The 57671-nt window shown below is 42.5% G+C and carries 53 protein-coding genes and 1 other annotated feature (1 of these 54 running past the window's edge); of the genes, 45 read left to right on the top strand and 8 right to left on the bottom strand.

Annotation, left to right across the window (positions count from 1 at the left end; genetic code table 11):
* The 16 genes from CE058_RS17645 to CE058_RS17570 all read left to right on the top strand — a co-directional run.
* Positions 1-738: the 3' portion of an FAD-binding oxidoreductase gene (locus CE058_RS17645; protein ID WP_163144405.1), read on the top strand. The gene continues 585 nt to the left of window position 1, outside the view; the window shows 738 of its 1323 coding nt (coding positions 586-1323); the start codon falls outside the window, past its left edge; the stop codon is at positions 736-738.
* Positions 739-2097: a (Fe-S)-binding protein gene (locus CE058_RS17640; RefSeq protein ID WP_163144403.1), complete on the top strand. Its 1359-nt coding sequence runs from the start codon at positions 739-741 to the stop codon at positions 2095-2097.
* Complete coding sequence (locus CE058_RS17635) at positions 2094-3554, top strand: FAD-linked oxidase C-terminal domain-containing protein (RefSeq protein WP_163144401.1); 1461 nt, start codon at positions 2094-2096, stop codon at positions 3552-3554. Before CE058_RS17640 ends, CE058_RS17635 begins: the two co-directional genes overlap by 4 nt.
* Positions 3555-3734: 180 nt before the next feature.
* Positions 3735-5912, top strand: a complete 2178-nt coding sequence (locus CE058_RS17630; RefSeq protein ID WP_163144399.1) for a malate synthase G — start codon at positions 3735-3737, stop codon at positions 5910-5912.
* Between the two features lie 201 nt (positions 5913-6113).
* Positions 6114-6893, top strand: coding sequence for a fumarylacetoacetate hydrolase family protein (locus CE058_RS17625; RefSeq protein ID WP_163144398.1), 780 nt, complete (start codon positions 6114-6116; stop codon positions 6891-6893).
* 44 nt (positions 6894-6937) lie between these two features.
* Positions 6938-7714, top strand: a complete 777-nt coding sequence (locus CE058_RS17620; protein ID WP_163144396.1) for an IclR family transcriptional regulator — start codon at positions 6938-6940, stop codon at positions 7712-7714.
* 253 nt (positions 7715-7967) lie between these two features.
* The gene (locus CE058_RS17615) at positions 7968-9758 is read left to right on the top strand and encodes an L-lactate permease (protein WP_163144394.1); all 1791 of its coding nucleotides are present in this window, start codon (positions 7968-7970) and stop codon (positions 9756-9758) included.
* A gap of 160 nt (positions 9759-9918) precedes the next feature.
* Positions 9919-10317: a GntR family transcriptional regulator gene (locus CE058_RS17610; protein ID WP_163144393.1), complete on the top strand. Its 399-nt coding sequence runs from the start codon at positions 9919-9921 to the stop codon at positions 10315-10317.
* Positions 10301-11197, top strand: coding sequence for an ABC transporter ATP-binding protein (locus CE058_RS17605; RefSeq protein WP_163144391.1), 897 nt, complete (start codon positions 10301-10303; stop codon positions 11195-11197). Before CE058_RS17610 ends, CE058_RS17605 begins: the two co-directional genes overlap by 17 nt.
* Complete coding sequence (locus tag CE058_RS17600; RefSeq protein ID WP_163144389.1) at positions 11151-13127, top strand: DUF6449 domain-containing protein; 1977 nt, start codon at positions 11151-11153, stop codon at positions 13125-13127. Before CE058_RS17605 ends, CE058_RS17600 begins: the two co-directional genes overlap by 47 nt.
* Before the next feature lie 33 nt (positions 13128-13160).
* Complete coding sequence (locus CE058_RS17595; RefSeq protein WP_226617545.1) at positions 13161-13682, top strand: RNA polymerase sigma factor; 522 nt, start codon at positions 13161-13163, stop codon at positions 13680-13682.
* Between the two features lie 137 nt (positions 13683-13819).
* Positions 13820-14587, top strand: a complete 768-nt coding sequence (locus CE058_RS17590) for a 3-hydroxyacyl-CoA dehydrogenase (RefSeq protein WP_163144387.1) — start codon at positions 13820-13822, stop codon at positions 14585-14587.
* A 454-nt stretch (positions 14588-15041) separates the two neighbouring features.
* Positions 15042-16187, top strand: coding sequence for an acyl-CoA dehydrogenase family protein (locus CE058_RS17585; protein WP_163144386.1), 1146 nt, complete (start codon positions 15042-15044; stop codon positions 16185-16187).
* A 12-nt stretch (positions 16188-16199) separates the two neighbouring features.
* Positions 16200-17351, top strand: a complete 1152-nt coding sequence (locus tag CE058_RS17580; RefSeq protein ID WP_163144384.1) for a thiolase family protein — start codon at positions 16200-16202, stop codon at positions 17349-17351.
* A gap of 19 nt (positions 17352-17370) precedes the next feature.
* Complete coding sequence (locus tag CE058_RS17575; RefSeq protein WP_163144382.1) at positions 17371-18939, top strand: fatty acid--CoA ligase; 1569 nt, start codon at positions 17371-17373, stop codon at positions 18937-18939.
* Positions 18940-18959: 20 nt separating this feature from the next.
* On the top strand, positions 18960-20057 hold the full coding sequence (locus CE058_RS17570; RefSeq protein ID WP_163144380.1) for a CaiB/BaiF CoA transferase family protein: 1098 nt from the start codon (positions 18960-18962) through the stop codon (positions 20055-20057).
* Positions 20058-20110: 53 nt separating this feature from the next.
* Here CE058_RS17570 and CE058_RS17565 read toward each other — a convergent pair whose 3' ends face one another.
* Positions 20111-20602: a hypothetical protein gene (locus CE058_RS17565; RefSeq protein WP_163144378.1), complete on the bottom strand. Its 492-nt coding sequence runs from the start codon at positions 20600-20602 to the stop codon at positions 20111-20113.
* A gap of 182 nt (positions 20603-20784) precedes the next feature.
* Here CE058_RS17565 and pssA point away from each other — a divergent pair, with 182 nt between their 5' ends.
* Positions 20785-21480, top strand: coding sequence for a CDP-diacylglycerol--serine O-phosphatidyltransferase (gene pssA, locus CE058_RS17560; protein ID WP_048011058.1), 696 nt, complete (start codon positions 20785-20787; stop codon positions 21478-21480).
* Positions 21481-21510: 30 nt separating this feature from the next.
* Here the strand turns inward: pssA and CE058_RS17555 are convergent, their stop codons facing one another.
* Both CE058_RS17555 and CE058_RS17550 read right to left on the bottom strand, forming a co-directional pair.
* On the bottom strand, positions 21511-21885 hold the full coding sequence (locus CE058_RS17555; RefSeq protein ID WP_048011059.1) for a nucleotide excision repair endonuclease: 375 nt from the start codon (positions 21883-21885) through the stop codon (positions 21511-21513).
* Between the two features lie 77 nt (positions 21886-21962).
* On the bottom strand, positions 21963-23297 hold the full coding sequence (locus CE058_RS17550) for an FAD-dependent oxidoreductase (protein WP_163144376.1): 1335 nt from the start codon (positions 23295-23297) through the stop codon (positions 21963-21965).
* A gap of 253 nt (positions 23298-23550) precedes the next feature.
* Here CE058_RS17550 and adhP point away from each other — a divergent pair, with 253 nt between their 5' ends.
* From adhP to CE058_RS17510, 8 genes are all read left to right on the top strand, one after another.
* Positions 23551-24567, top strand: coding sequence for an alcohol dehydrogenase AdhP (adhP, locus tag CE058_RS17545; RefSeq protein ID WP_163144421.1), 1017 nt, complete (start codon positions 23551-23553; stop codon positions 24565-24567).
* 520 nt (positions 24568-25087) lie between these two features.
* A complete protein-coding gene (locus CE058_RS17540; RefSeq protein WP_163144374.1) occupies positions 25088-25858 on the top strand; it encodes an ABC transporter ATP-binding protein in 771 nt (256 codons plus the stop codon).
* 53 nt (positions 25859-25911) lie between these two features.
* Complete coding sequence (locus tag CE058_RS17535) at positions 25912-27819, top strand: AMP-binding protein (RefSeq protein ID WP_163144372.1); 1908 nt, start codon at positions 25912-25914, stop codon at positions 27817-27819.
* Positions 27819-28703, top strand: coding sequence for a branched-chain amino acid ABC transporter permease (locus CE058_RS17530; RefSeq protein WP_048011063.1), 885 nt, complete (start codon positions 27819-27821; stop codon positions 28701-28703). Before CE058_RS17535 ends, CE058_RS17530 begins: the two co-directional genes overlap by 1 nt.
* 3 nt (positions 28704-28706) lie before the next feature.
* Entirely contained in the window at positions 28707-29768 is a 1062-nt protein-coding gene (locus tag CE058_RS17525; RefSeq protein WP_163144371.1) for a branched-chain amino acid ABC transporter permease, read from the top strand.
* An 82-nt stretch (positions 29769-29850) separates the two neighbouring features.
* Positions 29851-31032, top strand: a complete 1182-nt coding sequence (locus CE058_RS17520) for an ABC transporter substrate-binding protein (protein WP_163144369.1) — start codon at positions 29851-29853, stop codon at positions 31030-31032.
* A 228-nt stretch (positions 31033-31260) separates the two neighbouring features.
* Positions 31261-32049, top strand: a complete 789-nt coding sequence (locus tag CE058_RS17515) for an ABC transporter ATP-binding protein (RefSeq protein ID WP_035329545.1) — start codon at positions 31261-31263, stop codon at positions 32047-32049.
* Complete coding sequence (locus CE058_RS17510) at positions 32049-33221, top strand: phenylacetate--CoA ligase family protein (RefSeq protein ID WP_163144367.1); 1173 nt, start codon at positions 32049-32051, stop codon at positions 33219-33221. The genes CE058_RS17515 and CE058_RS17510 overlap by 1 nt, the downstream gene beginning before the upstream one ends.
* A gap of 418 nt (positions 33222-33639) precedes the next feature.
* Here CE058_RS17510 and CE058_RS17505 read toward each other — a convergent pair whose 3' ends face one another.
* Positions 33640-34242, bottom strand: a complete 603-nt coding sequence (locus CE058_RS17505; protein WP_163144365.1) for a class I SAM-dependent methyltransferase — start codon at positions 34240-34242, stop codon at positions 33640-33642.
* 95 nt (positions 34243-34337) lie between these two features.
* The gene (locus CE058_RS17500; RefSeq protein WP_163144364.1) at positions 34338-35135 is read right to left on the bottom strand and encodes a DUF169 domain-containing protein; all 798 of its coding nucleotides are present in this window, start codon (positions 35133-35135) and stop codon (positions 34338-34340) included.
* Between the two features lie 169 nt (positions 35136-35304).
* On the opposite strand from CE058_RS17500, the gene CE058_RS17495 reads away from it, so the two are divergent.
* From CE058_RS17495 to CE058_RS17465, 7 genes are all read left to right on the top strand, one after another.
* Positions 35305-35721, top strand: coding sequence for an SRPBCC family protein (locus tag CE058_RS17495; RefSeq protein WP_163144362.1), 417 nt, complete (start codon positions 35305-35307; stop codon positions 35719-35721).
* Complete coding sequence (locus tag CE058_RS17490) at positions 35721-36044, top strand: ArsR/SmtB family transcription factor (protein ID WP_048009924.1); 324 nt, start codon at positions 35721-35723, stop codon at positions 36042-36044. The genes CE058_RS17495 and CE058_RS17490 overlap by 1 nt, the downstream gene beginning before the upstream one ends.
* 118 nt (positions 36045-36162) lie before the next feature.
* Complete coding sequence (locus tag CE058_RS17485; protein ID WP_163144360.1) at positions 36163-37533, top strand: MATE family efflux transporter; 1371 nt, start codon at positions 36163-36165, stop codon at positions 37531-37533.
* A gap of 138 nt (positions 37534-37671) precedes the next feature.
* On the top strand, positions 37672-38685 hold the full coding sequence (locus CE058_RS17480; RefSeq protein ID WP_163144358.1) for a hypothetical protein: 1014 nt from the start codon (positions 37672-37674) through the stop codon (positions 38683-38685).
* A 73-nt stretch (positions 38686-38758) separates the two neighbouring features.
* Positions 38759-39445 (top strand): response regulator transcription factor, encoded by a 687-nt coding sequence (locus CE058_RS17475; protein WP_163144356.1) that lies wholly within the window; start codon positions 38759-38761, stop codon positions 39443-39445.
* The gene (locus CE058_RS17470) at positions 39429-40850 is read left to right on the top strand and encodes a sensor histidine kinase (RefSeq protein WP_163144354.1); all 1422 of its coding nucleotides are present in this window, start codon (positions 39429-39431) and stop codon (positions 40848-40850) included. Before CE058_RS17475 ends, CE058_RS17470 begins: the two co-directional genes overlap by 17 nt.
* A gap of 253 nt (positions 40851-41103) precedes the next feature.
* On the top strand, positions 41104-42135 hold the full coding sequence (locus tag CE058_RS17465) for an STAS domain-containing protein (protein WP_163144352.1): 1032 nt from the start codon (positions 41104-41106) through the stop codon (positions 42133-42135).
* 56 nt (positions 42136-42191) lie between these two features.
* Here CE058_RS17465 and CE058_RS17460 read toward each other — a convergent pair whose 3' ends face one another.
* Positions 42192-42821, bottom strand: a complete 630-nt coding sequence (locus CE058_RS17460; RefSeq protein ID WP_048009929.1) for a flavodoxin family protein — start codon at positions 42819-42821, stop codon at positions 42192-42194.
* Between the two features lie 132 nt (positions 42822-42953).
* Here CE058_RS17460 and CE058_RS17455 point away from each other — a divergent pair, with 132 nt between their 5' ends.
* From CE058_RS17455 to CE058_RS17430, 6 genes are all read left to right on the top strand, one after another.
* Positions 42954-43355: a VOC family protein gene (locus CE058_RS17455; protein WP_163144350.1), complete on the top strand. Its 402-nt coding sequence runs from the start codon at positions 42954-42956 to the stop codon at positions 43353-43355.
* Between the two features lie 69 nt (positions 43356-43424).
* Positions 43425-43880 carry a GNAT family N-acetyltransferase gene (locus CE058_RS17450; RefSeq protein ID WP_163144349.1) on the top strand — a complete coding sequence of 152 codons (456 nt, stop codon included), beginning with the start codon at positions 43425-43427 and terminating at the stop codon, positions 43878-43880.
* Between the two features lie 119 nt (positions 43881-43999).
* Complete coding sequence (locus CE058_RS17445; RefSeq protein ID WP_048009932.1) at positions 44000-44677, top strand: NAD(P)H-dependent oxidoreductase; 678 nt, start codon at positions 44000-44002, stop codon at positions 44675-44677.
* Between the two features lie 108 nt (positions 44678-44785).
* A complete protein-coding gene (locus CE058_RS17440; protein WP_163144347.1) occupies positions 44786-45730 on the top strand; it encodes a hypothetical protein in 945 nt (314 codons plus the stop codon).
* Between the two features lie 15 nt (positions 45731-45745).
* Positions 45746-46555 carry a GNAT family N-acetyltransferase gene (locus CE058_RS17435; RefSeq protein WP_048009934.1) on the top strand — a complete coding sequence of 270 codons (810 nt, stop codon included), beginning with the start codon at positions 45746-45748 and terminating at the stop codon, positions 46553-46555.
* A gap of 29 nt (positions 46556-46584) precedes the next feature.
* A complete protein-coding gene (locus tag CE058_RS17430; protein ID WP_163144345.1) occupies positions 46585-47010 on the top strand; it encodes a GNAT family N-acetyltransferase in 426 nt (141 codons plus the stop codon).
* A gap of 92 nt (positions 47011-47102) precedes the next feature.
* Here the strand turns inward: CE058_RS17430 and brnQ are convergent, their stop codons facing one another.
* A complete protein-coding gene (brnQ, locus tag CE058_RS17425; protein WP_163144343.1) occupies positions 47103-48440 on the bottom strand; it encodes a branched-chain amino acid transport system II carrier protein in 1338 nt (445 codons plus the stop codon).
* 46 nt (positions 48441-48486) lie between these two features.
* Positions 48487-48729, bottom strand: a binding site (T-box leader).
* Positions 48730-48981: 252 nt separating this feature from the next.
* Between brnQ and corA the strand changes: the two genes are divergently transcribed.
* On the top strand, positions 48982-49938 hold the full coding sequence (corA, locus tag CE058_RS17420) for a magnesium/cobalt transporter CorA (protein WP_163144341.1): 957 nt from the start codon (positions 48982-48984) through the stop codon (positions 49936-49938).
* Between the two features lie 103 nt (positions 49939-50041).
* Here corA and CE058_RS17415 read toward each other — a convergent pair whose 3' ends face one another.
* Entirely contained in the window at positions 50042-51241 is a 1200-nt protein-coding gene (locus CE058_RS17415) for an iron-containing alcohol dehydrogenase (protein WP_163144340.1), read from the bottom strand.
* A 296-nt stretch (positions 51242-51537) separates the two neighbouring features.
* Between CE058_RS17415 and CE058_RS17410 the strand changes: the two genes are divergently transcribed.
* The 6 genes from CE058_RS17410 to zupT all read left to right on the top strand — a co-directional run bounded on the left by CE058_RS17410 (position 51538) and on the right by zupT (position 57513).
* Complete coding sequence (locus CE058_RS17410) at positions 51538-52476, top strand: ring-cleaving dioxygenase (protein WP_163144338.1); 939 nt, start codon at positions 51538-51540, stop codon at positions 52474-52476.
* A 233-nt stretch (positions 52477-52709) separates the two neighbouring features.
* Positions 52710-53312, top strand: coding sequence for an alpha/beta hydrolase (locus CE058_RS17405; protein ID WP_163144336.1), 603 nt, complete (start codon positions 52710-52712; stop codon positions 53310-53312).
* 110 nt (positions 53313-53422) lie between these two features.
* Positions 53423-54034, top strand: coding sequence for an NAD(P)H:quinone oxidoreductase (gene wrbA / locus CE058_RS17400; protein WP_163144334.1), 612 nt, complete (start codon positions 53423-53425; stop codon positions 54032-54034).
* Positions 54035-54093: 59 nt separating this feature from the next.
* Positions 54094-54939 (top strand): pirin family protein, encoded by an 846-nt coding sequence (locus tag CE058_RS17395; protein WP_163144332.1) that lies wholly within the window; start codon positions 54094-54096, stop codon positions 54937-54939.
* Between the two features lie 156 nt (positions 54940-55095).
* Positions 55096-56448, top strand: a complete 1353-nt coding sequence (locus CE058_RS17390; RefSeq protein WP_163144330.1) for a glycosyltransferase family 2 protein — start codon at positions 55096-55098, stop codon at positions 56446-56448.
* A 255-nt stretch (positions 56449-56703) separates the two neighbouring features.
* Complete coding sequence (gene zupT, locus CE058_RS17385; RefSeq protein WP_163144328.1) at positions 56704-57513, top strand: zinc transporter ZupT; 810 nt, start codon at positions 56704-56706, stop codon at positions 57511-57513.
* Positions 57514-57671: the final 158 nt, after the last annotated feature.

Here is a 57671-nt window from a genome sequence, read left to right as displayed (position 1 = left end):
GTCATTTCTGAGATCACCTTAAAGCTTCGCCCTATACCTAAGTGCGAGAGCCTGGTTCTTGTTTCGTTTCCACAAGGAAACCTGGAGGGAATTAAAGCTTTTGCAGTGAAGGTTTTGGACTCTATGATTGAACCTGTCTCACTTGAACTCCTGAATCCGGCACTTTCTGATAAGTTAGCCGGAATAAACGCCTACACTATAGCGATGGGTTTTGAAGATGTGGAAAGCTCTGTCCGCTATCAGGAAGAATTCGTGAGGAATATGCTGCCTGAAGATGCGGAATTGTTTATAAATCCAAAGGAAAAAGCCGATTTGTTTTGGCACCGGTTTTACAGGCACATCCCCAATGGATTGGATGGGGAATTGCCAATCCAAACCGAAGCAACCCTTAAAATTGGAACTGTAAATCTTGAAGCGTTGAACTTGTTAAAGGAAACGGAACTGCTGAAGGACCGATTTAATGTAAAGATCGAGTCGCATGGAGGACTTGGCCATGGATTGAGTCAAGTAACCATCAGAGGTGCAGAGTGTGATGTCTCCAATGCCGTCACACTGGTACGGCAGAGTGCTGAAAATGCAGGCGGATATGCAATTGTCAAACATCTTCCATTCCAGCTCCGGAGAAAAGTGGAGATATGGGGCAATAAACCGTCTTATTTCTTTTTGCTGCAGGGCATAAAAACAAAGGTTGATCCAAATAAAACATTAAATCCAAACAGATTTATAGGAGGGATTTAAATGAGCGTGCGGGAACTCGATTTAAAGCAAGAACCGCCATGTACTTCAGGATTGGGAAATTATTTATGGAGCGATCCGCCCGATGAAAAGAAATGGGCTGACTGTGTCCATTGCGGCATGTGTTTGGAATCTTGCCCGACATATGAACAGACAGGCCAGGAACAGCATTCTCCAAGGGGCCGGGTTCACTTAATTAAATCAGTCGCAGAAGGAAAGCTTCAAGTAAATGAGCAATTCATGGACCCGGTGTTTCAATGTCTGGATTGCCGCGCCTGTACAACTGCATGCCCGGCTGATGTCGATGTGGGCGGTTTGATTGAGGAAGCACGGGGCCAGATTCGTCAGGCAATGCCATTAACAGGTGTAAAAGGAGCCATCAGCAAATTTTTTCTTCATGATCTATTCCCGCACCAGAATCGCTTAAATACGCTCGGCAGCCTTCTGAGATTCTATCAAAAGAGTGGCATGCAAAAAGCTGTCCGGAAAACTAAATTAATCAATGTCATGCCGCAGCACCTAGTAGATATGGAATCCATCATGCCTGAAGTGAAAGAACCTGTTAAAAAGAAATATAAAGACGTAAAAGTAATAAAAGCAACAGGGGAGACAAAGCAGGAAGTTGCCATGCTGACCGGCTGTGTAATGGATGTCATGTTCAGTGATATTAATGAATCCACCATCAACGTACTGACCAGGAATGGAAATGATGTTGTCATTCCACAAAACCAGACTTGCTGCGGAGCCCTGCATGTTCACGCTGGAGACCGTGATATGGGCAGGAAGCTGGCAAAGCAGAATATGGAGGCATTCAAGGACTTTGATAAAGTGATCGTTAATGCTGCCGGGTGTGGGTGCATGATGAAGGAATACGCAGAATTATTTAAGGAAGACCCGGAAATGCATGCAAAAGCGGAAGAGTTTTCTGAAAAGGTAGAGGATATTTCAAAATTTCTTCATGAAACAGGCTATGAAAAGCCAAAGGCTGAGATGAACACTAGAATAACTTATCATGATGCCTGTCATTTAGCGCATGGACAGGGGATCCGGCAGCAGCCGCGCGATATTCTCCTTGATATTCCCGGTGTAGACATGGTTCATATGCCTAATTCAGACCGCTGCTGCGGAAGTGCAGGTATCTACAATATTACCAATCCTGAAATGGCCAATGCGGTCCTTGAAAGCAAAATGGAGAATGTTCCCGATGATGTGGAAATGATCTCGATGGGTAATCCCGGCTGTATGCTGCAGATGGCAATGGGAGTTCAAAAATACGGCAGAAACCAGAAAATCGTCCATACAGTCCAGCTTCTGGACTGGGCTTATCAAAAGGAAGACCGTATGCGGGAGGGAGAAGAGTGAAAGCAAAAGACCGGGTTAAATCAAAGGACAAACACATCTTAAATTTGGCTGATATCGTTGGCGGTGCCCGTTCCATTCTTTACCTGAAAGAAGATCTTGTTGCCTATGACTGTGACGGCTTTACGATTCATAAACATCTGCCGAAGGCCGTCGTTTTTCCTAAAAACACACAAGAAGTGGCGGAGATTGTTAAATATTGCTCTGAAAACGATCTTCCCTTCCTGGCAAGGGGAGCAGGGACAGGGCTAAGCGGCGGAGCCATACCGCTTAATGGAGAAATCATTATCAGTATGGTCAGGATGAAAAAGCTTATTAGCGTAGATCTGGAAAATCGCCGTGCCGTTGTAGAGCCTGGATTTGTCAATCTGAAACTCACCAATTCCATATCCGATAAAGGATATTATTACGCACCAGATCCATCAAGCCAATATTGCTGTACCATTGGGGGCAATGTGGCAGAAAATGCCGGCGGTGCACATTGTCTGAAATACGGAGTCACGACAAACCATATTCTTGGACTTGAAGTTGTCATGCCTAATGGCGAAATAGTGGAAATAGGTAAAGACGGTATTCCGGATGCTCCAGGATATGATTTGCTTGGTCTGATAACAGGTTCTGAAGGAACCCTTGGCATTGTAACAAAAATAACAGTGAGGGTTCTGAAAAATCCTGAAGGAAAACAGACCGTTCTTGCCTACTTTGATCGTGTTGATGATGGTAGCCAGGCTGTATCGGACATAATTTCTGCAGGTATAGTGCCGGCAGCCCTTGAAATGATGGATAAAACTGCGATTGAAGGGGTGGAAGCTGCTGCTTTTCCGGTAGGCCATCCTAAAGATATCGAAGCAGTGCTCCTGATTGAAGTGGATGGGATTGCTGCGGGAATTCAGGAACAGATTGACCAGATCCTCGAGGTATGCCGAAAGAGGAATGTCCGTGAAGTCCGGGCGGCCGGAAGTGAAGAGGAAAGAGCCAGATGGTGGGCGAACCGGAAGACCGGCTTTGGTGCAATGGGAGCCATTTCTCCTGATTATCTGGTACAGGATGGAGTTATTCCCCGAAGCAGGCTGCCTGAGGTTTTAAACAGAATCAATCAGATCAGCAGTGAATCGGGTTTGAGGATTGCGAATATATTTCATGCAGGAGACGGAAATCTTCACCCCCTTGTTCTTTTTGATGCACGGGTACCGGGAGAATCAGAGAAAGCGCTTGAAGCTGGAAGCCAATGTCTGAAGGTATGCGCGGATGTTGGAGGGACCATTACTGGAGAACATGGCGTCGGCATTGAGAAGCGGGAGGAAATGCGTTTTGTTTTCACAGAAGAGGAAATTGCTGCCCAGACAGAGATCCGGGAAGTCTTTAATCCCCATAATCTTTTAAATGCAGGAAAGCTGTTCCCATCGCCGGGCAGATGTGCGGAAGTTAAAAAAGAGATGAAGGCCCAGGCAATTTCATAAAAAATTGCCAGCCTTTCCTTGTGAAAGGCTGGCATTGAAATCAGAGAAGAATAAAATTGTGTGAAAATTATTGAAAATACTTTTGAAAACATGCTATTATTTTTTTAAGAGAAAGCCAGAAACGCCGTTTCGTAATAAGAAACAGCGGAAATCAAAAGCAATCGAAGGAGGAAATGATTAATGGAGAATTATATTAAAAGAGGAAGCCTGCAGGTTGCAAGTGAGCTCTATGAATTTATCAATTCCGAGGCTTTGCCGGGAAGCTTCGTTGATCAGGAGCAATTCTGGTCAGGTTTGGAAGCGCTTATAAATGATCTGACCCCTAAGAATAAAGCATTGCTTGCAAAGCGTGATGAAATTCAGCATAAGCTGAACACATGGCACAGGGAAAACAAGGATTTTGATTTTAATAGCTATAAGTCATTTTTGGAAGAGATCGGCTATCTTGAGCCAAAAGCCGAGGATTTTAAAATTACTACAGAAAATGTGGATGAAGAAGTAGCTGTGAAGGCCGGACCGCAATTGGTCGTTCCAGTTAATAACGGGAGATATGCGATCAATGCAGCAAATGCCCGGTGGGGAAGCTTGTACGATGCACTTTATGGAACCGATGCAATCAGTGAAGAAAATGGGGCAAATAGGGACGGCGGATATAATCCTGTAAGGGGAGAAAAGGTTATTGCATTTGCCAGGGAATTCCTTGACCAAACTGTTCCTCTCTCAAGCGGTTCGCATAAAGAGGCTGTACAGTACAAGGTTGATGAAGGGAAACTGGCAGTTGTGCTGGGCAATGGGGAAACTGTAAAACTAAGAGAAGAAGCAAAGTTTGCCGGATACCAGGGAGAGCAGAATCAGCCTTCTGCGGTACTCTTAAAGAATAATGGCCTTTATTTTGAGATTCAGTTTGACAGAAGCCACCCAATTGGAAAAACGGATGATGCCGGGGTGAAGGATGTTTTACTTGAAGCTGCAATTACCACAATTATGGACTGTGAGGATTCAGTAACAGCAGTTGATGCTGAAGACAAGGTCCTTGTATACCGCAACTGGCTCGGTTTAATGAAAGGTGACCTTTCCGCAGCCTTCACTAAGGGCTCTAAATCAATGACACGTAAATTGAATCCTGACCGTTCATATGTGTCTGCTGAAGGGAAGGAGTTTTCATTACCTGGACGCTCATTAATGTTTGTCAGGAATGTCGGACATTTAATGTCCATTAACGCTATTTTGGATGCAGAAGGAAATGAAGTGCAGGAAGGGATCCTCGATACGGTAGTTACTTCCCTGATCGGGAAGCATACATTGCTTGGAAATGGACCATACCAAAACACATCTGAGGGATCCATTTATATCGTTAAGCCAAAAATGCACGGTTCCAAAGAGGTTGCTTTTGCAAACGAGTTATTTGACCGGACGGAAGATCTGCTTGGACTGGAGCGGAACACACTGAAAATTGGTGTAATGGATGAGGAGCGTCGTACATCCTTGAATCTTGCAGCCTGCATCCGTGAAGTAAAGGAGCGCATTGTTTTCATAAACACCGGATTCCTTGACCGTACAGGGGATGAGATGCACACTTCCATGGAAGCTGGCCCGATGATCCGCAAGAATGATATGAAAGCAACAGCCTGGCTAAAAGGCTATGAAAAATCCAATGTCAATACAGGCCTTGAAGCAGGCTTCCAGGGACGTGCGCAAATTGGAAAAGGCATGTGGGCTATGCCTGATATGATGGCAGATATGATGGAGCAAAAGATCGGGCATTTGAACGCCGGCGCCAATACTGCCTGGGTACCGTCTCCAACTGCAGCCACCCTTCATGCATTGCATTACCATCAGGTAGAAGTTCAGAAGGTGCAAAACAAGCTGATGGAGGAAGTTACAGACCTTCGTGACGAAATTCTGCAGATACCGGTTGCAGAAAATCCGCAATGGACTCAAGAGGAGATCCAGGAAGAACTGGAAAACAACGCACAGGGTATCCTCGGATATGTGGTACGCTGGGTTGAGCAGGGCATCGGCTGTTCCAAAGTTCCTGATATCAATAATATTGGTTTAATGGAGGACCGTGCGACATTAAGGATTTCGAGCCAGCATGTTGCAAATTGGCTTCACCATGGCATCTGCACGAAGGAACAAGTGCTTGAGACACTTAAGAAAATGGCTAAGGTAGTAGATGAACAAAACAGTGGAGATACCGCATACCGCCCAATGGCAGCTGATTTCGATCAATCGGTTGCATTCCAGGCAGCATGTGACCTTGTTTTCGAAGGCTATGATCAGCCAAACGGCTATACAGAACCAATCCTGCACCGCCGCCGTCTTGAAGCGAAATCCAAGTATGCAGTAAAACAGTAATAGTGTAGAACAGGGCATGAATGTGCCCTGTTTTTCTAAGACTGATTTCGCAAGGTTTGTTCCTTTATATATATTGTTGCAGAGTTGATTGGAGCGGAAATCAACGGACAACATTGTTGGTGTTAAATACAACATTTTATACGAAAAGAGCCTTTTCTAGAGATCTGCAGGCTTAAAGTTACCGAGGGGAGAGGAAGAAAAATGAAGTTTACAAGATATGAAGTTAATGGAGCAGTACATGAAGGAGTATTAGAAGAGGGCATTTATAAAGAAATTAAAGGGGATATTTTTGGAGATTGGGAGTATACAGGCCAGAGCTTTTCGCAGAATGAAGCAAAGCAGCTTGCACCCCTGGTTCCTAATCAGATCATTGGAATTGGAGCCAACTATGTGTCCGAAAAATCGGATTTGCCTGAGACACTCCCTGAAATTCCTGTATTCTTCTTCAAGCCTGTATCTTCTGTTATTGGACCAGATGAGGATATTATCATTCCTGAAGGCATTGAAGAGGTGAAATTCGAATCAGAACTGGCTGTCGTCATTGGCAGAGAAGCAAAAAATATAGCAGAGTCAGATGTTCTTGATTATGTTTTCGGCTACACAGTGGGGAATGATGTTACTGCTCCGCAATTTTTCCATAATGATGGACATTGGACAATTGGCAAATCCTTTGACAGTTTTACTCCGCTGGGTCCCGTAATCGAAACTGAACTGGATCCGTTTGAAATAAAGGTTGAAGCAAAATTAAACGGCACAGAAAAGCAGAACAGCAGCACAGATCTCATGATTATTCCAATTCGTAAAATGATTTCATACCTGTCTAATGTCATGACACTGAAGCCGGGTGACGTAATCCTTACAGGAAGTCCTGTTGGAGCTGAGATGGTCAGGTCAGGTGATGTTATCGAATGTGAAATCAAAGAGATTGGAACACTGCGCAATAGATTTGCAGTGGCACGTGAAAGCGCAAAAACGGTATAATTCAAGTAAATTGAATTATGGCATTTGCACCTGGGGTGAATATTGTGGAAAGAGAAAATATGGTCAAGTCCGTCAGCAGGGCGCTGGATATAATTACATTGATCAGCCTGAAAAAAACCGGTCTTGGCGTAACGGAAATTGCCAATCAGATAGACATCAACAAAAGCTCTGTTTACCGTATTCTATCTACTCTGGTTCAGTACGGATATATAGAGCAGGACGCCGAAACCGGCAAGTACAAATTAGGGTATAAATTCCTAGAGATCAGTTCAAAGCTGCTTGAATCAATCGATTTGCGTGCAGAAGCAATGCCTTTTCTGCAGGAGCTTGAAAATGAAACAAATGAAGTCATTCATTTAGTCGTTTACGATCAGGGAGAGGTTGTGTACATCGAGAAGCTTGAGGGCAATGAAACATTAAGAATGCATTCGAAAGTCGGGAAACGCGCTCCCATGCATTGCACATCTGTCGGCAAGGCCATTCTGGCACACCTGCCTTCAAGCATTGTGTCCGATATTCTTGAAAGAAAAGGGATGCCGGTCCATACAGATAAAACCATAACGGATAAAGAAGAATTCATGAAAGAATTGGGTCAGGTAAGGCAAAAAGGATTTGCTCTTGATCTTGAAGAAAATGAATATGGAATTACGTGTGTTGCCGTTCCTATTTTTGACCACCTTGGCAAGGTTATTGCTGCAGTCAGTATTTCAGGCCCGACCATGAGAATGACAGCTGATCGGCTTGATGCATTAAAATCCAAAATGGTAAAGACAGGGCAAGGAATTTCAGCACGTCTTGGTCATGTAAGCCCAATCAATTAGTAATTAGCTCGATATATCTCGATAAAAAGATATATTGAGCTAATTTTTTTGTATATACATACAAATTTTTTTGTGTAAATACATAGATTAAATTTTCCAAATATTATTGAAATTGTGAAAAATGTTTGTATAATGTAAATAAGCCTAGTGCCATGTTGTATAACAAAACCATTATAGTTATATAACATGTTTTGCTATCCGCAACAAAGTGCAATCATTGTTCGCTATTACAAAACAAAGGGGGAAACGTAATTTGAGTACTGGAATGTTAGCTTTACTATCTTTATTGCCAATTATTGCAGTTGCAGTATTTCTTGTCGGATTGAGATGGCCGGCAAGTAAGGCGATGCCAATCTCATACCTTGTAGCAGTAGTTCTTGCTCTTTTTGTATGGAAAGTTTCAGGTGCAAAAGTTGCCGCTGCATCCATCAATGGCCTAGTTGTTGCCGGAACACTTCTTTATATTATTTTCGGCGCTATTCTGCTTCTAAATACCCTTCAGGAAAGCGGCGGTTTAAAAACCATTCGTCAGGGATTCACAGATATATCGCCTGACCGCCGAATACAAGTAATTATCATAGCCTGGCTGTTTGGTTCTTTCATTGAAGGAGCGTCCGGGTTTGGTACTCCAGCCGCTGTAGCAGTCCCGCTATTAGTGGGCCTTGGCTTTCCGGCTATGGCCGCAGTTATTGCCGGGATGGTCATTCAAAGTACACCGGTGTCATTCGGTGCTGTAGGGACACCGATGCTTGTCGGCGTTCAGACCGGTTTATCGGGCAATGCAAGCCTTACCGATAACCTGCTTGGGTTGGTAACTCAAATCGCAGGACAAGTAGCCATTCTCCACATGATTGCCGGCACATTGATTCCTTTATTTGTAGTAGCTTTAATGACAAGATTTTTCGGCAAAAATAAATCATTTACGGAAGGGATAAAAATCTGGAAGTTTGCACTATTTGCTGCATTTGCCATGACGATCCCTTATGTAATTGTAGCGAATGTCCTTGGACCTGAATTCCCATCAATGATCGGGGGATTAGCTGGTTTAGCAATTGTTGTTTTTGCAGCTAAAAAAGGCTTTCTTATGCCGCCAAAGGATCAGGTTTGGGATTTTGAAGAGAAATCCAAGTGGGATCCTGAATGGACTGGCAAGCTGGAAATCAAAGCTGTTGCCCATAAGAGCGGAAGCATGAGCATGATGCGTGCGTGGACTCCTTATGTTTTAGTTGGCCTATTCTTAGTATTGTCAAGGTTGAAATCGCTTCCATTTTTAGAGTTGCTTCAGGCGTGGACGGTCAAATTTGAAAACATTTTTGATTCCGGCATCACTTCAAGCTTCCAGCCGCTGTATTTGCCGGGAACGATTTTTATTCTTGTATCTGTTATCACTTATTTTATCCATGGAATGAATTCCAGTTCATACAAAAAAGCCTGGGCAGATTCGGGAAAGACAACTGTAGCTGCTTCAACAGCTTTAATTTTCACAGTTCCGATGGTACAGGTATTTATCAACACCGGCGGGGGAGAAGCGGGCTATAATCAGATGCCGATCGAGCTTGCGAACGGTGCTGCAGCTCTTGCTGGAGAATTCTGGCCGTTCTTTGCGACCTTCATCGGGGGTCTAGGAGCCTTTATTGCAGGAAGTAATACCGTCAGTAATATGATGTTTGCATTATTCCAATATGACGTCGGCTCACAGATCGGGGTGGATGCAACCTGGATTGTAGCCCTTCAGGCAGTCGGAGGAGCAGCTGGGAACATGATTTGTGTGCATAACGTCGTTGCTGCATCAGCTGTTGTGGGTCTTGTTGGAAAAGAAGGCACTGTCATCCGCAAAACGTTATTCCCATTCTTCTACTATGCCCTGCTGGCAGGATCTGTAGGTTACTCGATTGTCTGGTATTCGCAAAAAGGGATTTTCAATATCGGTTCCTTCATTGCAGTTGCCATCGCAGTCGCAGCTGTTTATATAATTGCAACAAATAACAGGCGTTCCAACATGATTTTGCCTCCGCCACCGGTGAATGTGAAATCTGCTAAATAAGAACACTTTTGACTGGTTTAGCCCTTTGGCTGAACCAGTTTTTTTCTTTTTATAAAAAGTTTAATTTCCCCCTTCTCTTTTCCAATTACTTGTAATATAATCTAACTGTGTCAACTGTACTAGGAATCATAGTACACTGCATACAGATGGGAGGGCAAGCATGTTTGAATTGGATGTAAGGAGCCGAAAACCTATATATGAACAGCTGGTTGAGCGGCTTAAAGAGCTGATCATCACAGAGGTCTTAACAGCAGATGAACAGCTGCCTTCCGTTCGAACGCTGGCCCAGCAGCTGACGATCAATCCTAATACCATTCAGAAGGCATATAGGGAGCTTGAGTCCCAGGGCTATATTTATTCCATAAAAGGGAAAGGCAGTTTTGTCAGTGCAGCGACACCCAATCTGAACAGCGAAAAAATAGAAAAAGTGAAAAATGAACTATCAAAGCTTTTATCAGAGGCTTTATACCTTGGAATCACAAAAAATGAATTATACAAGCTCATACAGGAAATAGAAGCAGCTATAGGGGGAGGGATAGAAGATGATCAAAATCCGTAATGTGCGAAAATCTTTCGAGGAGATGGATGCTGTCGAAAATGTCTGCATTGAAGTGAATAAAGGGTCCATATACGGCTTGCTTGGTTCCAATGGAGCCGGAAAAACAACACTTTTAAAGCTGTTGGCAGGCATCTATGCAGAGGATGAAGGAAGCATTGCCATTGACGGCCAGCCGGTGTTCGAGAACCCGCAAATGAAAGATAAGATCTTTTTTATTCAGGATCATCCCTATTTTCTGCCTCAATATACAGTTAAGCAGATGGCGCAATTTTATAAAAATATTTACAGCATGTGGGATGAAGAACGATTTGAAGAACTGGCTGCTATTTTTGAAATGGATATACATAAAAAGATTCATAGATTCTCCAAAGGCATTCAGAGGCAGGCTGCTTTTATCCTTGCTTTGTCTGCCAGGCCGGAAGTGTTAATTTTGGATGAGCCTATGGACGGGCTTGATCCCGTAATGAGGAAGAAAGTGAAAAGCCTGATGATCGATGAGGTTGCTGAAAGAGAAATGACAATTCTTATTTCCTCTCATAATCTGCGCGAAGTGGAAGACCTATGTGATTTTATAGGCATTATGCATAATGGGCGCATGATTCTGGAAAAAGATCTTGATGACCTTAAAACAGATACACATAAAATTCAGGTTGCCTTTAAAGGATCTGTACCAGCCATTTTCGATTCGCTGAAGATCCTTCATAAAGAAAAAAGAGGCAGCATTGTGATCTGCATTGTAAAGGGAGATGCAAAGGAAATATCGTCATATGTAGAACAATTTAAACCAGTGATTTTCGATATGCTTCCCCTGACATTAGAGGAGATTTTCATTTATGAAATGGGGGACATTGGATATGCAGTCCAAAACATCCTTGATTAAAAGCGAAATTTTAAAAACGATTTTCAGAAGTGTCGGCTGGGTCTCCATTGTGTATTTTCTCGGCCTGTTCTTTGCCATTCCTCTTGATATCATAATGAATTCTTCAGAGGAACAGCGGAAATTCCTGGACATTGACAATCTGTTTCAATACAACTTCCAGCTCCAATTTATTTTTAGTATATCAGTACCGGTGGCCTTGTCTGTGTTCTTATTCAGGTTTACACAGGTAAAGCAATATAGCGATTTAATGCACAGCCTCCCGGTTAAAAGGGAATCCATTTTCCATCAATATGCTTTAACAGGAATCATGCTATTAATTTTGCCGGTTTTACTCATTGCTTTGATTATCCTGGTTCTTTACCAGCCCATGAATTTGCAGGATTTTTATTCAATGGGGGAAATCCTCAATTGGGTGGGCATCACGCTTTTATTTAATATTGTAATTTACCTGACAGGTGTTTCTGTAGGAATGCTGTCGGGATTATCGGCGGTACAGGGTGTGTTAACGTATATTTTTCTCCTGCTCCCTGTAGGTCTGATCATTTTAGTTTCTATTAATTTGCCTTTCTATTTATTCGGTTTTCCAGGCCAATACTATATGACAAGCAAATTCGAAAAGTTCTCTCCCTTGATTGCATTTACTCAGATGAATATGCGCACACCGTCAAATGTGGAGACTGCTGTTTATCTCATACTTATTGTGTCCCTGTATTTTCTTGGCTTGCAGATCTATAAAAGGAGAAGAATGGAGGCAGTCTCCCACGCGCTTGTTTTTCCGATAACAAAGCCCATTTTTAAATTTGGTGTGACGTTTTGCACGATGCTTCTTGGGGGCGGTTATTTCGGTGAGATGCAGGGCGGCACGAGCTGGATTATCGCGGGATATGTTTTTGGAGCACTAATTGGATATGCGGCGGCCGAAATGGTTCTCCAGAAATCATGGCGAGTGACTATTCATGTAAAAGGATTGTTGGTCTATACAGCCATAATGGCGGCTTTCTTCCTCTTATTCCAATTTGACTTGACTCAGTATGAAAAAAGCATACCGCAGAGCAATGAAATTGAGCGGGTCCATTTCAGCGAGAGCTTTTACCTTTATAATGATATTGATCATGAGGAACCGCTATATTTAAAAGAATACGAGAATATTGATTTGGTCAGAAGGTTTCATGAAAAGCTTGTAAAGGATGAAAACAGACAGGCTCAGGTTTCAGGCCGCGGTTCCGTTTTTATTGTGTATGAACTGAAGAATGGTGAAAAGCTGGTCCGTGATTACAGCATTAACAAAAGGGAATATAAGCCATATCTTAAGCTGATTTATGAATCGGATGAATATAAAATGGCAACAAATGAAATCTATCAGGTACCAGAAGATGAAACTACTAAAATCACGATTACCCCATCAGGGCCAGTTACAAAGCGGGCGGTCATTACAGACAAAGAAGAACTTAAAGAAGCTGTTCAGATATTGACTGAGGAAGTGGATACTGCTTCATATGAGGAGCTTCAGGGAATTGATGAGCCATATGCTCATATTGAGATTTATTATAATGACAGCAAAAAAGCCTATATGACCTGGAATCCTTCTTATACGAGGTTTGAGGAATGGCTGAAAGAAAAGTCATTGCTGAATGATGCAAAAGTGAATAGCAATGATATTTCTTATGCACTGGCTGCAAAAGCGGAGGATATCGATATTAACTTTGCGGCAGGGTACTCTTATGAGGAAGTTTTTGAAAAGATGAGTGACAGTAAATCATCAATCAAAATTACAGATAAAGAACAAATAGAAAGCAGTTTGAGTAATTCAAATGGGTACATTGAAGAAGAATATATAATTGCATTCTATTTTGATGAACAAAGGACAATGGATATTAAGAGCTTTACTGAAAAAACAGTGCCTGAATTTATAAAGGAACGGCTTCAATAATACGGGAGAAATTTACAGGAGAGGGGGATTACAGTGATAAAACCTTCAATGGATATGAGGGAAATCTGCAGACTATACAATAAGCGGCTCTATCATATTGCTTACAGCATTACCCGGGATCATTATCTTGCGCAGGATGTTGTTCAGGAAACACTGATCAAGGCTTATAAAAAAATGGACAGCATAGATGATCAGGATAAGCTGGGAGCATGGTTATCATCAATTGCGACCAGAACTGCAATTGATTTTGTGCGAAAAGAAAGAAGGACTAATGAGAGGATACAGGATTCCGTTGATTTTGAAAACTGCATGGAAAGCAGGTACAGCGATACCGGGCAGGAAGCAGAGATTAATATGCTTCAGGAGCAGATATACGCATATGTGGATTCCCTCTCCTATGAACAGAAAAGGGTGTTCCTGCTTAAAACAAAGCATGGACTGAAGGAAAGAGAAATAGCGGACATTCTACATCTCAACCCAAACACTGTCAAAACAAAATTATATCGGGTCAGACAGCATCTGAGAGAAATCCTTGCTGACCGGAATTTGGCATAGAAAAACAGCTTCTGAAAAGGAGCTGTTTTTTTGTACAATAACAAGAATTGATAATTAATCAGCCATTCAGCAGGAAAATCACCTTTCCAAATGGAAATGACTTCATAGAAAACCTGATTAATAAAAGGAGGATCATTATGGAAGTGAAAGAATGCAGAGCCATAATCACAGGCGGTGCATCAGGGCTTGGAGAGGCGACAGTGAGAAAAATAGCCGGATGCGGAGGGAAGGTCCTAATTGCAGATTTGGCGGAAGACCGGGCAGCTCACCTTATCAGGGAACTGGGTGAAAATGTTCTTTTTATGAAAACGGATGTTACAAAAGAAGAAGACGTACAGAGGGCAGTGGCATTTGCTTCTGAACAATTTGGCAGCATCAATACTGCAGTTAACTGCGCCGGCATCGGAATTGCCGCGAAGCTTTTAGGCCGAAAAGGCGTCCATTCTCTGGACATGTTCCAAAAGGTCATAATGATAAATCTGGTCGGGACTTTTAATGTCATTCGTCTGGCTGCTGAACAAATGGCAAAGAATGATCCGAATGATCAAGGTGAAAGAGGTGTGATTATTAATACGGCTTCAGTCGCAGCCTTTGAAGGACAAATTGGCCAGGCAGCATATAGTGCATCCAAAGGCGGAGTGGTTGGCATGACCCTGCCGATCGCCAGAGAGCTGGCGGGTTATGGGATTCGTGTAATGACAATTGCCCCCGGGTTGTTTAACACTCCAATGTTTGAATCACTGCCTCAGGGGGCAAGGGATTCATTGGGGAAAATGGTGCCTTTTCCTTCAAGACTGGGTTATCCTGAGGAGTATGCCAGGCTGGCTGAAAGTATTTTAGTGAATCCGATGCTGAATGGAGAAACGATACGTCTGGATGGCGGCATCCGCATGCAGCCGAAGTAAATGAGGGTACCGTCCTTCTTACAAAGGCTGTTTTCGCAGGCTTTGTTGCTTTTTGTATATTATTTACTGAGTTGATTGGAGCGGAAGGTGCGAGATCCTCGAAAATGCTAACGCATTTTCTTCGTGCTGTGTTTCTAAGGGGAGCGTATTCAACGTCCAGCGGGAGTAGCTGGACAGGTGAGACCCCGCAGACGCGAAGCGTGGAGGAGGATCACCGCCTGCCCCGCGGTTCGCTGAGCATCCTGGAGCGGAAATCAACGGACAATATAATAGGCGAAAAAACAATTTATACAAAAAAAGCCTTTACGAAAAATATATAAATTTTAAAAAAATGAATTTTAAATGTTCTAAAAATATAAATAATTATTGTACAATTTAATTGTAAGCCTTTACAAAAGCGGTGGATATCACTTTGTGTTATGCCAAAAAAATTTTAGTTTCGGAGGTTCATATTATGGCTGCGTCATACCTGCAGGAAGAGCATGAAATTTTTAGAGAATCTCTGCGTAAGTTCTTAGAGAAAGAAGCCTATCCTAACTATGAAAAATGGGAAGAGGATAGAATCATACCCCGTGAATTTTGGCGCAAGATGGGGGAGCAGGGTTTTTTATGCCCTGATATAGACGAAAAGTATGGCGGAAGCAATGTCGATTGGGGCTTCTCAGTCATAATTAATGAAGAACTTGAACGGGTTGGGTCCGGCATGGTGGGAATTGGGCTCCACAATGATATCGTCGTCCCATACATTACTGCTTATGGAACCGATGAACAAAAGGAAAAGTGGCTGCCAAAGTGTGCAGCGGGTGATATCATTACGGCGATAGCCATGACTGAACCTGGAGCCGGCTCTGACTTAGCAGGCATCAGAACGACAGCAAGGCTTGATGGGGACCATTACATAGTGAATGGCGAAAAGACCTTTATTACCAACGGAATTCATTCCGATTTAATCATCATAGCCTGTAAAACAGATCCCCATGCCGTCCCACGGCATAAAGGCGTAAGCCTGCTTGCGGTCGAGAGGGGAACTGAGGGGTTTTCAAGAGGGAGGAAATTAAACAAGGTCGGTCTTCATTGTCAGGATACGGCAGAGTTAATTTTTGAAGATTGCAGAGTTCCGAAAGAAAACCTGATCGGCGAAGAAGGAAAAGGTTTTCTATATTTAATGGAAAAGCTGCAGCAGGAAAGGCTTGTCGTGGCAATTGCTGCCCAGGTGGCTGCAGAGGAAATGCTTAATTTAACAATAAATTATGTAAAGAATCGCGAGGCATTCGGAAAACCGGTCAGCCAGTTTCAGAACACTCAATTTAAAATTGCCGAAATGGCAACAGATATTGAAATGGGAAGGGTGTTCCTTAATCAACTGATCACAGAGCATATGGCAGGAATAAATGTAGTTACAAAGGTCTCCATGGCGAAATGGAAGCTGACAGAAAATGCCCGTAAAATTGCAGCTGAATGCATGCAGCTTCATGGCGGCTATGGCTATATGGAAGAATACGAGATTGCAAGGAGGTTCAGAGATATACCAGTCGCCAGCATATATGCAGGTACAAATGAAATCATGAAAACGATTATTGCGAAAAACATGGGTTTATAGGGAGGAGTATATATGCGTGAAGCTGTTATTGTCGAAGGGGTCAGAACACCAGTAGGAAGAAAAAACGGCTTACTAAAGGACATCAGGGCGGATGATTTGGCTGCAGAAGCGTTAAAGGCACTTGTGAAACGTGCAGGCCTGAAGCCGGAAATGATTGATGATGTCATTCTTGGCTGTGTCTCGCAAATAGGCGAGCAAACAGGGGATATTGCAAGGGTAGCTGCATTGATCGCAGGGTTTCCAATCGAAGTGCCAGGTACAACCATTGACCGCCAATGCGGATCCAGCCAGCAGGCTGTTCACTTTGCAGCTCAGGCTATTTTAGCAGGGGATATGGATATTGTGATCGCAGGAGGGGTCGAAAGCATGTCCCGTGTTCCTATCGTCTCCAGCTATCAGGGGGTCGGGTTCAGTGAAAAACTGACAGACAGACATGAAATCATCCACCAGGGCTTATCTGCTGAACGCATTGCTGAAAAATATGGATTTACAAGAGAAGAGCTTGACCGCTATTCATTTGAGAGTCATCAGAAGGCTTTAAATGCCCAGGCTGAAGGCCGGTTTGAGAGAGAGATTGAACCATTGGATGTGACAATGTCTGATGGACAGCTTTTGACGGTAGCAGAAGACGCTGGACCGAGAAAGGAAACCTCTCTGGAAGCATTGGCAAGCTTAAAAACTGTTTTTAAAGAGAATGGAGTGATTCATGCAGGAAATTCCAGTCAAATCAGCGATGGAGCAGCAGCACTACTTATTATGTCACGTGAAAAGGCAGAGGAGCTTGGAATGAAACCGAGGTTCAGAATACTGGCGCGTACAGCAGTGGGCTCCGATCCTGCTTTAATGCTGACTGGACCAATACCAGCAACAGAGAACGTGTTAAAGAAAGCTGGACTGGCTATAGAGGACATTGATGTGTTCGAAGTGAACGAAGCATTCGCTCCTGTACCGCTTGCCTGGCTGAAAGAAACAGGAGCAAATCCGGCAAAGCTTAATCCAAATGGGGGTGCCATTGCACTTGGCCATCCTTTAGGCGGAAGCGGTGCAAGGCTGATGGTCACCATGATGCATGAACTCGAAAGAACAGGGGGGCGCTATGGACTGCAGACCATGTGTGAAGGTCTTGGTATGGCGAATGCGACTATTATTGAACGATTAGATTGAAAAATGGGGAGGAATGAAAATGACTACTACTATAGGAAGAATTTTTGATCTCACGGCCGGAAAGTTTCCGGATAAAGAAGCTTTGTATGATGTCAGAAAAAATCTGCGTTTTACTTATAAGGAATGGAGTTTGGAGATCAATAAATTGGCCAATGCCTTAATAAATACAGGCGTCAGGAAGGGTGACAGGGTTTCAACCTGCCTTTTTAACACCGAGGAACTTGCTACAGCATTCTTTGCTTGTGCAAAAATCGGCGCCGTATTTAATCCGATCAACTTTAGGCTGATGTCAGAAGAAATTGCTTATATTCTCCAGGATGCAGAGCCAAAAGTAGTGTTATTTGAACAAATGCTGGAATCCGGCATCACCCCCATCGCTAAGCGTTTTCCGCATACAGAGTTCTGGTACATTGATGACAATGCTCCTCCATACGCTTCATCCTATCACGAAAAGGTGGATGCAGCATCGAATGATGAAATTGATATTGAGATAAATGAAAATGATTTGTACGCAATAATGTACACAAGCGGCACCACGGGAAGGCCAAAGGGTGTAGTCCACAGACACAGGGATATGGCTGAACAAAGTCTGATTGTTATAGGAGCGACAAAGCTTGAAAGCAATGACAACGGACTCGTGACTGCACCTATGTTCCACTGCGCAGAGCTTCACTGTGCCTTTTTGCCAAGGGTGCATGTGGGTGCTGCCAATACCATCCTGCATCACTTTGATGCAAAGGAAGTATTGCGGTTAATATCTGAAGAGAAAATTACAAAGTTTTTTGCAGCTCCGACCATGTGGAATATGCTGCTTCAGGAAAACTTAAGCCATTATAATCTGGAAAGCCTTAAGCTGGGATTGTATGGAGCGGCACCGATGGCTCCTGCTCTTGTTTATGCGTGCCGTGAAAAATTAGGCATCTCCCTGGTACAGGCATATGGAATGACCGAGATGGGTCCTGCGATTACGTTTTTATCGGAAGATGACCAAATCAGGAAGGCTGGGTCTGCAGGACAGGCCTGTTTAAACCATGAAATCAGGATTGTAAGGCCCAATGAGAATGGTCCATCAGATCCTGATGATGTGATGCCTTCTGGAGAAACGGGTGAAATCATCGTAAAAGGCCCATGCATGATGAGTGGTTATTTCAATCGGGACGCGGCAACCGATCATGCCATGCATGGAGGCTGGTATCACTCTGGTGACATCGGATATCTGGATGACGAAGGCTTTTTGTACGTCAAAGACAGAGTCGACGATATGATCATTAGCGGCGGAGAAAATATTTATCCCCGTGAAGTGGAGGATCTTTTATATACACATAAATGCGTACTGGATGTGGCAGTAATTGGCCAGCCTGATGACCGCTGGGGTGAAACCGTCACAGCTTTCGTTGTCAAAAAAGATCCGGCACTGTCTGAAGATGAACTCGATGAATTGTGCCGGAATAGTGATGAACTCGCCAATTATAAGCGTCCTAGAAAATATGTATTCTGTGAAGCTCTTCCAAGAAACGCGAGCGGCAAAATTCAAAAGTTCATGCTCCGAAAACAGCTGGAGGATCTGTTCGCTGAAGGAAAAATCTAGCCGGAAGAAGGGAATGCAAGATGTTAAAAGGCATAAGAGTGATTGATTTTTCCAACTATCTCCCTGGTCCGTTTGCTTCCCAGAGGCTTGCAGAGCTTGGTGCAGAAGTGATAAAAGTGGAACCGGAATCCGGTGACCCCGGAAGGCATCTCGATATCAAAATAGAGGGTACAGGTGCAGTGTTTGCCGCCAATAACCGCGGCAAAAAAAGCATTACACTTAACCTGAAGAGCGAAGAAGGAAGAAATGCTGCCCTTATGCTGATTTCAGAAAGTGATGCGGTGCTTGAAAGTTTTCGGCCTGGGGTAATGAAAAGGCTGGGCCTGGATTATGAGACTGTGAAAAAGCATAAACCGAATATCGTTTATTGCTCTCTTACAGGCTACGGTGAGAATGAAGACTATCAACATTTAGGAAGCCATGATTTAAATTATTTGGCCGTAAGCGGGGTCCTTGCCCAGCTGAAGGACCGCAGCGGCCGTCCTGTTCACCCGTCCAACACAATAGCGGACTTCATGGGAGGAATGGCAGCCAGTGAAAGGATACTGGCTGCCCTGCTTTCCAGCAAAATGTCCGGCCAAGGCGGGCATCACTGCATTTCCATTGCGGAAGTGATGGCTTCCACCATGGGGAACCATTTGCTGATTGAAAAAAAGACAGGATATCCTAAAGGACTTTCGGTATTGAACGGTAAAGTCGTTGCCTATTCTATTTACGAGACAAAGGATAGCCGGTTTGCTGCACTTGCCGCTCTGGAGCCGAAGTTCTGGATAAACTTCTGTAAGAGTGCAGGAAGAGAGGATTGGATTGATTATCATCTTTCCACTGCCTCTGCTGATAATCCTGTCTTTATGGAGATAACCGAATTCTTTAAAAGCAGGACATTAAAAGAGTGGACTGAATTTGGCCAAAGAACAGATTGCTGTCTGACTCCTGTATTGGAGGCCGGCGAATTGCAAGACTTTCCGCTATTTAATGGAATTTTAATTACTACCCAAAATTACCCTTTGGTAAAAATGCATGGCGGAATAGAATCAGCAATGGGGGGTCCTCCAAAATTAGGAGAACATAATGAGGAATTTCTAAGCAATATTGCAAAGAGAAATATTAAAATATGACCGTATGATTAAATAGTCCCTAATCATGAGGATGATTAGGGATTCTTCATTTATTATGCCTCAAAAATGGTGACACTGGCGAAATCCAGGCGAGTCACTCTTCCTTGAGGGAAAGGCGAAGGGCCGGATAGTACGAGACGGATCATATCTCCCTTCTCCAGCTCCTCGAGCAATAAAGTGGATGTTGCATAGTCAACGTCAAAATTATTGTTATTAAAAGAGGTTTGGGAGTTGATGAGAGTTCCGCCATTCCGCTGAAGCTCAAATTTCAACGGCAGATTCGCCTGTCCTGCAGCAGCAAATACTTGTACGCTGAACTGAAGAAAATAAAAGCCTCTTTCCTTAACTGTAATCGTATTGTTCATCGGGTCAAAGTGAAAATGGGATTTCCCTTTAGCGCTGTTTAGATTGACTGTGGATGGAATGGATGTGTTCTGGTCAAAAAATTGGGGAATGAAGTCATTGGTGATATAAATCTTACCCGGAGCTTTTGAATATTCTTTTTTACCCGAGCAGTAGTGGTCCTGGGAATAAAAAGATAACAAATGAATCACCTCCTACTATATTTAATGATGAGTTTTAAAATTGGTATAGGACAAGACCTAACACAATGGATTTTTGCCTTGGAATTTTCGAAAGGGAAGGATGCAGATGAGATTAAATGGTATAATGAAAGGGAATATATATTAAAATAATCTTTACAATTTTTGGAGTGTGATGGTCACTAGTGCGTTTTATTAAAACAATCCCCAATATGGTCACTTTGGGTAATTTATATTGCGGTTTTCTTTCAATCGGCATGGCTGCCAATGGAGAATTTAAAAATGCAGCCATATTAATTTTAATTGGCATGATGCTTGACAGCATGGACGGCAGGCTGGCCAGAATGCTGAAAGCGGATAGTACACTGGGAAAAGAACTTGATTCACTGGCAGATATTGTTACATTTGGTGTAGCCCCTTCATTTTTGGTCTTTTATACATACTTTTTTCAATTTGGAATTCTTGGATTAGCTGTTTCAGGCCTTTTTCCTTTATTTGGGGCATATCGGCTTGCCCGATTCAATATTAGTCCTCCAAAATCCTCTTTGAACTATTTTATTGGAGTTCCGATAACAGCAGCAGGCGGGATCATGGCCATACTGACCCTTTTTGGTGAGCATATACCCAATATCATTACAACGGTTGTATTCACCGCACTCTGCTTTCTTATGGTAAGCAGGATCCGAATTCCCAGCTTTAAAGAAGTTCCCCTTCCAAAATACGGAACAATTGTTACCGTTTTTCTGGGAAGTGTCCTTTACGTCATTTATAAGGGTTCATATGGGCCGTTTCCCGATTTGATTTATATTGCAATACCGCTTTACATTGCGTATTTGACATACCGATTCATAAAAGGCAAAAACAAAAAAGAAATTGATTAATTAAAAAAAAAAGGCCCCGATGGCCTTTTTTTATTTGTAAAATACTTTGTCGATATTATATTTTGCCTGAAGGGCATTGATGATATAAGTCTCATAAATCTCGCGCTCCATGCTGTCTTCCACGTAAATGACCGCAATTTTATGGACATCATCACGATGATTTTTTATAGGAGAAACATTGTCTTCAAAATGCTTTTTAACCCGCTGTCTTAATTTGCGGGCCTTTCCTACAAAGAGCAGATCTTCTTTCGCATCAAAAAACAGAATCATGCCGCCCTTGTCTCTTGGTATCTTATGGTAATCTGTGAAACCATAGACACTGCTAAGGTCACTTTCTGCTGCCTGTCCCGTTTGCCTGCTTCTTGTAATGACGAGATTAGGCTCTGGTATTTCAATTTTTATCAATATCATCACTTCCTATTCTAAAGATTAAGAGTAACATATACCTGCAAAGTAATCCACATTCAGAGAGGGAATTTGATTTATTTCTTTCGTCTGCGAAATATATTCCTTACTGCTCGCGGAGTGAACAATACTGCCGGATGTGCCTGCAGATGGAGCACTTTCATAAAGCAGTCATATGTATAGGGATCAAAGGAACAGGCGTTGACCACTTTTTTGACATACCATTGAAGAAGGGGCAGTCCCCAAGGTTTAGCTCCAGCTGTTTGGGAGAATCTGAAATCCTCAGTTAAAGCAATTAACCAGGGGATATCCACTATTTTGCTGATTTTTCTATGGAAATTATATGGATCCGCATCCGCTTCACCTGCACTAATAAGGATTTCCTGCAATGCCTTTGCTTCCTTTGCAGCAATGCTCATTCCCTGCGCAAATACCGGATCCATCCGGCAAAAAGCATCACCCATCACAAGCAGTCCTTTAGGAAAAGTCTTCAATTTTTCAAAATGAAATCGCCTCATGGAGGGAAAGCGGTATACCTTTATATCTGAAGCAGGTTCTCCATTTTTTATGCACTCAAAAATATGCTGCTTTTCCAGGTTTTTCGCTGCCTCGAGAAATTCATGGTGATCCTCCGGCGGGTTATTGGCACCATATCCAAAGAGGGTAATCATCCATTCATTGTTCTCGGTTGGAGAAATGGCTCCTCCAAAGGATTGAAGCGGGGGGTTCGGATAAACCAATAAACTTTTCCATTCAGGATCTAACTGGATTCTTCTGTAAATACGGTTTGCATAGAATAAGTTGATAGCCAGCTCTGTTTTCTTTGGCTGGCCCACCCCGATCTTTTTCAGACATTGAAATGCAAGGCTGCTGGCACCGGATGCATCAACTGTTAAATCTGCAGGATAAATAGCAGTACCTTCTGCCGTTTCAGCTTCAATACCCGTAATTCTGGAATCGTTTAAGATAAAACTTTTGGCCGTTGTTTTATTTAAAGTATGTATATTTTCAATCTGCTCTATTCTTTTGCGAAGGTGATATTCAAGAAATGGACGGCTTTGCTGAATAATAGAGCAGCCTGCGTTATATCTGATTTTCCAGCTTCCATGGTGGTGCCAGGCTATGTCATTGGCAAAATCGGCAGGCACCGAACCGCCTTTAATCATTTCAGCTCTCAGACCCGGGAAAAGGTCCTCAAGTATTTTCTCTCCGCTCTTCAGAAGAACATGACCCTGGGCTGCTTGTGGTACCCCTTTTCGCGGGCTGCCCTTCAGCTGCTCTCCATCTTTTTCGATTATCATGACCTTTTCGAAGGAGTCTGAAAGAACTCTCGCCGCCAGCATGCCGGCAATGCTCCCTCCGACCACAATGGCCGTTCTTTTTCTACTGTATTTTTTTTGATTTCCAAGCATTCAAAAATCCTCCATATGCTTCATTACATTTATAATAGTACCTTATGACTAATAAAGATATCGTTAATAGCAAATAGCAAGTCATAAATTGGTTTGTTTGCAAAGCTGTAAAAAATTATCGTCACATTTGTGAAATTATTCACAATTTAATTGCCGGCCAACATGTTTTGTTAGACAATGACGATGTAATTGATATTCCTAAATAACAATTGAGGTGACGGACATGTGTGAACAATGCAGCAGTGAAAACATGATGAAAGCAGCAGTTGTGCATAAATTTAAGGAAAGCCTGGAAATTGAAAATGTCAGAGTACCATCCGTTGGAAAAAATGATGTATTAGTAAAAATAAAAGCCTGTGGTGTATGCCATACTGATTTACACGCTGCACATGGTGACTGGCCAGTTAAACCGGCACTTCCTCTTATCCCGGGTCATGAAGGGGTAGGCGAAGTTGTAGAAGTGGGAGAAGGCATTACACATTTGAAGGCTGGTGACCGAGTCGGAGTGCCGTGGTTATATTCAGCCTGCGGACATTGTGAATACTGCTTAACCGGCCGTGAAACACTTTGCCATAATCAGCTGAACGCGGGATATTCCATTAATGGCGGATACGCAGAATATTGTCTTGCTGATGCCCGTTATGTGGTGAAGGTTCCGGATTCTCTTGGCTACGTTGAGGCAGCGCCAATTTTTTGTGCTGGTGTAACGACATATAAAGCACTGAAGGTAGGGGAAGCAAAGCCGGGAGAGTGGGTCGCTATTTATGGAATTGGAGGTCTTGGACATGTGGCAGTCCAATATGCAAAAGCAATGGGACTGAAGGTAGTGGCCGTCGATACATTTAACGAAAAGCTGGAGTTGGCAAAAGATTTAGGTGCAGATTTAACTGTTAATCCGAAAGTCGAGGATTCTGCTGTCTTCATACAGCGTGAAATTGGCGGGGTGCAAGCATCCATATGTACGGCAGTGTCTAAACACGCTTTCAGTGAAGCTTATCGTGCTGTCAAACGCGGAGGAAAGTGCGTAGCAGTGGGATTGCCGCCGGAAGTTATGGAAGTACCGATCTTTGATACAGTTCTAAACGGTGTCAGCATTGTCGGTTCTATTGTTGGAACAAGAAAGGATTTGCAGGAAGCTCTTCAATTTGCAGCAGACGGCAAAGTAAAAACAATAGTGGAAACGGCATCCCTTGAAGAAATTAATAGAATCTTTGATGATCTTGAAAAAGGGAAAATAAATGGACGTATCGTTATAAAATTTGAAGAATAATAGAATTGGCTTTAAAGCTGGGCATATTTGTGTCCGGCTTTTATTTATTGGCTCTGTTATAGCTTTTTGTAGTTTTTTAGCACCCTGTTGGTTGGAGAGGAAGGCACGAGATCCTCGAAAATGCATTCGCATTTTCTTCGTGCGATATTTACTCAAGGAAGCTTATTCAAAGTCCTGCGGGAGTGCGGATCAAAGGGAGACCCTGCAGGAGCAAATCGACGAGGAGTCTCCAGGACCGCCCGCGGAAAGGGAGTGCCTGCAGCGGAAATCAACAGGCAAATTTAACAGAGCCTATTTATAAACTCGGCCAGGCTAATATATCACCATCTTCATAGTGAAAAATACTTACACATAAGGATTTTGTCATATCAATATTTCCATTCACATAAAAATGAAAAATAGCTCAGGAGTGAAAAATATTTTAAATACTAAAAGGAGAAAATAAATATATAAAGAATATTTAAATTATTCATAATTTTGTAAAAAAATTTTGCCAATCGAAATATAGGGGGTTGGAAGATTGGGGATTTTGGAGATTAAGGATGCAACTTTAAGGTTTGGAGGTGTAACAGCTCTAGACCATGTCTCCTATGAAGTGCAGGAGGGGGAGATTTTTTCGCTGATTGGTCCAAATGGTGCAGGTAAAACTAGTATGCTGAATTGCATAAGCGGGCTGTACAAACCATCATCAGGATCGATTTATTTTAAGGGTGAAGATATAACCCGTTATAAACCTCACAAAAGAGCCAGTATGGGCATTGCCCGTGCATTCCAGAATATCGAGCTTTTCCCGCATTTGTCTGTTTTGGACAATCTGATGCTTGGCAGGCATGTGAGAATGAAAACCGGACTGCTTGCAGGAGGGTTCTATTGGGGGAAGGCGCAGAGAGAGGAAATTGAGCATCGGAAAAAAGTTGAGCAGGTGATCGACTTTCTTGAAATCGAGGATATCCGTAATACCCCCGTGGGAACTCTTTCATATGGACTGCAGAAAAGGGTCGAAACCGGCAGGGCTCTGGCACTGGAACCTGAAATTCTCCTTCTTGATGAGCCGATGGCAGGCATGAACAGTGAGGAAAAAGAGGACATGGCCAGATACATTATTGATATTCACGAAGAAATGAACACAACCATTATATTAATTGAACACGATATGGGGGTTGTAATGGACTTATCCGATCACATTGCAGTTCTCGATTTCGGGAAGCTGATTGGCTATGGGACACCGGAAGAGATTCAAAATAATCCTAAAGTCATAGAGGCCTATCTTGGAGAAGAGAATGCCGTATAAAAGATATACCGGCTAAAGTGATTTTCATATTTTTAGGAGGGGGGAGCGATTCTATGAGCATGACGTTTCCGCAGCTGCTGATTGAAAGGGCTTACAGGAATGGGTCACAAGTTGCTTTAAGAGAAAAGGAATTTGGAATTTGGAATGAAATCACTTACGAAGCGTTCCTGGATAAAGTAAAGAATTTCAGCCTGGGTTTGGCATCCTTGGGTCTGAAAAGAGAAGATAAGCTTGCTATTATTGGCGATAACAGGCCCGAATGGGTAATCAGTGAGCTTGCTGCGCAAAGTTTAGGCGGCATTTCAGTAGGAATTTATCAGGAATCCCTGTCTGCTGAACTAAGTTATATTATCGATAATTGTGACGCAACCATAATCGTTGCGGAGGACCAGGAGCAAGTGGATAAACTGCTGGAAATTAAAGAATCCATACCTAAAGTCAGAACAATTATTTATTATGATTCACGCGGCATGAGGGGTTACCGGGAGGATTTTCTGCTGGAATTTAACGAAGTTCTGGAAATGGGACGAAGTTTTCACTCAGGGCAGCCTGGCTTATTTTCAGAGGAAGTTGATAAGGGGTCTGCAGATGACGTGGCGATTTTATCCTATACTTCAGGAACGACAGGCAATCCAAAAGGAACAATGCTTACTTACCGAAATCTGATCGATATGGCTAAAAATCTGTCAGACATTGATCCGCTGACAGATAAGGACGAATATGTTTCATACCTTCCGCTTGCCTGGATCGGGGAACAGATGATGACCCTTGCCATGGGCTTATATAATGGGATGACGATAAATTTCCCGGAAGAGCCGGCAACCGTTTTGGAAGACTTGCGTGAAATTGGACCACAGGTTATGTTTTCGCCTCCGAGAATCTATGAAGATATGGTATCGCGTTTTCAGGTCAGAATTCAGGACAGCGGCTGGCTGAAACGAAAGATTTATAACTGGTGCAAGCCGATCGGCGAGAAGGTAGCAAAGGCTCATTTTGAAAATAAACCGGTCAGCACGGGTACGAAGGCTCTTTATAAAATGGCTGATTATCTGATGTTCAGTGCCATCCGCGATCACTTTGGACTCTTGAAGATCAAGCGTGCTTATACGGGCGGCGCCCCTCTGGGACCTGATGTATTTGAATTTTTTCATAGCATAGGCGTTAATGTAAAAAGCATTTACGGGCAGACAGAGGTAGCCGGCATTTCTATTGTGCACAGGGATGGAGATATTAAGCTTGATAGTGTAGGCATTCCTATACCGGGGACTGAAGTGAAAATTTCTGAAGAAGGGGAAATTCTCATCAAAAGCTCCAGTGTCTGCAAGGGGTATTACAAAAATGAGAAAAGCACAAATGAAACTATTCAGGATGGGTGGCTGCATACCGGGGATGCAGGGAGGCTGGATGAAGGAGGGCATTTGTATATCATTGACCGGATTAAGGATGTTATTCGCCTTGATACAGGGGAAATGTTCTCTCCGCAATTTATTGAAAACAAGCTGAAGTTCAGTTCGTTCATACAGGAAGCGGTAGCTATCGGGAAGGACCGTCCATATGTGGTTGCCATGATTAATATCGATATGAAAAATGTAGGGCGCTGGGCAGAGAAAAATCAAATTAGCTATACCACTTATACCGATTTATCTTCCAAGCCGCAAGTGCTGGAGCTGATTGAAAAACAGGTGCATGAAATCAATCAGACTCTGCCTGAAAAGGCCCGGGTGAAAAAATTTGTTCTGCTTTATAAAGAACTGGATGCAGATGATGAAGAGCTTACAAGAACAAAGAAAGTCCGCAGGCAGTTTGTTGCTAAAAAATATCAGGCCTTAATTGATGGACTTTATACAGAAGACAAAAAAATACGTGTCAATGGCACCATCAAGTATCGTGATGGCATGGAACAAACCATCCAGACAACGCTTCAGGTGATTTTTATGGATGAAGGAGAGGGGGCAGCTTAATGACATTTTTCTTGCAAATGCTTGTAACAGGCATCGTGGTAGGAAGCGTTTATGCACTTGTCGCACTGGGTTTTGTGCTTATTTATAAATCCAGTGATGCTATCAACTTTGCACAGGGTGAGTTCCTTTTAATTGGAACATATGTCTGTTTAACGCTTATCACTGCCTACAACATTCCGTTTATAGCAGCCCTGTTAATTGCACTGATGTTCAGTGCTGTTTTAGGATTTGTCATTGAACGGATCGTTCTAAGGCCGTTTATTGGAGAGCCCGTCATATCCATGATTATGGCGACGATCGGATTATCGAGCGTTCTTGCCGGGATTGTCCATATTATTTGGGGCCATGAAACACGTGTATTTCCTAAGATTTTCTCTGAACAACCTGTTAACCTTGGTGAGATCGTCATTGCGCCGGTCTATTTATGGTCACTGTTAATCGTTGTGGTGATGCTTGTCATTTTCACCCTCTTTTTCAAATATTCCAAGCTCGGAATTGCGATGAGAGCAACCGCAGATGATCAGCAGGCGGCAATGTCAATGGGAATCAGCGTAAAAATGATTTTCGCAGTTGCCTGGGCGATTGCAGCCATTGTTTCAGCAGTTGGGGGAATCCTTCTCGGAAACATCAACGGTGTGAATGCATCCCTTTCAGCGATCGGCTTAAAGGTGCTTCCGGTTGCCATTCTTGGAGGACTCGACAGTATTCCCGGTGCCATCATCGGCGGGCTGATCATCGGTATTCTTGAGAGCCTGACCGGCGGGTATCTGGATCCTTTGGTTGGCGGGGGTCTGAAAGAGGTTATGCCGTTTGTCATCCTCGTATTTATCCTGATGTTCAAGCCATATGGCTTATTCGGAAAAAAAGAAATCGAGAGGGTGTAACCGATGAGAAATCCTTTTGTAATGGATTGTGGAGAGTTCCATGTGAATTATAAACAAGACATGGCGATCTGGAAGATCACCAGAGTAAGGATGCGCGTGTTCATTCTTCTGGCTGTATTTGCAGTCTTCCCAATGTTTGCATCCGATTATATCATTGGACTGGCTACACTTTGCGGAATTGCCGCTATTGGTGCGATTGGTCTGAACATCCTGACTGGCTTTACTGGACAGATTTCCATAGGGGTAGGCGCGTTTCTCGGGGTAGGCGGGTATACATCGGCTATTCTGACAGTAAAGCTGGGATTGAGCTTCTGGATTGCCATGCCGACAGCCGGTATAGTAACGGCGATTGTCGGTGGACTATTCGGGCTTCCATCCTTAAGGCTTAAAGGTTTATATTTGGCGATTGCCACCCTTGCAGCACAGGTAATCATTTTATTTGTTATTTCCCGCTGGGATGCGCTGACTGGCGGAACAGCCGGAATGGTCCTATCCAGGCCTGAACTTGGCAGTTTTGTCTTTTACAGTGAACGGAGCTATTACTACCTTATGTTTGTTGTGCTGGTTATTACGGCCCTCTTCACCCTGAACCTTTTCAGGTCGCGGGTCGGCAGGGCATTCATAGCAGTCCGTGACCGTGATGTGGCAGCAGAGGTTATGGGGATCGATTTGTTTAAATATAAAGTATTGGCATTTATTGTAAGTTCCTTCTTTGTTGGCATTGCCGGTGCTTTACTGGGCCATTATACAATGGTTGTCAGTCCTGAGCTTTACAGCATTACAGTGTCGATCGAATACTTAGCAATCATACTGGTCGGTGGTCTGGGAAGCGTATTCGGGTCAATTTACGGAGCTGTATTTATTACGTTGCTTCCAGTTGTACTAAGATCAGGGGTTGAAATGATGAGCGGGGTATTCCCTGACTTATCAGCTGTCTTAATCGGGATGAAAGAGGTAGTATTCGGCCTTGTGATTATCTTATTCCTGATCTATGAACCGCAGGGTCTCGCGAAAATATGGAAAAATATCAAAGACTATTTTAAGCTCTGGCCATTTTCCTATTAATTCCCGGGTAATAATATCTGAAAATTTTGAAAGTAAATCTTTCAAATTTTTATAAAAAAGAGGAAAAATGAGGGGGAACATTATGAAGAAGGTATGGAAGGGTTTATTGGCAGCAACATTAATGGCTGGAATGCTGGCAGGCTGTTCTGGAGGCAGCGAGGAAGCATCAGGTGACAAGAAAGGCGGCACAGTTAAAATTGGGGGTATCTTTGACCTTACGGGAGGTACCGGTGATGTTGGAACACCATATGCAGAGGGTGAAAAAGCATTTTTTGAATCCATTGCAGGCGAGGAGATTAACGGCTATAAGCTCGAATTAATTGGTGATGACTATGCTTATAAAATCCCGGAAGCCCAAAAGCTTTATCAGAAATTAAAATCAAAAGATAAAGTATCAGCCATTTTGGGATGGGGAACAGGGGACACTGAAGCCCTTCGCCAGCAGGTGGCAGCCGACAAGCTTCCATTCATCTCTGCTTCATACTCAGAGAACCTGAAAAATATTGACGAAAGCCCATATAACTTCCTGGCTGCGGCTTCTTACTCCGACCAGGCAAGATCCGTACTGAAATGGATAAAAGACAATCACACTGGCGGCACACCGACTGTAGCATTAATTTACAATGATACGGCCTTTGGAAAATCGCCAATTGAAGATGCCAAAAAATTTGCCAAGGAAAATGGCATTGAAATTGTAGATGAACAAATTGTTGATCTGAAAACACTTGATGCAACATCCCAATTGCTGAACATGGAAAAGAAAAACCCTGATTATGCAATTATTAACCAAACTTGGGGTGCAACAGCAACGATACTAAAAGATGCTAAAAAGCTTGGTTTGGATACACAATTCATCGGATTAAACTGGGCTACCGGAGAAGGCTTGCTTCCTATTGCAGGTGATGCGGCTGATGGATTTATCGGAGTCGTCACACATGCCTTCCCATATGAAGATCTGCCTGGAATGGTAGAAATCAAGAAGTTCGTAGAAAGCAAGGGTGAAAAGCTGGAAGACAAGAACCAGAAGTTTATCCAGGGATGGGTGTCAGCCAAAATCATGGTTGAAGGCATGAAGCTTGCTGAAGACCCGACTTCAGGCGAAGGCATCCGAGCCGGCCTGGAGAAGATTTCAAATCTTGACCTCGGCGGTTTAGCCGCTCCGGTTACTTTTTCACCTGACAATCATGCCGGTACAAACCAAGTTCGATTGGCAGAAGTGAAAAACGGCCAGTTTGAAGTGTTCACTGATTATATCGGCTACTAACAAAATGGGGGGCGAGGTTTTATACCCGCCTCCTGTTCACTTTTAAAGTCTTGGTACTTATGAATTAGCAAATAAACTCGAAACTTGGCAAATAAACCCGAAAATTGCAAACAAACGCTTGAATTTGCAAACAAATTTTTGTTTGTGGAAATAAACAGAGAAGACCACGAATAATTCAGGACATGACCTGGGAACGAAAAAAAGGGAAATAGCGGGGAGGAAAGATGCATGCTGACAATAAACAATGTCGAAGTGATGTACGACAAGGTCATCCTTGTATTAAAAGGGATGTCAATGGTGGTGCCAAAAGGGAAAATTGTCGCTTTGCTCGGCAGCAATGGCGCCGGGAAAACGACCACTCTTAAGGCGATATCCGGCCTTCTGAAAAGCGAAAACGGTGAGGTGACGGATGGATTTATCGAGCTTTATGGCGAGCGCATTGATGTAAGCGATGCTGAAACCATCGTAAAGAAAGGCATTTTTCAGTGCATGGAAGGAAGACGCGTGTTCAAGCATCTTTCTGTTGAAGATAACCTGATCGCAGGTGCACATACCAGGAAAGACCGGAAGAATATTAAAGGCGATATCCAAAAAGTCTATCATTACTTTCCGAAGCTTGAAATGCTGAAGCACAGACAGGCCGGATATCTGTCAGGCGGAGAGCAGCAGATGCTTGCCATTGGCAGGGGAATCATGGCAAAGCCAAAGGTGCTGCTTCTCGATGAACCTTCATTAGGACTTGCCCCTCTATTAGTAAAAGAGATCTTCGGGATTATTAAAAAAATCAATGAAGAAGAGGGAACCACTATACTGGTAGTGGAGCAAAATGCCAATGTTGCCTTATCGATTGCCGATTATGGATACATCATGGAAAACGGCCGGATTGTGATGGATGGAACGGTGGACCGGCTTCTTTCCAATCAGGATGTGCGTGAATTTTATCTTGGAATGGGTGATAAGGGCCGGAAAAGCTATAAAGATATTAAATCTTATAAAAGAAGAAAGAGGTGGCTATAGTGGAAAAACTGAAGGAAGTAATTTACCATGCATATAAAAATGCAAGCGGATTTAAAAAGCGCCTTGATGATGCCTGTATTTCTCCAGGTGACATACAAACTTTAAAAGACCTGGAGAAAATCCCAGTGCTTAAAAAAGATCGATTGCCGGAATTGCAATCTGCAGATCAGCCTTTTGGAGGCTTTGCAGCTGTAAAGCCTAATGAGATGGAACGAATTTTTATGTCGCCAGGTCCGATTTACGATCCGCAAGCGACAGGCAAAGATTTCTGGCGATTCTCAGAAGCTCTCAAGAAGGCAGGCTTTGGTGAAGAGGATATCGTACAAAATACATTTTCCTATCATCTCTCACCGGCAGGCTTTATGTTTGACTCCGCACTTCGTGAATTAGGAGCAACTGTCATCCCTGCCGGAACCGGGAATCGGGAGCTGCAGATTCAGATTATGAAGGATGTCAGGGTAACCGGCTACGTGGGAACCCCGAGCTTCTTTAGCCTTTTGCTGGATTCCCTTGAAGAAAAGGGATGGAAGGCGGGAAAAGATGTTGTCGTGAATAGAGCCTTCTTTACTGCTGAAATGCTGACGGACCAAATGCGGAAAAGATGTGAAGACAATGGTATTTCCGTATATGAAGGATATGGGACTGCAGATTGCGGGTGTCTTGCTTATGAGGACAAATCGGGGCCTGGTTTAAGAATTACAGATTCTGCCATTGTTCAAATCTGCGACCCGCAGACTGGATCGGAAGTTACAGATGGAGAAGGAGAAGTGGTTGTCACTTTATTTGATAAAAGCTACCCGCTTATCCGCTTTGGCACAGGCGACCTTTCCCGCTGGGTTAAAGGGTATGAGGGGAAAAGAATTGCAGGAGTGCTGGGGCGTGTCAGTGATGGGATAAAGGTAAAAGGAATGTTTGTAAGAGAAAAACAGCTTGCGCAGGTATTAAGTGAAGCAGGGTTTCCGGTATTCCAGGCTGTGGTAACAAATGAGCAGGGGCAGGACCAGATTAAAATTTTCATAGAATCGGAAGAAGGATTAAACTCTCAGCTTGCCTCAAAAATCCAGAATGTGATAAGGGTTAAGCCGATTCTTGAATTAACAGTGTCAGGCTCTATTAAAAATGATGAAAAGAAGCTGGTGGATAAGCGCAACTACGAATTAAAGAGGGTGTAGTCTAAGGGGGCTGATTGAATCGGCCTTCTTTTTTATGAGGATTTGAATTAGTTAACTTTGATTAACGCCGAAAAAGGAGTGAAGGAGAGGGAAATGGCAGCTAATCAGGGGGATTAACGCCTAAAATAGGGCGAGGAAGAGGAAAATGGAAGTTAATCAGCCGGATTAATGCCGAAAAAGAGATGGTGAAGCGAAAAATGGTAGTTAATCATTTGGATTAATGCCGAAAAAGAGATGAGGAAGCGAAAAATGGTAGTTAATCATATGGATTAACGCCGAAACAGAGTTGGTGAAGAGAAAAATGGAAGTTAATTGGTGAAGAGAAAATGGCAGATAATCATACGGAGTCTTCAGCGACTGCCAAAAATATCAGGTAAAAATCCTCAAAATAAATCACCAGTGGCGCCGCTAATAAAAATTAACGGCCGCCATCCTGATTCTCACACTCCACCACTAGAAACAATCCTTTATAAAAGGGAGTCACATTCGTTATCTTCATTCCTGAATCCCTTATAGCCTGAAGTGTGTCTCGGTTCAGGTGGCAGCCGTCGCATATCCTTTTCCATAGAGGGTTGAGGGCTTCCTGGGCAAATGCGAGAGCGGGCTGCTCCATTTTCACATGTTCAAAGAATAGTATTTTTGCCTGTGGCTTGCAGACTCGTTTGATCTCTGTGAGTGCTTGTTCAGGATTTGGGATTGTGCAGAACACCAGAGTGGCAACTGCCGAATCAAATGTATTGTCCGCAAATTCAAGTTCTTCAGCAGACTGCTGGTGAATGAGAATAGGAACTGAAGCCACATTTTTCCGGGAAAGTGAATTTTCAATCATCGCTGGATTCGGTTCAATGGCATCAACCCGGTCAGCCTTTTTATATAAGGGGAAGTTAATGCCTGTACCGGATCCAATCTCGAGAACACGGCCACAAGCCATAGTAAGGATCTCGCTTCTGATTCTCTGGAATTTTCTTTTCTCAAGAGGCTGCATGGCCAGATCATATAGCGAAGGGAATAAGCTGCTCAAAAATCTCACTCTTTTCTTAATAGCTGTTTATTCTATTTTACCCTTTTCCCAAAACGAAACAAGCCGGCACCTCGATTGGAGAGGCCAGCTTTTAATCAGGGCATGCTGTCGAACATCTCGTTCAGCTTCTCATATGTGTCAGGATATTTTGCCTCATATTGAAGATAGGCTGGAACAGGGTAACGCACACCCCCTTTGTGGGTTTGCTTTAATCCATCTGCAAATTCATCTGCCATGGAAAAAGGAAAGGTGAAAGCCATTTCGTGATCATGCGTCTGACCGAAAACCCGGTCTCCATAGCACGGGAGGATTACCTGCGGCTTACCGGTTTGTATGGTCTTTATAACAATATCGGCGCAATCTGCCCGGGCTGTAAAAGTGGAAGTAATTTCGCCGCCCGTGTGATAAAGTGCGCCCGCCACCATTCTCATCACTTGTGCTGAATTTCCATATACAGTGATTACATCAGGTTCAAATGCTGCTCTTCCCAGAGGAGCCATCAGCACTGTACCGGCTTCCTCTTTTGTAAACTTGGGTACGGCCGCTTCGGTTAAGGAGCCAAGATCACAAGTCTTGGTGTACATCCCATCTGTTAAGTTTCCCTCTGAGTAATAATCGAGTTCCTCTTCAAACCCGAAAGCAATCTTGGCAATTGGGCATGACAAGTCTTCTTTGCCCATGGCAATCGACCAGCCATATCTTCTTGACATTGTTACCCCCTGGCAGATGCTGAAAGTTTTGCTAAAGTCTCTTGCCGGCCGCTTGACCCTGTCAGGCATAGAATCTTCCTTTTTCATAACCCTAATGGCAAGCGGAAAGGTGTCAGGACGCACATACGTATGTATCGCAGTTTCCAGATCAGATAGCTTTTGAGTGTGAATGGCTCCCTGCATTAAAATCCCTCCTTAAGATATAATAAGTATTCTATAGATTATATGGATCAACCTGCATAGTTAGGCGTTTATTTTTTTGTAAATATCAGTTGACATGAAACCAAAAGGTTTTATATTATTTAAAATGAAACCAAAAGGTTTTATTTCAATTGCAAAGGAGTTCAATTAAATGGAAACAATTCAGGATATTAAACAAACCGTAATACTTAATGCGCCTATCGAAAAAGTCTGGAAGAAAGTTTCTACATCAGAAGGAATCGAAGCGTGGTTTATGCCAAATGATTTTAAGGCTGAACTTGGCTATGAATTTCATATTCAGTCCCCATTTGGCCCGTCTCCTTGTAAGGTGACAGAATTGGATGAGCCAAACCGGCTATCTTTTAGATGGGATACGGATGGATGGTTTGTATCATTCATTTTAAAAGATTTGAGCGGCAAAACTGAATTTACGCTTATACATGGCGGATGGAAACAGCCTGATGAATTGGTTGAGAAAGCTGGACAAGAGAGTGCAGTAATCCGTGAAAGAATGTCTCAGGGATGGACTGGTATTCTCGCGAAGCTTGGCAAGGCTGTTGAGGAATAATGGGTGCTTCTGCCAGGAAACATGATGTGTTTCAGGCAATCGCCGACCCTACGAGAAGAGAGGTTTTAAGGCTGCTGGCTGAAAAAGAGCGCCCGATCTCAGAGATAAGCGCGCATTTCCCCATAAGCCGTACCGCCATATCGAAACATCTCCATATTCTCTCAGAAGCCCAATTAGTAAAAGGGGAAAAGGCGGGGAGAGAAAGAATTTACCATCTCCAGCCTCAGCCGCTGACTGAATTGAAGCAATGGCTGTCCTTTTATGAGCAATTCTGGAACAATAAGCTGCAAAAACTTAAATATCTAGTTGAAGAAGATGAATGATTTTCTGGAAAAAGAGCTTCCGCAGCTCTTTTTTCTTTTGAACGAAAATGAGGTCTTTCTTATAAAAGATATAATATAATAATATTTGTGTTTACTATTTTGTGAAGGAGTCTCAAGGATGTATCAGACGTTTACTATACAGGAGAAGATCAGGCAAATAACAATCATGTTAATTCCTATATTAATCACGCAGTTTGGCATGTTTGCGATGGTCTTTTTTAATACAATAATGTCAGGGAGATATAATGCTTCCGATCTTGCTGGCGTAGCGATTGGCTCCTCCATTTGGAATCCTGTCTTTACCGGGCTTAGCGGAATATTAATGGCTGTATCCCCAATTGCGGCTCAAGCGATTGGAGAAAAAAAGAACAAAGAAGTTTCATCTATTGTAAAAAATGGAATCTTATTGGGTTTCATCATTGCCTTTGCAGTCATTCTATTGGGTTCAGTTTTGCTTGACCCTCTGCTTAATAACATGAATCTGCCTGATGATGTGGAAGCAACAGCCCGTGGCTATCTTGTAGGACTCAGCTTTGGAATCATTCCTTTATTCATATTTAATGTTTTAAGATCTTTCATCTATGCACTCGGCAAAACGAGAGTTGTAATGGTGATTTTGTTTTGTTCGCTTCCAATTAATTTCTTTCTGAATTATGTCCTGATATTTGGCTATTGGGGATTTCCTGAATTGGGAGGAGCAGGAGGAGGGTATGCAACTTCTATTACTTATTGGTTCATCCTTGTCATGACTGCTTTTATTATAAAAAGGAAGGAGCCTTTTTCAGGCTATACGATATTCAGCGGTCTTAATGATTTTTCATGGGATAAATGCAAAGAAATCTTAAAGATTGGTGTACCCATGGGATTGTCCATCTTTTTTGAAACAAGTATGTTTGCTGTGGTGACCATCTTAATCAGTAAGTTTAATGTAACAACTATTGCTGCATATCAGTCTGCATTAAACATAGTTTCCTTCCTGTATATGATCCCAATCAGCATTTCCATGGCACAAACGGTGTTAGTCGGATTTGAAGTGGGGGCTGGCAGGTATAAGGATGCAAAATCATACAGCTGGCTGGGCATCTATCTGTCTATTTTAATTGCGCTGTTCACAGGCCTCCTGGTTGTATTTTTCCGCTATGAGGTTGCAGGCTTTTACTCTACTGATCAAGCGGTTATTGCCCTGACTGCCCATTTCCTGATTTATGCGCTGTTTTTCCAGATTTCCGATGCCATCCAGGCTACTGCACAAGCGGCTTTAAGAGGATATAAAGATGTGAATATATCTTTTGTTATCACACTGGTTTCTTATTGGCTGATCTGTCTGCCTGCTGGTTATGTTCTTGCACACTATACAGACCTTGGCGCAACTGGTTACTGGCTTGGCCTTACGTTTGGGCTTCTTGCTGCAGGTGTTTGTCTTTCAATCAGGCTCTTTTATATCCAGAAGAGAAAATTTATCATCGAAGAAATCAGGGAAGCAGGCTAAAGCCGTCTATCCGCTTATTGCGGCATGGGCGGTTTTTTTTGTTGACTTTTTTTTTGACATATTCCTGACATATTGCACCGTTATAGTAAAGTCGAGGTTAAGGATGCTTGGCCTTCAAAATGATCAGGAGGTATAGTAATGAAAAAAACAATCATTGGTTTTAGCCTTGCAGGTTTATTACTTGCAGGGGGATATGCAACAACATCTTTTGCAGCAGATACAGAAGCTTATGCAGAAAAAGGCGAGTTAAGCTGGAAATTTAAAAGCAGGGGGTTTGGCCATCATGGCAGGGGGGGTACCAATGACTCTGAATCTATCCTTCAAAGGGCTGGAGAGCTCGGCATTCAAACAGAAGGAAAAGATGCCGAAACTTTAATTGGGGAAATCCGGGAAGCTGAAATTCTGAAAGAAGCGAAGGAGCTTGGGATAAAAACGGATGGAAAAGACACTGAAGACCTTATGGAGGAAGTAATGCTTGCTAAGCTGAAAAAGGAAGCTGCAGAATTGGGCATCAAGACAGAAGGAAAAGATGCAGAAGCTCTCCATGAAGAAATCGGTTCAGCAAAACTGAAAGAGGAGGCCAATGAACTGGGAGTGACGACTGAAAACAAAGATTTGGAGACCTTAAAGAAGGAGATTCAGACAGCTTCTTTGAACAAGCAGGCAAAAGAGCTTGGAATTTCTCCTGATGGCAAAGACCTGCAGACTCTAAAACAAGAGATATTCACAGCATCCGTAAAAAAAGAGGCTGAAAAGCTTGGAATCTCCATAGAAGGCAAAGATATCAGGGAAGCTGCACAAGAGGTCTTTTCCGTGAAGGTCAAAAAAGAGGCGAAGGAACTGGGCATATCAATAGATGGGAAATTCATTCAGCAAATTGCTCAAGAGGTTAGGGAGAAAAAAGTGGCTAATCTCGCTAAGGACTTAGGTATTTCCACAAAGGATAAATCAACAGCAGATCTTCTGGCAGAAATAGAAGAGAAGGACAGTGCTAAATTACAGGACGTTCTCGGAGAAACTTTTATGGGGATTAAAGGATTTGGCAAAAAGGAAATGAAAGGCAATCATGGGCATGGAAAAGATAGCAGCATGGAACAGCGGGCATCTAAAGAAGATCCAGCTGATATAAGTACAGATTCAGGCTCTATGTAATAAGTTTTAAAAAATCCCCGTGTACAAATCCGGGGATTTTTCTGTATAGTTAATTTATTGGAGGAAGGTAAAAATGAAAAAAATCCTTATAGCAGAAGATGAATTAGCTATTTCTAAGGTTTTAAGCGCCTATTTGCAGCGAGAAGGATTTGAAGTTTTAACAGTATATGACGGCACCAATGCCCTTGAGCAATTTTTCAGTCACTCCCCTCACCTTGTGATCCTGGATATTATGATGCCAGGCATGGATGGATGGAGTGTTCTTGAAAAAATTCGTGAAAAAAGCGCATGTCCTGTCATCATGCTTACAGCGCTGGGGGATATTGATTACAAATTGAAGGGCTTGAATACAGGTGCAGATGACTATATTTCAAAGCCTTTTATCGGGGATGAGGTTATCGCACGTGTGAATGCCGTATTAAGGCGATCAGCAAATGTGTACACGGATGAACATATAAAACAATATGGAAGCTTAACGATAAATTTTGATGCTCATACCATTTTCCTGAATGGCAAGGAAGTAAGTTTGACTCCGCGAGATTTATCTTTGATTTTGTTTTTGGCTGAAAGGCCTAACAGAACTTTCACCAGGGATCAGTTGATTGAACATGTCTGGGGGATGGATTATGACGGAAGCGACCGTGCTGTCGATCTGGCCGTAAAGAGGGTACGGCAGGCATTAACGGACTGGCCCGAAACTGAAGGTGAAATCAGGACTCTCAGAGGAATGGGGTACCAATTCCATGTTTATGAAAAATAACAAAAGAACATCCCTGCTCCGCTATTGGACAACCCGCTATCTTTTTACACTTGTCATCGGCCTTATCATACTGGCAGCGGGATCTATGTGGTGGATCAGGCAGACAACACTTGAAAACCGGCTGAATTTGCTGCAGTATGTTGCTGTTGAAACAGCAGATCGTGTCGTTCAGCAGGACGGAAGCATTGAATTTGATCCATTTTTTAACAGAATGCTGGAGGAAAGAGCGAAGCTGCTGGAATTTAAGTTTGATCCCCAGGTTTTCATAAGTGATTTAAATGGCCAGGTATTATATAAAAAATCTGGACGTATGCAAAGAAATAACCAGGCTGGTCCCAATCTCGGAACTCTGCCTGCAGATATGCTTGAAAATCAAAAGAACGTCCAAAAATTGAATACACAGGGTGGGCAAGCGGTTTATGCGGTCAAGTCGGAGATATCATTCGATAATAACCAGGTGGGATGGGTCGTTGTGATCCAAAGCGCAGATGATTTGACGAACGTAAATCAGGAATATTCCCTGTTATTTATCATGCTCACAGGATTGGGTCTTCTCGGATGGAGTGTCATTTATTTTCTATCCAGGAAAATTTCGAGGCCCATTCAGGAAGTAGCTCAAGCTGCCTCGAAAGTCAGCGAAGGAGACTATAAAATCGACCTCAAAGCCAGGGCTAATGAGGAAGAGATTCATAATTTAATCATTTCGTTTAAAGAAATGGCAGAGCGGCTAATGCACCTTGAAAAACTAAGGGCAGAATTGCTGGCTGGGGTCACACACGATTTAAAAACACCTGTCACATCTATAAGCGGTCTAATTCAGGCAGTGCGTGATGATGTTGTAAGCGGTGAAGAAAAAGAGGAGTTTCTTGATATTTCCCTAAAAGAAGTCAGCCGTTTGCAGAAAATGATTGAGGATTTACTCGATTTTAATTCACTTTCGGCTGGTGCCTTTTCAATTAGGCCTGAAAACTGTGATATGAATAAGCTCGTTAATGATATTGTGAGGCAATGGGCTTTAGCACAGAAAGGCAATTTTCACTATAGTGTGGAAGTGCCCGCTGAAACCATATGCAGATCAACAGACCCGTACCGTCTGCAGCAGGTTATGATTAATTTATTGAATAATGCTTATCATGCCATTGATGAAGATGGCAGCATTACTGTTATTTTAAGTGAAAGATATATTGAGGTACATGATAATGGATCGGGAATAGCCGAAGAGGAGCAGCCTTATATTTTTGAGCGTTTTTACAGGGGTGAACAGAAGAAGCTTAAAGTAAGAGGGCTTGGCTTGGGGCTTCCATTCAGCAAACTGCTGGCTAATGCTCTGAACGCAAATTTATTTTTAAAAGAAAGTTCGGCAAAAGGCACTGCATTTGCGATTAAGTGGAATGAAGAAGGGTAGGTATAAGCGGGGAGGATTTGCATGCCTATTCTTTTTTGGGGGTGAATAAAAACGGTGCATGCGAAAAATTAGATAGATTTTGTCTGTTTCGAAGCATTTTCAGCAGCTATGCTATATGGATTTTATTATCTTCGATAAGGTTTTCCCACCAGCACATACATTTTTGACTCCGAACTAACCTCGAGGATAGAATATTATTGTTCTTTAAATAGATGACTAGACAGCAATGATTTATTAGATAAGGAGGACATTTATGGAGACTAATTCTTCTAAGTATGAAATAAATGTGAATGGATCTCTGTTTGATTGGGATCTGGATAATGCAACGTTTAAATTCGAAAATGACGAAGTGGTAGTGTTTTGGGTAAACACAGCTTTTAAGACTCTCCTGGACTCCATTGAGGAAATCTCTGGTGAAAAGTCAGCCGAGCTTGTTCTTGAAACCGCTGGCTACAGGACAGGAAAAATTGTCAGCAAATTTTATTTGGAATCGAATAAAGAAAAAGAAGACATTATTAATCATTTACCCAATATGTATTTAACTGCCGGATGGGGAAAAACAGATATTGCATCCTTTAGCCTCGATGAAAAGAAGGCGATCATTCGTGTTAAAAATGGGTGGGAGTATAAGATTAATGTGGAACAAAAAAAAGAAGCAGAAGGCACTTTTTTGCCTGGACATTGGGCAGGGGTGCTCAGCGGCCTGTTTGAAACAAATATATGGTATAAAGTGAAACAAAGCCAGGTTAAGGGGGATCATTATTCCGAATACGAATTTTTTGAGTCCGACATTACGCCCTCCCAGAATATCAGTGCCTTGATTAAAGAGCAGAATCAAAGCGCCCAGAAAAAGCTGGAAAAGGAAATTGCTGAGCAGACCAAAGTAATGTCTGAAATTATTAAAGAGATATCTTCTCCTATAATTCCAGTGATCGATTCCATTCTGGTCATTCCTTTAGTGGGAAGATATGAAGAGCTGAGGGCGGAGGAACTGCTGAACAGAACATTACTGAATCTTCCCCGGTATAAAGCAGAGTATTTAATATTGGACTTAACTGCTTTAAAGGGTGTTGATCAATATACTTTAGATTTTCTGCAGAAATTCGTAAAAGCAGCTTCCCTATTGGGCACAAACTGCATTTTTGTCGGGATTTCACCCGAACTTAGCCTGCAAATCATCGAGAGCGGAAACAAGGAAACACAAATTCCATGTTTTTCAGTTCTGCAGCAGGGAATCACCCACGCGTTAGATCAGGTAGGATTACAAATTTCTCCAAAAAAATAAAGAGTAAAAACCAGCATTTAGGGCTTATGCTGGTTTTTTACTGCATATTAATGTAACTAGCCTTTGACAACATTACCTTCGGCTGGTATCGGATGAGCTTTTAACATTCTAGCAAAATGGAGTAAATTATAGGCCATTATTTTGGCATGCTCTCTTGTGAAGTCATTGTCATAGCCCTTTGCTTCAATAAAGGATGGTCCGGGGCCAGCCTCACCAACCCAATAGGTGTCAACGTTTGGAGGGATGGTGAATCCCATATGGGAAAGTGAATATAACACGGAGCGGGAAACTTGTTTGGCTCCATCTTCATTGCCGGTCACCACAACACCGCCAACCTTGTTGTAAAAAATATACTGTCCTTTTTCATTTGTCAGACTGCTTCCTCCATATAATCTTTCGATTACTTTTGTGGTGATGCTGCTCTGCTCGCCAAGCCAGATGGGAGAACCAACGATAAGGATATCTGCCTCTTCAACCTTCTTAAAAATATCCGGCCATTCATCCTCCTGATCTACAGCTTCAGAAGTAATACCGGAACCAATTTTAAAGTCTGCAGCTGTAACAACCTCTGTTTTCACTTCCGTTTTATCAAAAAATTTAACAACCTCATCTATAAGTGCACCGGTATTGGAAGGTTCACTGCTTTTTTTTAGTGTACAGTTTAAAACTAAAGCCTTAATTGACATGTTTCATACAACTCCCTTTCTATTATTCACTACTCTTAATTCCCTGTGCTCAGGAGCAAAAACAATCTAAATGAAGGAAATGTGATAAATTCAACGAATTACATAATTTTGTGCGAGATTGGAGGGACTGAAATGATCTATGAAATGACGGTTCAATTCCGGGTGCTGGATATGAAAGAGGGACTGTTGTGGTATGAAACATTGCTTAATAAAAAACCTGATCTCATTCCGCATGAAGGATTTGCAGAATGGGAACTCATCACAGGGTGCTGGCTACAGATAGCTGTGGGTTCACCCAGTATAGGAAGCGGTCCAATTAGGCTTGGGGTGCCTGATCTTGAGCAGGAACGTGAAAGACTAATCACAGAATTAAAAATAACACCATTTGAAATCCATACGAGAAAAGAAGTCCCTGTTAAGTGGGCTACATTTGCTGATCCATGGGGAAATAGAATTGGATATTTTGAATATATCGATAAGCATGAGAAAGAAATCCAAATAAAAAAGGTAAACAAAGAAGACTGGGGGAGATGACTGCTATGGATCATCGTTATACAGAAAGAGAAGGTTATTTTGGAAGCTTGACATAAAAAGGAGGACATAATGAAGATACGAAAAATGAACCATTCAGAGCCCCCTCCAATGAATCTGCTATTATTGGCAGATCCTTCAATTGAATTTATTAAAGATTATGTAAATCGAGGGGAAACATATTTTGCTGAAATAAACGGAGAAGTAGTCGGCGTTTATATCCTTCTAGCCACAAGACCAGGAACTTGTGAGATTATTAATATTGCCGTTAGTGAAAAATATCAGGGTGAGGGCATCGGCAGAAAACTTCTTGAGCATGCAATAGAGCTTGCGTTTCAAGGTGAATATAAGACCCTTGAAATTGGAACGGGGAATTCAAGTATTGGCCAGCTGGCTTTTTACCAAAAATGCGGTTTTAGAATCACAGGGGTCGACAGAGATTTTTTTGTGAGGCATTACAAAGAAGATATCATTGAAAATGGAATCCATTGCCGGGATATGATCAGGCTGTCTATGGATTTGCAATGAAATTGCCCCAAATGATTAGGAACAGCAGTGAAAAGGGCAGACTAAAAGCTGATTTCATGAATGTTATGCTGTAATATGTTACGTTAAAGTTAGAACAGTCAGAAAAGGAGTGTTTGGTTTTGCGTGAAAAGGAAGTTTTAAAGGAAGAAATCCTGAATGCCTATCAATTCAGGCATGCGACAAAGGAATTTGATCCAAATAAAGAAATCCCCGAGGAAGATTTCCGATTTATATTGGAGACAGGCCGACTTTCACCAAGTTCATTTGGTTTTGAACCATGGCGTTTTGTGGTTGTTCAGAACCAGGAGCTCCGTGAGAAAATTAAGAATGCCTCCTGGGGAGCATACGGGAAACTGCCTGAAGCTAGCCACTTTGTTTTAATCCTGGCAAGAACGAAAAAAGATACAAAATATGATTCCCGCTATCTGCAGGATCATTTTAGAAATACCCTGGGCATGCCGGAAGAAATGATGGACAAATATCTGCAGCGGATTGAGGAATTCCAGAAGTCCGATTTTGATCTGCTGGAAGGAGATCGCCCACTCTTTGATTGGGCCTGCAAGCAAAGCTACATTGCACTTGGGAATATGATGACCGCCGCTGCACAAATTGGTATAGATTCCTGTCCCATTGAGGGGTTTGACATTGAAAAAATGAATAAGCTCCTGAATGAGGAAGGCTTGCTTGAAGAAGGAAGCTTCGGACTGTCGGTAATGTGTGCCTTTGGATACAGAGTGAAAGACCCAAGACCAAAAGCGCGCAGACCATTCGATGATATTGTAAAGTGGATTGATTAGGAAAAGAGCATTGGCTCTTTTCCTTTTTTTATTGTTTAAAAAAGGAAATTGGTATTATAGCTAGAAAAACTAATAAGAAAAGCTCCTAATTTAGAAAGGATTTTATATATGAAGATAACGAAAGAAAAATTTCAGAACACAAGCAGATGGGTAAAAAGAAATGCAAGACCGCTTGAATCTGCTTTATGGTCGTACCATTTTGAGGATCGTAATGATGAAGGGGTAATAAAATGTGTAGAAGCGTTTCAGAATGAAGACGGGGGATTTGGCCATGGCATTGAACCTGATTTCTGGTCACCTTACTCGTCACCGATGGCTTCCTGGGCTGCCGGTCAAATCTTAATGGAAATTGAAGCAAAACCCGAGTTGAAAGTTGTACAAAAACTAGTAAATTATCTAGAACACAGCTATATCCATGAGAATAAAATGTGGCCATCTGTGATGACTTCAAACAATGAGTACCCACATGCTCCTTGGTGGCATTGGACAGAGAATATCCAGGATAATTGGGCTTATAATCCAAGTGCAGAGCTTGCAGGGTTCTTATTGCATTGGTCGCCACCTGGAAGCAGTGCTGCTGAAATAGGATGGAAAACCGTAAAGAATGCAATTGCATATTTAATGGAAGTTGATGAAATGGATAGACATGAAATAAACAATTTTCAGCAGTTGGTAAAGCTAATGTCGAAGCAGGAATCTGAATTTGATTCAAGACTTAATTACCCGCTCAAGGAGACGGCTGAAAAAGTGAATGCTCTTGCTTACAAAGCTGCCGGGAAGAATAAATCAGAATGGGCAGAAGGCTATGTAGCCACTCCCTTGGATTTCGCTGAGCAGCCAGAAGATTCACTTTCTATGAGATTTGGAACGTCAATAGATGATAATCTTGATTTCTATATTGAGCAGCTCTCAAATGAAGGAACTTGGGACATTCCCTGGAGCTGGGGACAATATGAAAATGAATTCCAGGTTGCAAGCAATCATTGGAAAGGAATACTTGCTGTTAAGCGGTACAAAATATTGGATTCTTTTGGAAGGCTTGACGTTAAATAAATGAGGTGAAAAATTATGAATCTAGTGATGAAAAGTGACTTAGCTGAGAGATTGGACAAGTCAGAGACAAGTGTGCTGCTCTCCAGATTGACGGCAATTAAAAATCGGGATGGAAACCCAATGGGCGTGGAAATTAAAAGGATTGGCGGGACAACCGCTTTCGCTGCCAGGAATATTCCGGGTCCATCCTTCAATCTTGTAAAAGGATTTAACGCAGCAGATGCCGAAGCTCTGGATCAAATTATTGATTTCTATCAGGGAAAAAGAATTCCCATACGATTGGAGATTACACCTTCAAACGGATCCTCAGATTTACTGAGGATCCTTCATCAAAAAGGGTTCTATCAATGTGATTTCCATACCACTTTGTTTGCGGAACCTTCAGATCTTGTGGACATTCCCATTAATGCCGATATTGATATACGCAGGATGCAAAGAAGCGACTTTGATCTTTTCGGTGAGCTATATACAAAGGGGTTTGGAATGCCTGGATTCCTTAGCCAAGGAATAGCTGAAAATAATGAGGTTCTTTATGACAATAGAAACTGGTCCTTTTATCTTGCCTTTGTAAACAATGAACCAGCTGGAATAGGTGTTATTTATATCATAGAAAAGGCAGCGAATCTTGCGGCTGCGGCTGTTTTGCCTGCTTTCAGAAACAGAGGGGTCCACAGCGCGCTTATTCAAGCCCGAATCTATCAGGCGATTACACAAAATTCAGAGCTTGTGACAGGTCAGGCAAGGTTTGGTTCGGCAAGCCAGAATAATATGGAAAAAGCAGGTTTGAAAATTGGATATACAAAAGCAATCTGGGTAAGGGAATAAAACTATGCATAAAGGCAGGATGGTGCCAAATGGAGCTTAAAATACATACCAGGAAAGCAGCTATCGGGGATATTCCCCAGCTTGCAAGCTTAATGGGGGATCTGGGCTATCCGGTGTCGAAAGAGCTGATGGAAAAGAGGCTTAATAACATCGGTGCACATCCTGATTATTATTCATTAGTGGCTTGTCTAGAAGATAAAGTAATTGGAATGGCTGGATTCCATACAGGTCTTTTATATAATACTGACGGCATTCATATCCGAGTTATTGCTTACAGAGGGATGGGTGCAGGTAAGAAGCTGATGCAGGCTGTTGAAAATTTTGCAGAACAATTGGGGGCTGCCGGAATTGTACTAAATAGCGGAAACAGGACTGAACGCGAAGACGCTCATCAATTTTATATTAGTTTAGGCTATCAGGCAAAGAGTACTGGGTTTGTGAAAACCCTTCATTAGAAAGCGGAATCCATATTAAGTATTTATTGGAGCCGTCTTATAATGAAGTGAAGGAATAGGAAAACCAGGCTGTTTAAGCAGCCTGGCTTTTATCAAGAAGCTTTTACATCCATCTGTTTTGCCGAATCCGGCTGTTGCCTGTCAGTTTTGCTTAGAAGGATGCCCAGTGCAGTACCTGCTGCAGCTGGTACAACCCATTCCATTCCAACCGATGCGAAAGGCAAAACTTCCCTAAGGGATTGAAGGGCTCCGAGATTAAAGCCAAAGGTGCTTAAACCTCCCAGCGCTGCAAATACTATAGTGAATAATAGCGCACTCCCGTAAACTTTTCGCGGATTTCGGAAAAAGCCATTAAAGAAGCTCAGCGTAATCAGCACAATGGTTAAAGGATAAGCTGTTACCAGGAAAGGAACAGATACTTTGAGAATTTGATTTAACCCAAGATTTGATAAGGTAAAACCAATCAAGGTTACGGCACTGATGACTAATTTATAGCTTACCTTTGGCAGCAGCTTTGAGAAATATTGTCCGCAGGCTGATGTTAAGCCTACTACAGTCGTAAAACAGGCAAGAGTGAAAATTGCACCTATGAATGTCGTTCCAGCTCTTCCGAATAACAGGGTAGCGGCAGATGATAAAATGGCTGTCCCGTTTTCAAAAGTGCCGTTCGCAGCTATTTTAGCTCCTAATAAACCAAGGGAAATATAAACGGCTGCCAGCAGCACACCAGCTATTACTGCAGCTCTTAGTGTATAGAGGGATAATTGCTTTTCGTCATGTACACCTTTTTTCTGGATGGCAGTAAGAATGACAATTCCAAAGGCAAGGGCGGCAAGGGCATCCATTGTGTTATAGCCTTCAAGGAAACCCTTAAAGAATGCGCCGCTGTCATAACCGCCAGATGGAGCCAGCTGCTTTGTGTCGAAATTCATGATTGCAGCTGTACAAAGGATAACAACCGACAGCAGCAGAACAGGAGTAAGCCAGCGGCCTATAAACCTTTCCATTTTGGCCGGATTTAAACTGACAACATATACAAGCAAGAAAAAGACTGCGGAATACGTAAACAATATTAGTGATAGGTTCCATGAATCATTAATAAATGGCATGACACCCATCTCGAAAGCAACACCTGCATTTCTGGGAATAGCCAGGAAAGGACCAATGGATAGGTAGATGATAACCATAAATAAAGTGCCGAAAAGAGGATGAACCCGGCTGGCAATCGCTTCAATTCCACCCTTTGCCATGGAGATGGAAAGCAGTACAATAAATGGCAAGCCTACAGCAGTCAGAATAAAACCTGTAATCGCAAGCCAAAAGGAGGTACCTGATAAAGCACCAAGGTAGGGAGGGAATATTAAATTACCTGCTCCAAAAAACATTGAGAATAACATGAGACCGATAAAAAAGTTGTCAAATTTCTTCATAAGCTGCTCAAACTCCTTTTTTTAAAAATAAAAAGACCCGTCCCCAGAAAGGGACGAGTCTATACTCGCGATACCACCCTAATTCCGCAGTTCAAAAAACTGCAGCACTCAGCTGCGTACAATCATACGCGTTCCATTGTAACGGCGGAAAACCCGTCAAAGCTTACTGTATTTCAGCTTTGCATCTCAGAGATGATCTTCGGATCAGGTACTGGACACCGGATTTCACCATATGCCGGCTCTCTTTGGAACAGCATTCCTGTCTTACTCTTCTCTTCAGCGATTTATTATTTGAAAATAATTTATCAGATAAGTTTAGATTAGTCAATATTTTTTGTTAATTAAAATAACTTTTCGCGGTAAAAGCGTTAAAGCAGACGGTTACTGAGTGTATATTTTCTATAATTACCGAGAAAAGTAAATTCTTGTTTAACAGAGCAAGAAAAAGAGGTAGATAATAAATACACCAATGGAGAGTTAGGATATCATTATTAAAAATGGAAAAAATATGTTTTGAGATTGGAAAGACTAGGAGACATTCATGATAAGAATACAAGCTGTTAACAAGAAAAATGAACTGAAACAGGATATTACTTTAGAGAGGCTGAAAGCTGAGTGGGAAAGCTATAAGTGGTTTTGGGTTGATTTTGATCAGCCAACCGAGGAGGAAACTGCTGAACTCGACAAGACTTTTCACTTTCACCCCCTGGCAATAGAGGATTGTGTTGTCAAACTCCAGCGCCCCAAAATGGACTATTATGAAGACTATAGTTTTTTTGTCACCCATAGCCTAAATCATATTAACGAAGATAAACAGGAAATTAACTTTTTTATTGGCTCAAATTACATAGTATCCTACCATCATGAACTCTCCAGGGAAATGAATGATGTTTGGGAAAGGCTTAGCTTAAGTAAGAAGATTAGTAAATGGGACCCTTACCTGGTCATGTACCACATCATTGATAAAATAGTGGATAATTACTTTCCTATCGTTTATCAGCTGGAAGATCGTTTGAGTCTCATTGAAGATAACCCAAATGATGAAACGATGGAAGAATTATTGGAGAAGTTATTTGATATCCGCCATCATTTATTGCAGATAAGATATACTGTGATTCCGATGCGGGATTTAATATACCGTGTCATTAATTCCCATAGGCTTAAAGGTTTAAAGGAAAGATACGAATACTTTGCTGATATTCATGACCACTTATTGAAATTGACTGAAATGATTGATGGAAACAGGGAATTGACGAACGATATCCGTGACAGTTATTTATCGATCAACTCCCATCAGACGAATCGGGTAATGAGAGTCCTTACCGTGATAACAACCATTTTCATGCCCTTAACTTTTATAGCGGGCATATATGGGATGAATTTTGAAAACATGCCGGAATTATCGTGGAAATATGGATATTTTGAAACACTGTTATTAATGTTTATTATTGCCTTAGGCATGTTTTGGTGGTTTATGAAGAAGGGCTGGTTCAGATAAAGCGTTAAAGGCAGAATGCATTTAATGTGCATCTGCCTTTTATTGGTGTGAGCCACTGAAATTTTTAGCGGAAAGCCATGAGTTCGAAAGGTGTGCCATAATATTATTCCTTTATAATCTGATACAGTTTTAACATATCATTTCTGCCGAAGATTTTCGGCACAGGATACAAGGGATTGGCTTCCTTTAAGGCACGTTCAGCCATTACGGGAATGTCACTGTCTATTATTCCACTCACCTTTTGGGGGATCCCCATTTTATGGTTGAGGGATTTTATGCTGCTTATAAAGCTCTTTGAATTTTCTTCAGCTGAAGCTCCCGGATCACCTTTGCCCGCCGCCATTGCGAGTTCATCTAGGGGTTCCCAGACTGCCTCGCCGTAATGCTCCAGTACATATGGAAGAATGATAGCATTAGCCAAACCATGAGGAACAGAGTAAAATCCTCCCAGCGTATGGGCGATAGCATGAACATTGCCTACATAGGACCTGGTAAAAGCCAGTCCTGCCAGATAAGCAGCTTTTTGCATACGGGCTCTTGCCTCCAGATTTTCGCCATTCTGATATGTTTCGTAAAGATTATCATAAATCAGCCGGACTGCATCTATGCTCAACTTTCTCGTCTCTGCTGTACTGCTTCTCCCAATGTAGGCTTCGATGGCATGGGTGAGTGCATCCATACCGGTTGCAGCCGTTATATGAGGAGGCAATTTTATCGTAATCAAGGGATCTAAAACTGCATAATGCGGAATTAGACAAAGATCAATAATGGCGTATTTCTCATGTGAACGGCTGTCGGTAATGACCGCTGCAACAGTGGCCTCACTTCCTGTACCTGCTGTAGTCGGGACTGCAAAAAGGGGAGGTAGCTTTTTTCTCACTTTAAATTGGCCTTTCATTTGCGGGATGCTTTTCTCAGGCCTCACAACTCTTGCACCAACGCCTTTAGCACAATCCATCGGTGAACCCCCGCCAAAGGCAAGAATACCCTGGCAATTATTCTTCATGTATTCTTCAAGTGCTTCTTCAATATTAGTAATTGTCGGATTTGGAACCGTTTTATCATAAATATAAAATTCAATATTCCACTTCTGTAAATTTAATAGCAAACCATCCATCAGCCCAAGAGAAGTGATGCCGCTGTCTGTTACAATCAAAATTCTGCTTATGCCTGTTTTCTTAATAATATCGGGAAGTTTGTCCAGGCTATTAGCGCCTTCTAAAAGTTCCGGTTCCCGCCAGGGTAAAAGAGGCGATACCAGCTTGAAGGTTTTCTGGTACATTCGGCAGTATGCATTGTACATTTCCTTACCTCCAAATATTCGTCTGAAAATTCTAATATTATAATTAATATATACCTTTATGTTTTAGGTGATGTCAATATGCTCAATCAAAATATTCCAGTTTCTGCTTCAATCCGTAAGATTGACAGCAACGTGAGTATATTTTATAATTATCTTGGATTCGAGATAAATTAATTCGAGGCATTCAGTTGTTTTTCTGATTGAGAAAGAAATTTTATCTTGAAGTGAAAATATTTGATTTAAAATGAGTTTCATAGATTGAATTTTGGTTACATTAATGAGAAAGAGGTGTGATAGTGAACAAAGCCATAAGTGGAATTCATCATATCAGTGCGATCGTCGGCCACCCTCAGGAGAATATCGATTTTTATGCAGGTGTTTTAGGATTGAGGATGGTCAAGCAGACTGTGAATTTTGATGATCCCGGCACCTACCACCTGTATTTTGGCAATAATGAAGGGAAGCCGGGGACAATCATTACATTTTTCCCATGGGCAAATGCCTTCCAGGGAGAGATTGGGGATGGCCAGGTCGGCGTCACCTCCTATGCGATTCCCAGGGGTGCTCTTGAATTCTGGAAAGACAGATTTAAGAAATTTAAAATTTCTTACACAATGGAAAAAAGATTTAGTGAAGAATCAATAAGATTTCAGGATCCTCACGGTCTCGTATTGGAAATGGTGGAAAGAGATGAGGGTGAGACGAATATTTGGACATTTGGAGGAATTACTCCTGATGTTGCAGTAAAGGGCTTTGCAGGGGCGACTCTTTATTCATCCCAGCCGGAACAGACAGCACATCTGCTTGAAAGTGTTATGGGTCTTGAACGCATTGGGGAAGAAGGAGAAATAATCCGGTTCCAATCCTCAGCCCCAATCGGCAATGTCATAGACCTGAAAAAGACTTCCGGCAAGCGAGGCCGGATGGGTGTCGGCACTGTCCATCATATCGCCTGGCGGGCTGAAGATGATCAGGATCAATTGGAGTGGCGGGAATATGTGAGGTCAAATGGCTATGGGGTAACACCAGTCAGGGACCGGAATTATTTTAATGCCATTTATTTTCGGGAGCACGGGGAAATTCTTTTTGAAATTGCAACTGACCTGCCAGGATTTGCACATGACGAATCACCCGGTGAAATGGGGGAGAAGCTGATGCTTCCTGAACAATATGAGAATATGAGAGATCGCATCGAGCGAAAATTAATCCCTATTGAAGTCAGGGAACTGGAATAAAGTGAAACTTCAATCAGTGGGGGTTTTCCTTATCCCCCACTGATTGTAAGTTGAGGCCCACAGGAAGTGGGTCACAAAGACGTTGCCATAGGATGTGGCGTTGTTAGTCTTTGTCCTTCTTTCGGGCCTTTACGGGCAGTTTGACCCCCATATCCTCCTTTGATTCCTTTGAGTCTTGAAGTGGGGGTCATACTGCCCGTTAGACTGCGATAAAACAAAGAGAGGAAGATACGATGAAACATATTTTTCAAAAAGGAAAAGATCCTTCCAAGCCTGTATTATTGCTGCTTCACGGAACGGGAGGTACAGAAACTGACCTGCTTCCGCTTGCAGGTCATATTGATCCGGAGGCTTCTGTTCTAAGTGTGCGCGGTAATGTACTGGAGAATGGGATGCCAAGATTTTTCCGCAGGCTGGCAGAAGGTGTCTTTGATGAAGAAGATCTGCTTTTTCGCACAAAAGAATTAAACGGCTTTTTAGATGAAGCCGCACAGAAATACGGTTTTGAACGAGACAACATTGTGGCAATCGGCTATTCAAATGGAGCTAATATTGCAGGAAGCTTATTATTTCATCATGAAAACGCCTTAAAAGCAGCGATTCTGCATCACCCAATGGTTCCAAGGCGTGGTGCTGAATTGCCCGATCTCAGCGAAACATCAGTATTTATCGCGGCCGGGACCAATGATCCGATTTGTCCTGCAGAAGAATCCACTGATTTACAGTCATTATTGGAAAGTGCAGGAGCGAAAGTCGAGCTTCACTGGGAAAGTTTTGGCCATCAATTAACCATGGGTGAAGTTCAGGCTGCAGCCCGCTGGTATAAACAAATATAAAAAAGTTAATCTAATGAATTATAAGGGAAGAGAATGAAAGAATAGGGAGTGCTATCATGGGTATCCTATCAAGGTTATTTGGAAATTCACCTAAAAAGGAGACGATTAATATGGAAAATGTAAAATTAGCCGTTGTTTTTTACAGCATGGGCGGAACAAACTATCAATTGTCTAAATGGGCGGAGGAAGGCGGCAAAGAAGCTGGTGCGGAAGTTAAAGTTTTTAAGGTTCCGGAACTGGCGCCGCAATCTGCTATTGAAGGCAATCCGGCATGGAAAGCAACTGTCGAGGCTACAAAGGATGTGCCTGAAATTAAAGCGGATGATCTTGAATGGGCAGATGCCATCATATTCAGTGTGCCTACCCGTTTCGGCAATATGCCTTCGCAAATGAAGCAGTTCCTTGATACAACTGGCGGCCTTTGGGCAAAAGGAAAGCTTGCGAATAAAGCAGTCAGTGCGATGACATCAGCCCAAAATCCACATGGCGGGCAGGAAGCAACGATTCTTTCTCTTTACACCACGATGTATCATTGGGGAGCGATTGTAGCTGCTCCGGGTTACACCGATCCGGTTCTTTTCGGAGCAGGCGGCAATCCATATGGAACAAGCGTAACGGTTGATCAGGATGGAAAAATGATTGAGGATGTAAAAGAAGCTGTTAAGTATCAGGCAAAAAGGACTGTCACTGTTGCTGAGTGGATTAAAAAGGGAAATCAATAATATAGTTGGAGCAATTGTTTTCAATTGCTCCCTTTACATATAAAGGGGAGAAATGGCGGATGCAGAATGAAATAATAACAAAGCGGGAGATTGCCTCCATCAGGAAAGTAAAATTACAGAAACATAGCCCTATTCATGCAGCAGGTCCTGTAATAGAACCGGGAAATTGGGAAAAGTATGACCCCTTTCTGCTGATGATGGAAGATAAGTTTCAAAAGGGAGCGTTTGACGTTCATCCCCATCGCGGGATTGAGACGGTAACTTATGTCATTGAAGGGGCCATTGAGCACTATGACAGCCATTCCGGTGAGGGCGGTGTGTTAGGTCCTGGTGATGTTCAATGGATGACAGCAGGGAGCGGTGTCGTTCATAATGAAGTGCCATCTGAAGGAATTACTGCCCATTCGCTGCAGCTGTGGATCAATCTTCCACGGGAAAAGAAAATGACAGCACCAAGATACCAAAACCTTAAAGGCAGTGAAGTACCTGTCCGGGAGGAAGAGGGTGCAGTTTTTAAAGTCTTCTCCGGTTCCTCTAGAGGAGTTGTATCACCAACCTTAAATCATGTGCCTGTCACAATGGTTGAAGTAAGGATGGAAAAAGGGGCTGCAGCTTCACAGGAACTGCCTGGCAGCTACAAAGGCTTTATTTATATTATAGAGGGCAGCGGTATTTTTGGAGAAAATAAAGTTCACGGGGCCAATGGCCAGGCCCTTGAATTGGGGGATGGCGGGAACGGTGAAAGCGAAATAGCCGTTAAAGCCGAAGAGCCATTGCGTTTTCTGCTATATGCAGGTGAGCCGGTCAAAGAACAGGTTGTGGCCCGTGGACCGTTTGTCATGAATACGGAAGAAGAAATACGGACCGCTTATAAGGAATATATGAATGGTACCTTTCTAAAATAAGATACGGGTCAGGAGCAGTCTAAGGCTGCTCTTTTTTGATGCGAGCCATGGCTGGCAATCAAAAAAGGAGACATTCTGCATAGTATAAATTACCAGGTTACTTCAATGATAAAATACTATATTTTTTAATTAACTATATTCATTGAGGGTGAACCTATGGAGCCGAGTTCCATCCCTGCAGATCCGTTCATAAAACGCAGGAGAAATAAAGTTTATTTATCCATAAATAAGAAATTTGTCATAAGTCACCTGATTTCTCTATTATGGATGGCTTTTTCTATATATCTATCATTGCCCTGGCTGAAGGATCTATCAGACATTGTCACACTCCCGATCAGCATTCTTATTATTGGGGGTATTGCCTATGTACCGGGCTATATGAATGCCTTTCTGTTGATGAGCCTGCTTTTGGACAGGCAGCCATCTTTTAAGAATCCGGATCCTGATAAGGAAGTGACATTGCTGGTAGCCGCCTTCAATGAAGAAAAAACAATCTTTCAAACGTTAAGCTATGTGGCAGGCCAGGACTATCATGGGAAGATTAAGGTCATCGTTATAGACAATCGTTCTACAGACAATACTCACCTTGAAATAGTAAGAGCACAAAAAGAGCTTAACCTTGCGATTGATATTTTGAAGGAACCAAAGACCGGGAAATTCCATGCATTAAATAAAGGCCTTCAGCATGTGACAACAGAATATGTTATCACACTTGATGCAGATACCCTGCTGCACCCTTCAGCTGTCCGCTTTTTAGTATCACGCATGGAAAGCAGTCCTGAAGAGGTGTGTGCGGTGGCGGGCTCGATGCTTGTACGCAATAGCCGGGAAAACCTTTTGACGAAAACACAGGAGTGGGACTATTACCTGGGTATAGCCTCAATAAAAAGACTGCAGGGGTTATATCAGGGAACACTGGTTGCACAGGGGGCTTTCAGTTTATACAAAACTGACTCCGTCCGCCAGGTAAATGGCTGGCCAGATGCCATTGGCGAAGATATTGTATTGACTTGGAGGCTGCTTCAGAAGGAATGGAAAGTATATTTTGAGCCGCTGGCTGCAGCTTTTACAGATGTTCCTTCTACGTTATCCCACTTTGCAAAGCAAAGATCAAGGTGGGCAAGGGGAATGATTGAAGGCCTGAATGAAATCAAGCCATGGAATCAGCCGCAAATATACACAAAATATTTAACAGGTGTTAACCTGGTTATGCCATATCTGGATATGGTGTATACTTTTTTCTGGATTCCCGGATTAATGCTTGCGTTCTTCGGCTACTTCTGGATAGTTGGCCCGATGACCTTGTTTGTGCTGCCGCTTACCATGTTAAGCTACGGAATCTTATACATGTATCAAAAGCATTATGTGTTTAAAAATCTGAATCTGAAAGTCAGAAAGAATATTTTAGGATTCTTTACGTTTATCCTGTTCTATCAAATGATCATGTCACCCATATCTGTATGGGGGTACCTTCAGGAACTTTTCAAATCAAAACGAGTCTGGGAATGATCCTTCGCTGTTTAAAGGGCGAAGGTTTTTGTTTTTTTATGCACATTTTCCTCAATCCTTCTTATAATATTGAAGAAAAAATAATCGAATAGTCCTTTTTTATTGCTTTTGGTTTGGGTTGGAGATAAAATGTTTACCAAAGTAAACTTTTTAAGTTAGGCGCATATACTTATAGTAATTTGGCATATATATTTTTTTAACGCAAAAGTTGCCCTGGAGAAACTTTTTGGCAATAGAGAAAAAGGAGAGAGTGAAATGTCGCAGGAAGTATTATTTGCATTAGGTCTTACTTTGTTTGCCGGCTTAGCGACAGGTATTGGCAGTTTAATGGCTTTTTTTACTTCTAGAACGAATACTAAGTTTTTATCATTGGCACTTGGCTTTTCCGCAGGAGTGATGATTTATGTCTCCATGATTGAAATCTTTGTAAAAGCCAAAGATGCCCTTGTAGGAGCATTAGGTCAAGTAAGCGGAAACTGGGCAACTGTTGGAGGTTTTTTTGGGGGGATCCTCCTTATTGCAATAATTGACCGGTTTATTCCTAAAAAGGATAATCCCCATGAAGTGAGGACAGTTGAAGAAATGAATGATTCCGGAAACACCGTCAAGGATCCGGCACTCTTAAAAATGGGGACCTTCGCGGCATTGGCGATTGCGATTCATAACTTCCCGGAAGGAATTGCAACATTTACTTCTGCACTCCAGGATCCTTCGCTTGGAATCGCCATTGCGGCGGCCATTGCCATTCATAATATACCAGAGGGGATTGCTGTCTCAGTTCCTGTCTATTATGCCACAGGAAGCAAGAAGAAGGCTTTTAAACTCTCATTTTTATCAGGGCTGTCAGAGCCGGTTGGCGCATTAGTGGCCTACTTGATTTTAATGCCATATTTAAACGATGTCATGTTTGGTGTCATTTTTGCCGCAGTTGCCGGAATAATGGTGTTCATTTCACTTGATGAATTATTGCCGGCTGCCAAGAAGTATGATGAAGCTCATACTTCCATTTATGGTCTTGTGGCAGGGATGGCCGTCATGGCGCTCAGTCTGCTGCTGTTTATATAACAAAGAAGCAGTCTCCCGCACTGGTGCATGTGTGAGGGAGACTGCTTTTTTTAAAAGATAAGAAAGTATATAATTTTTGAACGCCGATTACTGTCTAGCTCCACAAGGAACGCTTCGACAGCATCATCATCGCACGGCTAAAAGCGTTAGCTTTTAGG

Origin of the sequence: Bacillus sp. 22-7, from assembly GCF_010628845.1 — a bacterium.
GTDB lineage: Bacteria > Bacillota > Bacilli > Bacillales > Cytobacillaceae > Cytobacillus > Cytobacillus firmus_B.
This window is presented reverse-complemented; position numbering and strand designations above follow the sequence as displayed.

Coding starts and splice junctions, on each gene's coding strand:
- CE058_RS17640 (WP_163144403.1), top strand. CDS start 739: ATGAGCGTGCGGGAACTCGATTTAAAGCAAGAACCGCCATGTACTTCA.
- CE058_RS17630 (WP_163144399.1), top strand. CDS start 3,735: ATGGAGAATTATATTAAAAGAGGAAGCCTGCAGGTTGCAAGTGAGCTC.
- CE058_RS17625 (WP_163144398.1), top strand. CDS start 6,114: ATGAAGTTTACAAGATATGAAGTTAATGGAGCAGTACATGAAGGAGTA.
- CE058_RS17610 (WP_163144393.1), top strand. CDS start 9,919: ATGTTTGAATTGGATGTAAGGAGCCGAAAACCTATATATGAACAGCTG.
- CE058_RS17605 (WP_163144391.1), top strand. CDS start 10,301: ATGATCAAAATCCGTAATGTGCGAAAATCTTTCGAGGAGATGGATGCT.
- CE058_RS17600 (WP_163144389.1), top strand. CDS start 11,151: ATGAAATGGGGGACATTGGATATGCAGTCCAAAACATCCTTGATTAAA.
- CE058_RS17590 (WP_163144387.1), top strand. CDS start 13,820: ATGGAAGTGAAAGAATGCAGAGCCATAATCACAGGCGGTGCATCAGGG.
- CE058_RS17585 (WP_163144386.1), top strand. CDS start 15,042: ATGGCTGCGTCATACCTGCAGGAAGAGCATGAAATTTTTAGAGAATCT.
- CE058_RS17580 (WP_163144384.1), top strand. CDS start 16,200: ATGCGTGAAGCTGTTATTGTCGAAGGGGTCAGAACACCAGTAGGAAGA.
- CE058_RS17575 (WP_163144382.1), top strand. CDS start 17,371: ATGACTACTACTATAGGAAGAATTTTTGATCTCACGGCCGGAAAGTTT.
- CE058_RS17570 (WP_163144380.1), top strand. CDS start 18,960: ATGTTAAAAGGCATAAGAGTGATTGATTTTTCCAACTATCTCCCTGGT.
- CE058_RS17550 (WP_163144376.1), bottom strand. CDS start 23,297: ATGCTTGGAAATCAAAAAAAATACAGTAGAAAAAGAACGGCCATTGTG.
- adhP (WP_163144421.1), top strand. CDS start 23,551: ATGAAAGCAGCAGTTGTGCATAAATTTAAGGAAAGCCTGGAAATTGAA.
- CE058_RS17535 (WP_163144372.1), top strand. CDS start 25,912: ATGAGCATGACGTTTCCGCAGCTGCTGATTGAAAGGGCTTACAGGAAT.
- CE058_RS17530 (WP_048011063.1), top strand. CDS start 27,819: ATGACATTTTTCTTGCAAATGCTTGTAACAGGCATCGTGGTAGGAAGC.
- CE058_RS17525 (WP_163144371.1), top strand. CDS start 28,707: ATGAGAAATCCTTTTGTAATGGATTGTGGAGAGTTCCATGTGAATTAT.
- CE058_RS17520 (WP_163144369.1), top strand. CDS start 29,851: ATGAAGAAGGTATGGAAGGGTTTATTGGCAGCAACATTAATGGCTGGA.
- CE058_RS17515 (WP_035329545.1), top strand. CDS start 31,261: ATGCTGACAATAAACAATGTCGAAGTGATGTACGACAAGGTCATCCTT.
- CE058_RS17500 (WP_163144364.1), bottom strand. CDS start 35,135: ATGCAGGGAGCCATTCACACTCAAAAGCTATCTGATCTGGAAACTGCG.
- CE058_RS17495 (WP_163144362.1), top strand. CDS start 35,305: ATGGAAACAATTCAGGATATTAAACAAACCGTAATACTTAATGCGCCT.
- CE058_RS17490 (WP_048009924.1), top strand. CDS start 35,721: ATGGGTGCTTCTGCCAGGAAACATGATGTGTTTCAGGCAATCGCCGAC.
- CE058_RS17485 (WP_163144360.1), top strand. CDS start 36,163: ATGTATCAGACGTTTACTATACAGGAGAAGATCAGGCAAATAACAATC.
- CE058_RS17480 (WP_163144358.1), top strand. CDS start 37,672: ATGAAAAAAACAATCATTGGTTTTAGCCTTGCAGGTTTATTACTTGCA.
- CE058_RS17475 (WP_163144356.1), top strand. CDS start 38,759: ATGAAAAAAATCCTTATAGCAGAAGATGAATTAGCTATTTCTAAGGTT.
- CE058_RS17470 (WP_163144354.1), top strand. CDS start 39,429: ATGTTTATGAAAAATAACAAAAGAACATCCCTGCTCCGCTATTGGACA.
- CE058_RS17465 (WP_163144352.1), top strand. CDS start 41,104: ATGGAGACTAATTCTTCTAAGTATGAAATAAATGTGAATGGATCTCTG.
- CE058_RS17460 (WP_048009929.1), bottom strand. CDS start 42,821: ATGTCAATTAAGGCTTTAGTTTTAAACTGTACACTAAAAAAAAGCAGT.
- CE058_RS17455 (WP_163144350.1), top strand. CDS start 42,954: ATGATCTATGAAATGACGGTTCAATTCCGGGTGCTGGATATGAAAGAG.
- CE058_RS17450 (WP_163144349.1), top strand. CDS start 43,425: ATGAAGATACGAAAAATGAACCATTCAGAGCCCCCTCCAATGAATCTG.
- CE058_RS17440 (WP_163144347.1), top strand. CDS start 44,786: ATGAAGATAACGAAAGAAAAATTTCAGAACACAAGCAGATGGGTAAAA.
- CE058_RS17435 (WP_048009934.1), top strand. CDS start 45,746: ATGAATCTAGTGATGAAAAGTGACTTAGCTGAGAGATTGGACAAGTCA.
- CE058_RS17430 (WP_163144345.1), top strand. CDS start 46,585: ATGGAGCTTAAAATACATACCAGGAAAGCAGCTATCGGGGATATTCCC.
- brnQ (WP_163144343.1), bottom strand. CDS start 48,440: ATGAAGAAATTTGACAACTTTTTTATCGGTCTCATGTTATTCTCAATG.
- corA (WP_163144341.1), top strand. CDS start 48,982: ATGATAAGAATACAAGCTGTTAACAAGAAAAATGAACTGAAACAGGAT.
- CE058_RS17415 (WP_163144340.1), bottom strand. CDS start 51,241: ATGTACAATGCATACTGCCGAATGTACCAGAAAACCTTCAAGCTGGTA.
- CE058_RS17405 (WP_163144336.1), top strand. CDS start 52,710: ATGAAACATATTTTTCAAAAAGGAAAAGATCCTTCCAAGCCTGTATTA.
- wrbA (WP_163144334.1), top strand. CDS start 53,423: ATGGAAAATGTAAAATTAGCCGTTGTTTTTTACAGCATGGGCGGAACA.
- CE058_RS17395 (WP_163144332.1), top strand. CDS start 54,094: ATGCAGAATGAAATAATAACAAAGCGGGAGATTGCCTCCATCAGGAAA.
- CE058_RS17390 (WP_163144330.1), top strand. CDS start 55,096: ATGGAGCCGAGTTCCATCCCTGCAGATCCGTTCATAAAACGCAGGAGA.
- zupT (WP_163144328.1), top strand. CDS start 56,704: ATGTCGCAGGAAGTATTATTTGCATTAGGTCTTACTTTGTTTGCCGGC.